Annotated in this window: 57 protein-coding genes and 2 tRNA genes (1 of these 59 cut by a window edge); 10 read left to right on the forward strand and 49 right to left on the reverse strand. The window is 42.5% G+C overall.

All coding sequences use genetic code 11. From position 1 onward, the window contains the following. The first annotated feature begins 258 nt into the window (after positions 1-258). Positions 259-540 carry a hypothetical protein gene (locus tag DXA60_RS06375; RefSeq protein WP_117920512.1) on the forward strand — a complete coding sequence of 94 codons (282 nt, stop codon included), beginning with the start codon at positions 259-261 and terminating at the stop codon, positions 538-540. 121 nt (positions 541-661) lie between these two features. On the opposite strand, the gene DXA60_RS06380 is transcribed toward DXA60_RS06375, so the two are convergent. From DXA60_RS06380 to DXA60_RS06390, 4 genes are all read right to left on the reverse strand, one after another. Continuing rightward, positions 662-1147 (reverse strand): deoxycytidylate deaminase, encoded by a 486-nt coding sequence (locus tag DXA60_RS06380; RefSeq protein WP_117920610.1) that lies wholly within the window; start codon positions 1145-1147, stop codon positions 662-664. A gap of 132 nt (positions 1148-1279) precedes the next feature. Further along, positions 1280-1909: a uracil phosphoribosyltransferase gene (gene upp, locus DXA60_RS06385; RefSeq protein ID WP_015561153.1), complete on the reverse strand. Its 630-nt coding sequence runs from the start codon at positions 1907-1909 to the stop codon at positions 1280-1282. A gap of 1 nt (position 1910) precedes the next feature. Then, positions 1911-2390: an arsenate reductase/protein-tyrosine-phosphatase family protein gene (locus tag DXA60_RS19135; protein ID WP_118209787.1), complete on the reverse strand. Its 480-nt coding sequence runs from the start codon at positions 2388-2390 to the stop codon at positions 1911-1913. A 21-nt stretch (positions 2391-2411) separates the two neighbouring features. Next, entirely contained in the window at positions 2412-3464 is a 1053-nt protein-coding gene (locus tag DXA60_RS06390; RefSeq protein ID WP_243006783.1) for an L-threonylcarbamoyladenylate synthase, read from the reverse strand. 231 nt (positions 3465-3695) lie between these two features. On the opposite strand from DXA60_RS06390, the gene DXA60_RS06395 reads away from it, so the two are divergent. Together DXA60_RS06395 and DXA60_RS06400 are read left to right on the forward strand one after the other, a co-directional pair. Continuing rightward, positions 3696-4733 carry an aldose epimerase family protein gene (locus DXA60_RS06395; RefSeq protein WP_117920514.1) on the forward strand — a complete coding sequence of 346 codons (1038 nt, stop codon included), beginning with the start codon at positions 3696-3698 and terminating at the stop codon, positions 4731-4733. Between the two features lie 156 nt (positions 4734-4889). Beyond that, positions 4890-5060, forward strand: a complete 171-nt coding sequence (locus DXA60_RS06400; RefSeq protein ID WP_022112022.1) for a DUF362 domain-containing protein — start codon at positions 4890-4892, stop codon at positions 5058-5060. Between the two features lie 118 nt (positions 5061-5178). On the opposite strand, the gene DXA60_RS06405 is transcribed toward DXA60_RS06400, so the two are convergent. Beyond that, entirely contained in the window at positions 5179-6228 is a 1050-nt protein-coding gene (locus tag DXA60_RS06405; protein WP_243006784.1) for an ATP-binding protein, read from the reverse strand. A 297-nt stretch (positions 6229-6525) separates the two neighbouring features. Here DXA60_RS06405 and DXA60_RS06410 point away from each other — a divergent pair, with 297 nt between their 5' ends. Together DXA60_RS06410 and DXA60_RS06415 are read left to right on the forward strand one after the other, a co-directional pair. Beyond that, the gene (locus tag DXA60_RS06410; RefSeq protein WP_006855252.1) at positions 6526-6822 is read left to right on the forward strand and encodes a nucleotidyltransferase family protein; all 297 of its coding nucleotides are present in this window, start codon (positions 6526-6528) and stop codon (positions 6820-6822) included. A gap of 18 nt (positions 6823-6840) precedes the next feature. Further along, positions 6841-7029: a nucleotidyltransferase substrate binding protein gene (locus tag DXA60_RS06415; protein WP_117920516.1), complete on the forward strand. Its 189-nt coding sequence runs from the start codon at positions 6841-6843 to the stop codon at positions 7027-7029. 50 nt (positions 7030-7079) lie between these two features. On the opposite strand, the gene DXA60_RS06420 is transcribed toward DXA60_RS06415, so the two are convergent. From DXA60_RS06420 to DXA60_RS19145, 15 genes are all read right to left on the reverse strand, one after another. After that, positions 7080-7802, reverse strand: a complete 723-nt coding sequence (locus tag DXA60_RS06420) for a MerR family transcriptional regulator (RefSeq protein ID WP_117920518.1) — start codon at positions 7800-7802, stop codon at positions 7080-7082. 452 nt (positions 7803-8254) lie between these two features. Next, positions 8255-9589, reverse strand: coding sequence for a replicative DNA helicase (gene dnaB, locus DXA60_RS06425; protein WP_117920520.1), 1335 nt, complete (start codon positions 9587-9589; stop codon positions 8255-8257). A gap of 2 nt (positions 9590-9591) precedes the next feature. Further along, positions 9592-10038, reverse strand: a complete 447-nt coding sequence (gene rplI / locus DXA60_RS06430; RefSeq protein WP_117920522.1) for a 50S ribosomal protein L9 — start codon at positions 10036-10038, stop codon at positions 9592-9594. 62 nt (positions 10039-10100) lie between these two features. Beyond that, positions 10101-12155 carry a DHH family phosphoesterase gene (locus DXA60_RS06435; RefSeq protein ID WP_117920524.1) on the reverse strand — a complete coding sequence of 685 codons (2055 nt, stop codon included), beginning with the start codon at positions 12153-12155 and terminating at the stop codon, positions 10101-10103. Between the two features lie 204 nt (positions 12156-12359). After that, on the reverse strand, positions 12360-13052 hold the full coding sequence (locus tag DXA60_RS06440) for a hypothetical protein (RefSeq protein ID WP_117920526.1): 693 nt from the start codon (positions 13050-13052) through the stop codon (positions 12360-12362). Positions 13053-13143: 91 nt separating this feature from the next. Next, entirely contained in the window at positions 13144-14112 is a 969-nt protein-coding gene (locus DXA60_RS06445) for a carbohydrate kinase family protein (protein ID WP_117920528.1), read from the reverse strand. 86 nt (positions 14113-14198) lie between these two features. Further along, positions 14199-14495 carry an alpha-galactosidase gene (locus DXA60_RS19730; RefSeq protein ID WP_243006785.1) on the reverse strand — a complete coding sequence of 99 codons (297 nt, stop codon included), beginning with the start codon at positions 14493-14495 and terminating at the stop codon, positions 14199-14201. Next, on the reverse strand, positions 14419-15246 hold the full coding sequence (locus DXA60_RS06450; RefSeq protein ID WP_243006786.1) for a glycoside hydrolase family 36 N-terminal domain-containing protein: 828 nt from the start codon (positions 15244-15246) through the stop codon (positions 14419-14421). Before DXA60_RS06450 ends, DXA60_RS19730 begins: the two co-directional genes overlap by 77 nt. A 173-nt stretch (positions 15247-15419) precedes the next feature. Further along, entirely contained in the window at positions 15420-17102 is a 1683-nt protein-coding gene (locus tag DXA60_RS06455; protein WP_199536198.1) for a glycoside hydrolase family 13 protein, read from the reverse strand. Positions 17103-17183: 81 nt separating this feature from the next. Further along, positions 17184-18161 carry a LacI family DNA-binding transcriptional regulator gene (locus DXA60_RS06460; RefSeq protein WP_117920532.1) on the reverse strand — a complete coding sequence of 326 codons (978 nt, stop codon included), beginning with the start codon at positions 18159-18161 and terminating at the stop codon, positions 17184-17186. A 74-nt stretch (positions 18162-18235) separates the two neighbouring features. Then, positions 18236-19843, reverse strand: a complete 1608-nt coding sequence (locus DXA60_RS06465) for a glycoside hydrolase family 32 protein (protein WP_117920534.1) — start codon at positions 19841-19843, stop codon at positions 18236-18238. Positions 19844-19913: 70 nt separating this feature from the next. Beyond that, positions 19914-20381: a hypothetical protein gene (locus tag DXA60_RS06470; RefSeq protein WP_243006787.1), complete on the reverse strand. Its 468-nt coding sequence runs from the start codon at positions 20379-20381 to the stop codon at positions 19914-19916. A gap of 225 nt (positions 20382-20606) precedes the next feature. Continuing rightward, complete coding sequence (locus DXA60_RS06475; protein WP_243006788.1) at positions 20607-24725, reverse strand: endo-1,4-beta-xylanase; 4119 nt, start codon at positions 24723-24725, stop codon at positions 20607-20609. Between the two features lie 304 nt (positions 24726-25029). Then, on the reverse strand, positions 25030-26223 hold the full coding sequence (locus DXA60_RS06480; protein ID WP_243006789.1) for a glycosyl hydrolase 53 family protein: 1194 nt from the start codon (positions 26221-26223) through the stop codon (positions 25030-25032). After that, the gene (locus DXA60_RS19145) at positions 26129-26425 is read right to left on the reverse strand and encodes a hypothetical protein (RefSeq protein WP_243006790.1); all 297 of its coding nucleotides are present in this window, start codon (positions 26423-26425) and stop codon (positions 26129-26131) included. Before DXA60_RS19145 ends, DXA60_RS06480 begins: the two co-directional genes overlap by 95 nt. A gap of 256 nt (positions 26426-26681) precedes the next feature. Here DXA60_RS19145 and DXA60_RS06485 point away from each other — a divergent pair, with 256 nt between their 5' ends. Further along, positions 26682-28700, forward strand: a complete 2019-nt coding sequence (locus DXA60_RS06485) for a methyl-accepting chemotaxis protein (RefSeq protein ID WP_117920536.1) — start codon at positions 26682-26684, stop codon at positions 28698-28700. Positions 28701-28826: 126 nt separating this feature from the next. Here DXA60_RS06485 and rpsR read toward each other — a convergent pair whose 3' ends face one another. The 11 genes from rpsR to DXA60_RS06540 form a co-directional block, all read right to left on the reverse strand. After that, entirely contained in the window at positions 28827-29090 is a 264-nt protein-coding gene (rpsR, locus tag DXA60_RS06490; protein ID WP_006856617.1) for a 30S ribosomal protein S18, read from the reverse strand. Between the two features lie 30 nt (positions 29091-29120). Continuing rightward, positions 29121-29567: a single-stranded DNA-binding protein gene (locus DXA60_RS06495; RefSeq protein ID WP_006856616.1), complete on the reverse strand. Its 447-nt coding sequence runs from the start codon at positions 29565-29567 to the stop codon at positions 29121-29123. 49 nt (positions 29568-29616) lie between these two features. Continuing rightward, positions 29617-29907, reverse strand: a complete 291-nt coding sequence (gene rpsF, locus DXA60_RS06500) for a 30S ribosomal protein S6 (protein WP_006856615.1) — start codon at positions 29905-29907, stop codon at positions 29617-29619. 118 nt (positions 29908-30025) lie between these two features. Beyond that, positions 30026-30226 (reverse strand): DUF951 domain-containing protein, encoded by a 201-nt coding sequence (locus DXA60_RS06505; RefSeq protein WP_117920538.1) that lies wholly within the window; start codon positions 30224-30226, stop codon positions 30026-30028. Between the two features lie 22 nt (positions 30227-30248). Continuing rightward, complete coding sequence (locus tag DXA60_RS06510) at positions 30249-30722, reverse strand: LURP-one-related/scramblase family protein (protein ID WP_055194607.1); 474 nt, start codon at positions 30720-30722, stop codon at positions 30249-30251. Between the two features lie 41 nt (positions 30723-30763). Continuing rightward, positions 30764-31486: an NAD-dependent protein deacylase gene (locus DXA60_RS06515; RefSeq protein ID WP_015521784.1), complete on the reverse strand. Its 723-nt coding sequence runs from the start codon at positions 31484-31486 to the stop codon at positions 30764-30766. A 2-nt stretch (positions 31487-31488) separates the two neighbouring features. After that, positions 31489-33195, reverse strand: coding sequence for a methyl-accepting chemotaxis protein (locus tag DXA60_RS06520; RefSeq protein WP_117920540.1), 1707 nt, complete (start codon positions 33193-33195; stop codon positions 31489-31491). 163 nt (positions 33196-33358) lie between these two features. Continuing rightward, positions 33359-33432: transfer RNA gene (locus DXA60_RS06525), tRNA-Met, on the reverse strand. A 66-nt stretch (positions 33433-33498) separates the two neighbouring features. Continuing rightward, complete coding sequence (locus DXA60_RS06530; protein ID WP_006856611.1) at positions 33499-34023, reverse strand: spore maturation protein; 525 nt, start codon at positions 34021-34023, stop codon at positions 33499-33501. A 52-nt stretch (positions 34024-34075) separates the two neighbouring features. Then, a complete protein-coding gene (locus DXA60_RS06535) occupies positions 34076-35740 on the reverse strand; it encodes a two-component system response regulator (protein WP_006856610.1) in 1665 nt (554 codons plus the stop codon). Positions 35741-35831: 91 nt separating this feature from the next. Continuing rightward, positions 35832-36452, reverse strand: a complete 621-nt coding sequence (locus DXA60_RS06540; protein WP_117920542.1) for a nucleoside recognition protein — start codon at positions 36450-36452, stop codon at positions 35832-35834. A gap of 347 nt (positions 36453-36799) precedes the next feature. On the opposite strand from DXA60_RS06540, the gene DXA60_RS06545 reads away from it, so the two are divergent. Next, positions 36800-38536 carry a DUF885 domain-containing protein gene (locus DXA60_RS06545; RefSeq protein ID WP_243006791.1) on the forward strand — a complete coding sequence of 579 codons (1737 nt, stop codon included), beginning with the start codon at positions 36800-36802 and terminating at the stop codon, positions 38534-38536. 12 nt (positions 38537-38548) lie between these two features. Here DXA60_RS06545 and rsmI read toward each other — a convergent pair whose 3' ends face one another. From rsmI to DXA60_RS06600, 12 genes are all read right to left on the reverse strand, one after another. Further along, positions 38549-39394 (reverse strand): 16S rRNA (cytidine(1402)-2'-O)-methyltransferase, encoded by an 846-nt coding sequence (gene rsmI / locus DXA60_RS06550; RefSeq protein ID WP_117920544.1) that lies wholly within the window; start codon positions 39392-39394, stop codon positions 38549-38551. Between the two features lie 90 nt (positions 39395-39484). Then, positions 39485-40240, reverse strand: coding sequence for an allophanate hydrolase-related protein (locus DXA60_RS19150; RefSeq protein ID WP_243006792.1), 756 nt, complete (start codon positions 40238-40240; stop codon positions 39485-39487). A 111-nt stretch (positions 40241-40351) separates the two neighbouring features. After that, positions 40352-41077 (reverse strand): helix-turn-helix transcriptional regulator, encoded by a 726-nt coding sequence (locus DXA60_RS06560; protein ID WP_117920545.1) that lies wholly within the window; start codon positions 41075-41077, stop codon positions 40352-40354. Continuing rightward, positions 41074-41241, reverse strand: a complete 168-nt coding sequence (locus DXA60_RS18855) for a hypothetical protein (protein ID WP_022111878.1) — start codon at positions 41239-41241, stop codon at positions 41074-41076. The genes DXA60_RS06560 and DXA60_RS18855 overlap by 4 nt, the downstream gene beginning before the upstream one ends. Positions 41242-41541: 300 nt before the next feature. Next, the gene (locus DXA60_RS06565; protein ID WP_117920547.1) at positions 41542-42561 is read right to left on the reverse strand and encodes an Ig-like domain-containing protein; all 1020 of its coding nucleotides are present in this window, start codon (positions 42559-42561) and stop codon (positions 41542-41544) included. Between the two features lie 154 nt (positions 42562-42715). Continuing rightward, a complete protein-coding gene (gene lgt, locus DXA60_RS06570) occupies positions 42716-43468 on the reverse strand; it encodes a prolipoprotein diacylglyceryl transferase (protein ID WP_117920549.1) in 753 nt (250 codons plus the stop codon). 122 nt (positions 43469-43590) lie between these two features. Beyond that, a complete protein-coding gene (locus DXA60_RS06575) occupies positions 43591-44331 on the reverse strand; it encodes a tRNA1(Val) (adenine(37)-N6)-methyltransferase (RefSeq protein ID WP_117920551.1) in 741 nt (246 codons plus the stop codon). Continuing rightward, complete coding sequence (locus DXA60_RS06580) at positions 44321-45232, reverse strand: PSP1 domain-containing protein (RefSeq protein WP_117920553.1); 912 nt, start codon at positions 45230-45232, stop codon at positions 44321-44323. The genes DXA60_RS06575 and DXA60_RS06580 overlap by 11 nt, the downstream gene beginning before the upstream one ends. Before the next feature lies 1 nt (position 45233). Then, positions 45234-46283: a DNA polymerase III subunit gene (locus DXA60_RS06585; protein WP_117920555.1), complete on the reverse strand. Its 1050-nt coding sequence runs from the start codon at positions 46281-46283 to the stop codon at positions 45234-45236. 120 nt (positions 46284-46403) lie between these two features. After that, the gene (locus DXA60_RS06590; protein WP_117920556.1) at positions 46404-46847 is read right to left on the reverse strand and encodes a YaaR family protein; all 444 of its coding nucleotides are present in this window, start codon (positions 46845-46847) and stop codon (positions 46404-46406) included. Between the two features lie 82 nt (positions 46848-46929). Then, a complete protein-coding gene (locus DXA60_RS06595; RefSeq protein ID WP_117920557.1) occupies positions 46930-47532 on the reverse strand; it encodes a guanylate kinase in 603 nt (200 codons plus the stop codon). A 30-nt stretch (positions 47533-47562) separates the two neighbouring features. Further along, positions 47563-49053 (reverse strand): aminotransferase class I/II-fold pyridoxal phosphate-dependent enzyme, encoded by a 1491-nt coding sequence (locus DXA60_RS06600; protein WP_117920558.1) that lies wholly within the window; start codon positions 49051-49053, stop codon positions 47563-47565. Between the two features lie 107 nt (positions 49054-49160). Between DXA60_RS06600 and mobA the strand changes: the two genes are divergently transcribed. Beyond that, positions 49161-49766 (forward strand): molybdenum cofactor guanylyltransferase, encoded by a 606-nt coding sequence (gene mobA / locus DXA60_RS06605; protein ID WP_117920559.1) that lies wholly within the window; start codon positions 49161-49163, stop codon positions 49764-49766. Between the two features lie 24 nt (positions 49767-49790). Here the strand turns inward: mobA and DXA60_RS06610 are convergent, their stop codons facing one another. From DXA60_RS06610 to DXA60_RS06620, 3 genes are all read right to left on the reverse strand, one after another. Further along, on the reverse strand, positions 49791-50666 hold the full coding sequence (locus tag DXA60_RS06610) for a hypothetical protein (RefSeq protein ID WP_117920560.1): 876 nt from the start codon (positions 50664-50666) through the stop codon (positions 49791-49793). Next, positions 50667-51296, reverse strand: a complete 630-nt coding sequence (locus DXA60_RS06615; RefSeq protein WP_117920561.1) for a type IV toxin-antitoxin system AbiEi family antitoxin domain-containing protein — start codon at positions 51294-51296, stop codon at positions 50667-50669. 268 nt (positions 51297-51564) lie between these two features. Continuing rightward, the gene (locus DXA60_RS06620) at positions 51565-52884 is read right to left on the reverse strand and encodes a D-alanyl-D-alanine carboxypeptidase family protein (RefSeq protein WP_243006793.1); all 1320 of its coding nucleotides are present in this window, start codon (positions 52882-52884) and stop codon (positions 51565-51567) included. Between the two features lie 367 nt (positions 52885-53251). Here DXA60_RS06620 and trmB point away from each other — a divergent pair, with 367 nt between their 5' ends. Beyond that, positions 53252-53890: a tRNA (guanosine(46)-N7)-methyltransferase TrmB gene (trmB, locus tag DXA60_RS06625; protein ID WP_117920563.1), complete on the forward strand. Its 639-nt coding sequence runs from the start codon at positions 53252-53254 to the stop codon at positions 53888-53890. A 239-nt stretch (positions 53891-54129) separates the two neighbouring features. Here trmB and DXA60_RS06630 read toward each other — a convergent pair. Beyond that, positions 54130-54202: transfer RNA gene (locus tag DXA60_RS06630), tRNA-Lys, on the reverse strand. A gap of 184 nt (positions 54203-54386) precedes the next feature. On the opposite strand from DXA60_RS06630, the gene pepT reads away from it, so the two are divergent. After that, the gene (gene pepT / locus DXA60_RS06635) at positions 54387-55610 is read left to right on the forward strand and encodes a peptidase T (RefSeq protein WP_117920564.1); all 1224 of its coding nucleotides are present in this window, start codon (positions 54387-54389) and stop codon (positions 55608-55610) included. 172 nt (positions 55611-55782) lie between these two features. Here the strand turns inward: pepT and DXA60_RS06640 are convergent, their stop codons facing one another. Together DXA60_RS06640 and DXA60_RS19435 are read right to left on the reverse strand one after the other, a co-directional pair. Beyond that, on the reverse strand, positions 55783-57357 hold the full coding sequence (locus DXA60_RS06640; RefSeq protein ID WP_243006794.1) for a hypothetical protein: 1575 nt from the start codon (positions 57355-57357) through the stop codon (positions 55783-55785). Between the two features lie 125 nt (positions 57358-57482). After that, positions 57483-57671 carry the 3' end of a response regulator gene (locus DXA60_RS19435; RefSeq protein ID WP_278336430.1) on the reverse strand. Its footprint extends 261 nt past the window's final position, so 189 of the gene's 450 nt are visible here — the last part of the coding sequence; its start codon lies beyond the right edge, outside the window; it ends in the stop codon at positions 57483-57485.

The raw sequence follows: 57671 nt of genomic DNA on the forward strand, positions 1-57671 counted from the left end.
TGCTGCCATGGACGGCAGCACAAGTCCTAATGTGCCCGGACGGCACATTTAGGACGCACACGTCACTCCGCCCCAACCTGAATCAGGCATGCTTAGAGTTTCTTATTTTCGGACAACGGAAACAAAACAATCCCGGCTTGATGCAATTTGCCACTTACAAAACTGCGACGCCACCCTTAGCCGGGGAACTCATAGCCCAACAAACCACAATTTATCGGGCAATGCATTTTATGATCTGAGCCATCGGAGGTCGTTGGAATGTTGTTAGAAGAATTTGATATGGATGAATATATTAAGATGGAACGCCGGGACAGCTATGAAGATGGATTATCTGAAGGCTTATCCAAAGGTCACATTAACGGCGAGTACTCACACCGTATACACACTGTCTATAACATGTTTCACAAAAACATTCCTGTAGAAACCTGTGCCAATTTACTCAACGAAGATATTTCCTTTGTTAATAAAATCTATCTCTTATGTCAGACGCACGCAGAATGGTCAAAAGATACTCTTAAAAAATCTTTAAACGAAAAATAATGCTGTTGAAAAAATAAGTCCCAAAAAAAGCATGCCGGAAAATCTATCCAAATGATATTTTCCAGCATGCTTTTCGCCATTGAAGTTACAATTATGGACAATGTAATAATTGCAGCTATACTCACAGTTCCAATTCAATCCTGCGATTCGTGTGTTCATAACGCTGCAGCACAACCCCCGCTGCTTTCAGCATCTTCTTTGATGCCACAACCGACGGTGTTGTCTCATATTTGTCGCTGTCATACACGATCCTGCGGATTCCTGACTGGATGATTGCTTTCGCACATTCATTGCATGGAAACAGTGTAACGTAGATCGTCGCGCCCTCTAAACTTCCGCCCCGGTAATTTAAAATTGCATTCAGCTCACTGTGTGTAGTGTAGAAATATTTATTCTCTAAAGGCTCGCCCTCTCGCTCCCACGGGAAATCATCATCCGAGCAGCCGGTCGGAAACCCATTATACCCCATTGAGAGTATCTTGTGATCTTCGCTGACAATGCAGGCTCCCACCTGTGTATTCGGATCTTTTGAACGCATTCCCGAAAGCAGTGCAACTCCCATAAAATATTCATCCCAGCTGATATAATCTTTCCTTTTGCCGCTCATGTTGATCTCCATTCTGCAGACGTTTTCCTGCATCAGAGAAACCGCAGATTAATTTGATTCTGCGATAAAACTGCTTTGTGACGTCTGCGGCACAAACAGCCATATAAAAATATGCTGTCAATTATTTTCATACTATTTGGTTCCAAAAATACGGTCTCCGGCATCTCCAAGTCCCGGAACAATATAACCATGCTCGTTTAAATGATCATCTAAAGCTCCAATGTATACATCTACATCCGGATGATCTTCCTGCATTTTCTTCACGCCTTCCGGTGCTGCGATAATACACATCAGGCGAATATTTTTAACACCTTTATCCTTTAGCATCTGGATTGCTGCCGATGATGAACCACCGGTTGCCAGCATCGGATCTACCACAAATACCTCTCTGTTTGCGCAGTCTGCCGGAAGTTTGCAGTAATATTCTACCGGCTCTAATGTCTCCGGATCACGATAAAGTCCGATATGTCCGACTTTTGCTGCAGGAATCATTGCCAGCATACCGTCCACCATGCCAAGACCGGCACGTAAAATCGGTACAACAGCAAGCTTTTTGCCCTTTAACTCTTTCACAGTCGTTTTGCAGATCGGTGTATCGATCTCCACATCTGCAAGTTTCAAGTCTCTGGTTGCCTCATAGCACATCAGCATTGCAATCTCGCTGACTAAGGTACGGAAATCTTTTGATCCGGTTTCCTCTCTGCGGATGATACCGATTTTGTGCTGGATCAACGGATGATCCATTACTACGATTTTTCCCATTTTAATTTTCCTCGCTTCCTTCGTTACTTTCTTCATTTAAAAGAGTGACCAGCTTTTTGATGGTCTTTCTCATTGTTTCATAGCATAGCCCATATGCCTGCAGACTGCCGCCATACGGATCTAAAATCTCCAGTTCATCTCCGACAAGTTCCGTGAGAACATATACATTCTCCGGGTTGGCTCTCTCGTATTTTTCCAGAACCTTTTCTAACTGGGCGTGTTCCATAACAAGAACTAATGTGTCCTCTGTAAAATCTTCTTCCGTCAGCTGTGCCGACATATAGCCATCCAGATTGATCCCATTGCTGATCATGACTGCTTCCGCTTTCTGATTGAGCGGCTCCGGAAATAAAACGACCATTCCTCTCGCACCGATTTCAACCGGATGTTTTAATACATACTCCCCAAGTATGCCCGCTGCCATCGGAGCACGGCAAGTTCCATTCTCCGCGACAAACAGGATTCGATTATATTGTTTCATGCGTTATCCTTCCTTCTCCCATCAAACCTGAATCACCTGATGTCCTGCTGCTTTCATTAACCGGTTCATGATTGCCTGACCGATTCTCGGTGTTGAAAAACTTTCTGAATAAATCGCATCTACATTCCAATCATCAAATTCACGCAATATTTTATATAAATGTCTGGCAATGGCATCCTCATCGCTCCTCGCTCCGATCGTCACCACATAATCTGCCTGATACAAAGATTCTGTCTCATCCGTTGCAACAACACCGACCTTTAGTCCTGCTGCCTGTTTTTCCCTGACTAATGCATTGATCTTTGCAACAACGGCCTCCTGTTCTCCCTCAACCAGCACCAGATCTGCCTTTGGCGCATAATGTTTATACTTCATTCCAGGCGCTTTCGGCTTCTTTGTGGAATCCGCAGCAATGATTCCCGGATCAATGCGCACTTCTTCCCCGAGTACTTCCTCTAACATCTCTTTTGTAATATAACCCGGACGCAGAATCATAGGTATCTTTTCCGTCAGATCAATGATTGTAGACTCAATACCGATTCCAACCGGCCCCCCATCCAGTATCATCGGTATCTTACCATCAAGATCTAATGCCACATGTGCCGCTTCTGTCGGGCTCGGCTTTCCGGAAGTATTGGCACTCGGTGCCGCGATCATACAACCGCTCTCATCAATCAATGCAAGCGCAACCGGATGATTTGGCATGCGGATTGCCACCGTATCCATTCCACCGGTGGTCTCATACGGAACCTTTTCATTCTTCCACACAATCATGGTAAGCGGTCCCGGCCAGAACGCGTCTGCCAGTTTCTTTGCCTGCGGCGGAACCTCTTTTGCAATGGATAAAAGTTCTTCAAATCTGCATATATGAACAATCAACGGATTGTCCGAAGGACGTCCCTTTGCCGCATAGATCCGTTTTGACGCCTCCGGATCAAGTGCATTTGCCCCGAGTCCGTAAACCGTTTCGGTCGGAAATGCTACCAGCCCGCCGGATCTTATGATCTCTGCCGCCTCCCGCATATCCTCCTTATTCGGATCGTCTGCGTCTATTTTTATTAATTTTGTCTGCATATATCACTACTTCTTTTCTAATATAATTCTTATTTTTATTTTTCCCAAACATTTGTATTATCGCACATTTTATCCAAATAGGCAACAGAGTGTGCATAATTCGCGGATTTGTACCTTGATTTTCCAGCAAAATTACCATAGAACCCGAACTGTAACTTGCTATGTTTCCGTAAATGTGGCATAATTATTACTGTTCATCTGCAAACAGTTATGTTTGGAAAGGGGGTTTTCATGAAAATTACAAAATCTGATTTTGGTACAACAAACGCAGGAGAAAATATTAATATATACCATCTTGAAAATGAGGCAGGTGCCTATGTAGAGGTTCTGAATTTCGGTTGCCGTCTTGTAAAGATCGTCGTTCCGGACCGTAACGGAAAACCAACAGATGTCTGCCTAGGTATGGACACAATGTCTGCCTATGAAAATGATGACGCAAGTCTTGGTGCCGTAGTCGGACGTGTTGCAAACCGCATCAAAGACGGTCATTTTACTTTAAATGGGAAAGAATACCAGCTTGCCGTAAACTGTGGAACCAATCATCTTCATGGAGGTCTGATTGGTTATGCCTCCAAACCATGGGATGCAAAAGTAAAGGATGACAAACTGATCCTGACTATGAATTCTGCCGACGGTGAGGAAGGTTATCCGGGCAATCTGACCCTGACAGTTACCTATGGCTGGTCTGAAGACAATGAACTTTCGATCGTATACGAAGCATCTGCTGATAAGGATACTTTGTTTAATGTCACAAACCACGGTTATTTCAATTTAAACGGTGAGGGAAGCGGTGATATCCTTTCTCACGAACTTTATATTGATGCAGATTCCATCACAGAGCTTGATGATTCACAGGCACCTACCGGAAAACTGATCCCGGTAGACAATACGCCATTTGATTTCAGAGTGATGCACACGATTGGGAAAGCCTATTACTCCGAATATGAACAGCTTCATAAGTTTGGCACTTACGATCATAACTTTGTGATCAACGGAACCGGTCTTCGTGAAGCAGCCGTATTACAGTCCAAAGACAGCGGCATCCGTATGACCTGTTTTACAGATCAGCCTGGCATGCAGCTTTATGTCGCTAATCAGCCGCTCAAGCAGCCTGGTAAAAATGGAAAAGTTTACGACAGCCGCACCAGCGTATGCTTAGAGACGCAGCATTTCCCAGATGCGATCAATCATGAGAATTTCCCGAGTATCGTACTTCATCCGGACGAGCCGTTCCATTCTAAGACACTGTATCATTTTTCTACGTTTTAGTGTGGCAGATCCGCAGAGTCCAATTATTTTGTGCTGATTTTTGTACATGGTTTTTTCGGGTTTTGACTTGTAATACCATCTTTTTTGTATTAGAATAATCTAAAGCTACTGAAGCGGTAGCGAGTCTATGATTTTATTTTTAAGGAGGGAATACAAATGGCATTCGTAATTTCTGATTCTTGCGTAAGCTGTGGTACATGCGAACCAGAGTGCCCAGTAGGAGCTATCTCTCAGGGAGACAGCCAGTTCGTAATCGACGCAGGCGCTTGTGTAAGCTGTGGTACATGTGCAGGGGTTTGCCCAACAGGAGCTATCAGCGAGGAATAATACTTAAAGAGTTTTTTGCGAGTAAAACTCTTGCGGCTTAGATGCGATGCATCCGGCCGCCAAAAAAGGAGCTGTGAATTTTCACAGCTCCTTTTTTGGCAGCGAATGCAGAATTTTCCTAAATAAGTCCGCTTAAATCAATTTCATAAATCATTTTTTCCGGTTCCCTTTCCTGTTGATAAAACAGGATCATATACCATGGTAAATACAGGATTTCCCCTTCTTCCACCACATTTGATTTTGAAAATACAATATTTTTTTCAAACTTCCATTGTTCTACTTTCATTGCATGATCCATTGCCAGATGCTTTTTGAAGTCATTTCCTGACTTGATCTCTACAAGTTCTGTGTGAAGTCCTTTTTGTAATACAAAATCTAATTCTCCAATTTTCTTAGAATCATAATAGTGAAGTTCAAAACCGTTCGATTTCAGGTTTTGCGCAAATGCATTTTCCAGAATACTTCCCATATTGACGTCAACATTCCCCATCAGAAGATCAAACTGGATATTTTCCATACAGGAAGCACAAAGCAGTCCAACATCATTCATATAAAGTTTGAACAGGTTTCGTTTTTCACTTAACTGCAGCGGTGCCTGTGGTTCTGTCACGTTATAACATGGCAATGCAACGCCCGCATCCGCTAACCAGTTAAAGCTGTCCTCATACCTGATATGCCTTGCGGAAGCATTAATACTGTTTAATTTAAATCTCCGGTTCTTCTCATTTAACTGCGCAGGAATGCTGTCAAATATTGCCTTGATCTTTATTTTTTCATTTTCCGTAGCATATTTTGCAATATCCAGGCGGTAAAGATCTAAAATACTTCTCTGATTCAGCACCACTTTTGCAATATCATGCGTATCAACATAAATCTGTACGGTTTCGGGCATTCCCCCAACTACAAGATAACTGTAAAAAAGTTTGCAAAGTGTCTCATGTACTGTCTCAGATACTTTTTCCTTTTTGTCATAACACGATTTCAAATACTGCAGTGTATGATTCTGTATGCCATTCGCCCACAAATATTCCTCAAAATCCAGCGGATACATTGGTAAAATCTGTTCAAAGCCAACCGGATAAGATGTGACATCCTTGTACCGCACACCAAGCAGCGAGCCAGATTCTATATAATCAAATCTTCCGTCCTCCAATATTCGGATTTCCAACTCTCTGCTCTTATATTAACATTTTTTCTTTGTTTTTCAATGTATATTGTAACATTTTTCAGTACATTTTTCTTTAATTTTTATATGATATCTGTAACATTTTTTAGTACATTTTTCTTTTATTTTCAGATAGTATCTGTAACATTTTCCAGAAAATGATCCACATCTTTGCTGCTGTCAAGAAAATCAAACGGTTACATAAACTATGCTGCACAAATTATATGATGCGCAAACGGTGCAAATCAGTTATAATAGTCATGAATAATAAAAATTTAAAAATGGAGTGTTATTGATTCGATGTGTCAATTAGACCCGGCAATAAAAAAAGATATTATAGCCTGCTGTAAAAAATATAATGCAAATAAAGTCATTCTATTTGGCTCCCGTGCCAGAGGAGATAACGGACCTTACAGTGATATCGACCTTGCAATTAAAGGAGCTGATAACTTTGACCGTTTATTTGCCGAATTAAAATACAATGAATTTACGCTGCTTGACATGGATATTATTGATCTGGACGGCAGGGTAAGTGAACCTTTGATGAAAGATATTTTAAATGACGGACATATTTTATATGAGAGGACAGGAAAATGAACCGAAAAATTGATTCTTATGGCTGCCCTTACGCGTGGATTGATCGAAGATGAAAATGCATGGCTTCGCATGTTACGGCTCCGGAATGACGAATCACATCATTATAATCAGGACTGTGCCATTGAACTGTGCCGCATGATTCCAGAGCTTCTTCCTTACTTTGATGATCTGAAAGAGAAAATAATTATTTTCGGATATGGCGAATGATAAAAAACGCTATTGCACCAGTTATCATACTGTAATGCAATAGCGTTTTTTTATGCTTTTTCTTTTTTATTTCTGCCCCATCTTTTTTTGGGTTCTTTCTTTTTCAGATTCCCGCGGATCGCCGCATCCAGTTTCCGGAAACGTTCCTCATCCGCCTCATCCTGTTCTCTCATAAGATAATTCATTTCCTTGATGACCTGTTCCCCCACATCTTCGCTGATGCAACGGCTCAATTCCTGATTATTTGCAGCAATCGCTGTTCCGACGATCTGCGTCATCAATTCTGTAAACTGTGCCATTTTATCGGTGTTATCAAGTACACTCTGATTCTCATGCTGCGCAGATACTGGCATATTTCTGCCTGAATCTGTGTATGGATTCAAATCTGCATGCTGATCCTGTTTTGCAGCATATCCATCCTGAATGCGCGTAACCTGACCAGACTGATGCTCCGCCTTGACAGCTTTTTCATCCTGCGTATATGCAACCTGGTGCAGATCCTGTTTTATTCCCGGATGTGCAGTGCCAACCTCTGCCTGCGCATCGGGGGACATATTATGTACGATCATACGGATCGCTTTCAACTGATATCCTTGTTCTTTTAATTCCTTGATCCTCTGGAACTCCTGAATGTTTTCCTTTGTGTAATACCGGTGCCCAAGTTCATTTCGCGGAACATTAAGCTCCAGTTCATCCTCCCAGTAACGTAATACATGTGACTCTACATTTACAATATTTGCAGCGTCGGAAATCATGTAACGTACCTTTTCCATTCCGGTTCCTCTCCTTCCTTTTATCTGCTAACCTATATTATAAGCATTCGAAAGGATGTCTACAACGAAAATCGCTCGTCTTATTCCGACAGGATGTGCGAAACATTTGCTGTTGGCAGTAAAAGGTGTGTCAAAATGTAGCGACTGGTAAATTGCACAAAGCGTAAAATTCTTTTGTGACTTTGGTAGAAAATTAGAAAAACTTAGTATGCCTGTTCTAAGCTCAGTGTTTTGCTGCCACGGATGGCAGCAAAAGTCTTAACGCGCCACGGATGGTGCGTTTAAGACGTACACGTCACTCTGTGAACACACCTCGCAGGCATACTTAGCTTTTCTTATTTTCGGACATTGGAACAAAACGGATATACGCCTTGTGCAATTTTCCACTCAAAAAATTTAGCTACACCTTTTACTGACAACCGCAAAATGCTCAGGTTAACCTGAGCATTTCATTATTTCTCCATATTGGCAAACTTCGTATACTGCGGCAGCCATACCAGATTGACGGTACCGATCGGACCGTTTCTCTGTTTGGCAATAATGATCTCTGAGATTCCTTTCATCTCAGAGTCATGGTTATAGTAATCGTCACGATAGATAAACATAACGACGTCGGCATCCTGCTCGATCGCACCGGACTCACGCAGGTCGGAAAGCATCGGACGGTGATCCGGACGCTGTTCTACGGCTCGTGATAGCTGGGACAATGCAATCACCGGCACAGAAAGCTCCCTTGCAAGTGCCTTTAAGGAACGGGAGATATCTGAGATCTCCTGCTGACGGGAATCAGATCCCCTGCCGGAACCGGACATCAACTGTAAATAGTCAATGATGATCAATTTTAAGTCGTGCTCTAATTTGTATTTCCGGCATTTGCTTCGCATTTCTGCAATGGAAATACCCGGCGTATCATCAATGATAAGCTCTGAGTTGCCAATTGTTCCGGCTCCCTCAATGAGCTTCTCCCAGTCAGAGTCTGAAAGATTACCAGTTCTGAGTGCCTGTGCATCTACCCTTGACTCCAACGAAAACAAACGGTTTACAAGCTGTTCCTTTGACATCTCAAGCGAGAAGATCGCCGTACACATATGTTCGTGAAACGCTACATACTGCGCAATGTTAAGAACAAACGCCGTTTTACCCATGGACGGACGCGCTGCGATCAGGATCAGATCGGACGGCTGTAAACCTGCGGTCCGGTAGTCAAGGTCAATAAAACCTGTCGGGATTCCCGTAACGGTGCCGGATGTTTTTGCTGCGTTCTCAATCTTTTCAAGTGCGTTCATAACAACCTGGCGGATCGGTACATAGTCCCCGCCACCACCGCGGGTGGAAAGCAGATCAAATACCTTTTTCTCGGTAATATCCATGACCGTCTCTACACTCTCTTTTCCCATGTAGCACTCATTTTCGATCTCTTCATTTAATTTGATGAGTTTACGCCGCATGGAGTTATCTTTTACGATCTGGGCATAATATTTTACATTTGCCGATGTTGGAACTGCATTTAAAAGATCCCTCACAAACTCTAAACTTGCAATCTCTGCCGGTACATCTTTTTCTTTTAATTTATTCTGCAAAGTGACCAGATCGACCGGAAGTCCTTTGCTGTATAATTCGACCATGGTATCAAACAGGATTCCATACTGTTTGTAATAAAAATCCTCACTGATGAGCATTTCCATTGCAGTGAGGATCGCATCTTTATCCATGATCATAGAGCCGATGACCGACTGTTCCGCCTCACGGCTGTTCGGCATCGTACGGTTGATCAGTGTTTCTTCCATTTTTATTCCTCTACTACATGTACGTTAAATTTTCCTACTACCTTCGGGTGAAGCTTGATTGCAACTTCTGTCACGCCGAATGTACGGATCGGTTCTGCAAGCTGCATTTTCTTTTTGTCAAGTTCCATGCCAAGCTGTGCTTTGGCTGCAACGGCGATCTCTTTGGTGGAAACGGAACCGAATGTACGTCCGCCCTCGCCGGCTTTCATTTTTACGGTAACTTTTTTATCTTTTAATTCTTCCGCAAGTGCCAGTGCAGCTTCATACTGCTCCTGTGCCACTTTGTCTGCATGCTGGTTCTGCAGTTTTAAATCATTAAGGTTTTTTGGTGTTGCCTCCACACCTAACTTTTTCGGGAAAATCGCATTGCGTGCATAACCATCGCTTACATTTACGATCTCACCTTTTTTCCCTAATGCTTTTACATCTTCTAATAAGATAACTTTCATATATCTGATTTCCTTTCTCTTTTCTGTTTCTTTTGCTGCTTTTGTCCGGTCTCTATCTGATGTTACTCTGATATATCGCCCTCTTTTAACATCTCATCGATCGTATCCTGAATGATATGTTTTGCCTGCTGCAGTGAGCAGTTGGTGAGCTGGGCTCCGGCAACGTTTAGGTGTCCGCCGCCTCCAAGGCGCTCCATGATAAGCTGTACATTGATCTCATCAATCGAACGGGAACTTACGTATATTTTTCCCTGATATTCTGTGAGCACAAAAGAAGCCTTGATTCCTACGATATTTAAAAGCTCATTTGCAGCCTGTGCGCAGACAATTGTCGGGCTTTCCACCTGATCCGCCGGACAGATGGAAATCGCAAACGAACCACGATAAACCTCCGCATGGCGGACTGCCTCCGCCCGCGCCTTGTAAGCTGCCATATCGTTACGCAGCATCTTACGCACTCTCGTCACTTCCGCACCCGCACGTCTTAAATAAGCTGCCGCCTCAAAAGTACGGACACCGGTTTTTGTCATAAAGTTGTTGGTATCGATCAGGATACCGGCATAAATACAGTCTGCTTCACATGGGGCAAGACGGATATTTTCGGAAAAATACTGCAGTACCTCGGCGATCATCTCGCAGGCACTCGAAGCATACGGCTCCACATAGGAAAGTACCGGATTCTCGATCACCTCGTTCGTCTGTCTGTGATGGTCAAATACACAGACAGTCTGTGTGCGCTTTAACAGCTCCGGACATTCGGTGTAACTTGGACGGTTTACATCCACAACAACCACCAGTGTATTTTCATTGGTAAGCATAAGTGCTTCTTCATTTTTGATAAAAAGATCTGCCGGGTATCCTTTTTCCACGGTAAAACACTCTACCAGCGGCCGCAGGGATGATGTAATCTCGTTTAACACGATCTGTGCCTTCTTGCCAAGTACTTTTGCGGCACAGTAAATACCGATCGCTGCACCAAGGGAATCGACATCACTGATGCTGTGTCCCATAATGATCACATGCTCCCTGCTCTCGATGATCTCACGGAGTGCATGTGCTTTTACCCTTGCCTTGACCCTGGTGTTGCGCTCTACCTGCTGTGTTTTGCCACCATAATATGTGACTTCCTCGCCATCACGCACAACGACCTGGTCACCGCCACGTCCTAATGCAAGATCAATGGACATACGGGCATACTCATAATTCTGTGTATAGCTGGCACCGTTGGCACCAATACCGATGCTTAGTGTCACAGCCATTTCATTACCGACTTTGACTGTCTTTACATCCTCGATCAGACTAAAACGGTCTTCGCGGAGTTTTGCAAGATACTGATACTTAAATACGACAAAATATTTATCTTTTTCAATTTTACGGACTAATGCATCAAGCTCTGTAAAATATTTATTGACTTTCCGGTCGATCAGGGCAACGAGAAGAGATCTTTTGACATCTTCAATACTGTCAAGTGCCTCGTCATAGTTATCGATATATACAAGACCAGCAACCATTTTCTGTTCCTGGTTCTCTCTCATGTACTGATTCTTTTCTGTCTCATCAAAGAGATATACCGCCGTCAGATATTCGTTACTCTCATCAAGTGTAACAAGACTGTCCACGCTGTTTAACTCTTCAAAGTAGATTCTTTTTAAGGCAACACGAAAATCCTGTTCTTTCAGCGTGAGATTTATGGATTTCTCTCCATCACTCTTCTGCAGAAGTTCCTTTGTCAGTGCCGGAAAAATCGTCGTGATCGATTTGTGATATTTTTTATCCTTACCGGTCAGTTCTGTAAACTGCTCATTGACCCATAATATCTTTGCATTATAATCGACGAGTGCATACGGTATTTCAAACTCATTTAAGAGCTGCTTTTGTACTGTTCCGTACTGCGTTGCGAAGTTGATCAGTTCATTAACTAACACCGGCTTATTCCTGACATACACGATCATGGAAACAACAAAATAGATTGCCGTAAATATCGAAAACATAATACCTGACAATATATCTTCCGTATAGATGACAACATTCATACATACCAGAAGAATCGTCATGAACATCGGCCAGTAGAGAGATTTACGAAGTCTCCCTCTGAGCTTTACTTTATTACTTTTCATAGTCTTCTCCTAAATAAAAAGAAACCTACGGCAGGAAATGTGCTCATCACTGCTTACTTTTCCATCCGTCTTGGAATAGTCTTTGCTAACAATTATAGCATTTTGCCCCCTTAAGATAAAGTACTTTTTAAAAAAGGAACCGACGCAGTCACCTCATCTGCCCGATTCCCTTTTCTTTCCATTTGCAGTCTGATCCTGCTGTATTCAGTTCTGGCTCTCCGTATCACGTGGCGCGATCGTCAGATAATTGTCAGTATCCATATCATTGATCAGATTATCCGATAAAATCCTGTCACCGGAAACTTTTGGTTCTTCCCGCACAAAACTTTTCTCGTCGAGCTGATACCCTGTTCCTTCCGTATAAACTGCACTGATAAATCCGGATTCCTGACCACCGCCATAAATTGGAAAAATAATCGTATGCCAGCCATTTTCCAGCTCATCACTGATCATTACCGGCGTATGGATCTGTAGAAATGTTCCAAGCACCTCAAACTGACCGTTTTCTTCCGGTCTTAAAACAAGTGCCGCATCCCCACGTGTATCTGATGTCGTATCACCGATCGTAACCGCAACGATCTCATCCGTTCCATCTTCATCAAGATCCGTATAATTATAGTAATACCGTGTCTCTTTGCACTCTTCCTCCGGGATCTGATAATATTCCTCTAAAAAAGCTGCAAGCTCCGGATATTCCTCATCTTCAGAAAATTCTTCCAGCACATTATAATTCTGTTCATCCTGTTCTGCCGAGAAAAAATGTTCTTCTAACGTCTGTTCTGTCTGCTCCGTCTGATTATTTTCCTGTGCAGTTATATCTGCAGTATTTTTCTCTCCACAGCCCGCTGTGCCTGCTAACACTACCAGGAAAAATACCATTCCTAATGTCCGTTTCATGCTCCCTCCACCTGTCTGTACTGCTCACCGCTTCGGTTTACCATATATATTATATGATTCTGTGCATAATTCCAAGACATTCTTAGCAAGTTTAAGAAATACTTTCGAAATAGTTTTGAATCTCTTCTAGGGACGGCATCACGCGCAGTGCACCTTTTCTTGTTGTGATGATCGATGCCGCTGCGTTTGCAAATGTAAGCATATCTTTTAACTGTTGTTCAGTAAGTTCCATTAATCCATACTGTAATATGTAATGCAGGCAGCATGCACCGAAAGTGTCTCCTGCACCGGTTGTTTCGATCGTGTTTTTCTGTAAAAATGCAGGTACTTCCACGAGCATATTTTTATAATAGGCTCTGCTTCCGTCCCGTCCCATAGATAACAGAATCAGCGGGATCTGATATGTCTGCTGCAGCATACGGATACCTTCTGTATAATCCTCTTTTCCGGAAAACCACTGGATCTCATTGTCTGATATTTTTAAAATATCACAAACGGACAGTCCATAAGCAGTCTGCTCTTTTGCTTCCTCCATGTCCTTCCAGAGCGGTTCCCTGATATTCGGATCAAAGGAAATGAGTGCACCATTTTCTTTTGCAACAGCAATCGCATGTTTTGTCGCACTTCTGACCGGCTCATTCGTCATGGACAATGTACCAAAATGAAAGATTTTTCCGGCTGCAATAATATCATCCCGGACTTCCTCTTCCCGAAGCATCATATCTGCGCCCGGATTCCGGTAAAAAGAAAAGTCTCTGTCCCCGTCCGGTTTTGTCTCAACAAATGCAAGGGTGGTGCGCACATCTTCATCCGTCAGAAGTCCTTCCACATTAATCCCGGCTGATTCCACGGTGGAACGGAGCTGTCTGCCGAAGATGTCATTTCCGACTTTTCCTAAAAATGCGGTCTGATGCCCTAATCTGTTCAACATGGAAAGCACGTTGCAGGGTGCTCCGCCCGGATTTGCTTCATAAACCGGGTTGCCCTGACCACTGGTGTCGTTTTCTGTAAAATCAATTAATAATTCGCCGAGGGCGACTACATCATATTGTTTATTCATTGTGTGTGCTCCTTTCTTCTGCGTATGCTGGGGGTGAAGTTCTGGTAGAGGTTGTTGGGACGTTACTCAATTTTCCTGCATTTCTTTTATATACATCTGCCATGCACGGTACTCGTTGTCCATGCGTGGGATTGGCACGCCTGCATGTACAAGCTGTGCTCCTGTGAAGTAATCCGGTTCAACTGCGTTCGGTGTTTCATTGATGTGCTGTCCGTTTGTACCATCTGTCTTTGTTCCGACAACCTCAACCCGGTAAAATCGAAATAGGTTGCCTCCCAGTTATTGATAAGTACCGGTCTTTTCGTATCACGGTATGCACTGCGGCAGATATGGCTTCGGATCAGACGGTGCAGATTCCAGGAAAGCGCAGGAAAACATTTCATCGGATAAGCCCATCACAAGCCTTGTCTGCTCATACTGGTCTTTTTCTGCCTCTGCTTTGAAATTGCCGCTGTATAAAAGCATACAGCCATAACATTCGCCGGCATCCTCCCCTGTCTGTTTTCCAGCCAGCATCACAAATGGATTCTGCTGGTGGCTCGAAGCGCCACGCCTGCTGCCAAATACCTGATTGCCATGCTCCACGGACGTGCGTTCAAAAATCCGCTCCATCCCGTGTCTGCCATGAAAATGAATGACATCAAATTCTCCATTCATAAAATCAAGCACAGCACTTGCAGATTTTTCAATATGGACGGTCTTATCGCCATGATTGGTAATCTGAACCGCCCTGGTAATAATATCAAGTTCTGCAAATACACCGTAAAGCAGTGTTACCTGCACGCCGCTTACGGCATCCTCTAAATATACCTTTAACGTTTCACTCTCTGTCCCGGTCTCATCATAAACTGCCGGAAGTCCCGGAATCTGGTATTTTCCTTTACATACCTCACAGGATACGAACCGCAGATCGGCACAATAGCTTCCATCTGCATTTTTCAGCACAAATGCCGGGCTGCGGAAATCCCCGGTTTCAAAACACGGATATTCCTGCGGCAGTGCATCCATGGAATATGTCTTATCGCACTCTGCCTCATACGGATTGCCGGAAAACCCCCTGTCATAATAGGTCAGAAGATACCGCATATCACCGTCTAACCGCGGTCCGTAATAAAAGATGGAGCAGTTGTCCATAAGCGCCGACAGCCATCTGATACGTCGTATTTTTTGTGTGCAAAGTAATTGTATGCGGTGTGAGCAGTTTCTGCTCCTGATCTATGATGATCGCCATAATTTTCCCCTTTCCGAACAAAATATATCATTAAGAAGTGCCACTTTTTATAATTGGTAAAATTCAATGGTAAAGCTTATTTCCGGTAAAACACCTTTGCCTCATATGGTCTTAAATGAATCCCATGCTCTGTTTTTACAACATCCTTATAATTGCTGATCAAAACATCCTCTTCACCGGTAAAACCGTCCTCTAAGGCAAAGTCCATCTCCTGCTCCCTGAAGTTGCAGACTACAAACAGCTTTTCTTCTCCAAGTGTCCTGGTGTATGCAAACACATCCGGATGTTCGATCACCTTACTCTCGTATACACCATACACAATGATCTCCATCTGATGACGCAGTTCGATCAGCCTTTTGTAATAGGAAAATACTGATTCCGGATCATTGATCTGTGCTGCCGCATTGATCTTTTTATAATTTTCGTTGACCGAAATCCACGGTGTACCTGTCGTAAATCCTGCATTATCGCTGTCATCCCAATGCATTGGGAATCTCGCATTGTCACGACCGATAGCATTGACAAATTTTAACATCGTTTCTTCATCTAAAATACCGCCGCCGACAAAATCGCGGTATGCATTTTTAATCTCAATATCACGGAACTCTGAAAAATCTTTACATTTGCGGTTTGTCATACTGAGTTCCTCACCCTGATAAATATAAGGTGTTCCTTTCATAAAATGCAGGCAGGTTGCAAGCATTTTTGCGGAAATCTCGCGGTATTCTTCACTGTCATTTCCAAATCTTGAGACGGCTCTCGGCTGATCGTGGTTATCCCAGTAAAGGCTGTTCCATGCCACACCTTCAAGTCCATCTTCCCATTTTTCAAATACTTTCTTTAACTCAACAAGATCAAAGCTGCCATCACTCCATTTGCCATACTGTGTCTGTCCGAGGTTGACATGCTCAAATGTAAAAATCATATCCAGCTCGCCCTGATCTGCCCCGGCATAGCGTTTCGCATCCTCCACGCCTGCACCGGCACCCTCGCCGACCGTCATCCAGTCAAACTTGGAGATTACTTTTTCATTCATCTCTTTTAAATATTCGTGCACGCGCGGTCCATTATTGACATACGGGGAAGAATCTCCAAACCTTTCATTGCCATGCACGATGCCGTCCGGAAAACGCTGATCTTTTGAAATCATCGTAATGACATCCATGCGGAATCCGTCGATACCGCGTTCGCCCCACCAGGTCATCATGTCAAAAACTTCCTGTCTGAGTTTCAGATTCTCCCAGTTAAGATCCGGCTGTTTTTTGGAAAACATATGAAGATAATACATATCCGTCGTCTGATCGTATTCCCATGCCGAACCGCCAAAACAGGAACCCCAGTTATTCGGCTCTTTTCCATCCTTTGCTTCACGCCAGATATAATAGTCACGGTACGGATTGTCTTTGCTTTTTCTGCTCTCCACAAACCACTGATGCTCATCGGAGCTGTGATTGACTACAAGATCCATGACGATCTTAATGCCAAGTTTATGCGCTTCTGCAAGCATCTCATCAAAATCTTCTAACGTACCAAATTCTGTCATGATATCCCTGTAATCACTGATATCATAGCCATTGTCATCATTTGGGGACTGATAGACCGGAGATAACCAGATCACATCAATTCCCAATAATTTTAAATAAGACAGCCGGCTCTTAATGCCGCGAAGATCGCCGACACCATCACCATTGCTGTCCATAAAGCTGCGCGGATAGATCTGGTAGACTACCGCTTCTTTCCACCATTTTTTTTGCTCCATAGGAATCCTCCATTCTTGCGCCGGTTTTGCGCATACACTATTTACCTTCCTGCTATATATATGGCTCATATACATATTGAATCAAGTCGTCTCCCTTACTACAAGTGATACCGGCAGAGTAGTGCGGTTCGGCACAAGTTCCCCGTTACCGGAACGGACGAGCAGTTCCACCGCCATTTTCGCCATCTCTTTGATCGGCTGATGGATCGTCGTGATCGGCGGCGTTGTTAATGATGCAATATTGACATCATCGAAACCCACGATCTTCATCTGCGACGGCACATCAATGTTCAACTTATGGCACACCTGCAGAAGCTGCGCTGCGATCAGATCACTGCTGGCAAAAATGCCATCTGTATCCGTATTTTCCTTTAACAGATTTTCAAGTATCTGATGATATTCCAGATGGTTATACTCAAAAGCTGTGGTATCTGCGATCTGATAAGAAACATTCTGTTTTTCACAGACTGCCCGGAAACCAACTGCACGCTCATCTGCCGGCATGGCTGTCTCGTGGACACCGCTGATATGGATCAGATGCTTACAGCCACAGTCAATCAGATGCTGCGCTGCAAGACGTCCACCCTGCTCATTATCGCACTCTACCTCTGCCGTTCCATTTTCAAGATAACGTTCTATCGTGATCAATGGCACATTTAATCCGGTAAACTTTTCCACACCGACCGTTCCACTGCAAAGGATCACTCCCGCTACACGGTTGCTGGTGCACATCTCCATGTATTCCCATTCCTTTTCGTTTTTTTCCTGAGAATTAAATAGAAGAATTTTGTGCCCATAATGATAAGCCTGACTCTCTAAATTACTGATCAGTTCCGCAAAATACGGATGTCTGATATGTGGTACGATCACACCGATCGTATTCGTCGTCTGCTTTGAGAGCGAGCGGGCTACCTCGTTCGGACGGTAATTGAGTTTTTTCATTGCCTCATATACTTTTTTTCTTGTCTCTTCGCTGATATATCCGCGATTATTCAGCACACGGGAAACAGTGCTCACCGTAAGTCCCGTTTCCTTCGCCACATCCTTTAAGGTTGCCATACTACTCCTCTTTCTTGCGTGTAAAAATGTATTTTCACACGACTTCTCATTTCTTCGTCAAATCTATCTTTTTATTATGAAACAAATATCTGTATCTTCTCTGCACTGCCCTTTTTCATGCAAAATTCTTCCACAATCCGGGGCAGTTCAAATATACCTATCATTGTATCACAATCCGCAGTCACTTCAAAGATTACGTCATCAAAAAGCAGTGAAAAATCACGGATTCCGGCTTCTGTCTTAAATGTCTCATCACCGGCTTTTAATTCCCCGGTTCCGGCATTGTATACAAATTCAAAATCCCGGTTCACCTGCACATGCAATATATCTTCTGACTCTGCGCGCGTGATCTGAATCTCTGTTGCAGTATCCGGTGTAAACTCCCATTGAAACATATCTTCCTGCTGCATATTTTTATCTGCACTGTCATACACCAGCTTTTTCCTGTCCTCATACTCCCTGACCGGCTGCTGTTTTAATACTTTTTCACCGTTTTTATAAGTAACCGAAAACTCTCTCGGCAGTCCCATCGCCCCGGTATAATTTCTTCCATGATTCGGAAGTCTGAGCCACGGAACAGAAATCACTCTGTCTTTTGTATTGCTGTAAGTCTGCGCCGCGTAAGCCATCTTATTGATATAAGCCATATGGCGCACACCATCCGTCTGAAACTTGAAACCGTCGAACTCACCCCAGAAGTAAAAGCCGTCTGCGCTCCAGAACATCCAGCTTTCATCTTCGTTTTCATCCTTTAAGCACAGCAGATCCGGGCACTCCCAGGCATCTTTTAAAGTCAGCCTGTCTGTCTGCTCCCAGTTTAACAGATCCGTAGAACGGAAAATGCCAAAATCACTTTCCTCTAACCACAGCGTCATGATATAGGCACCGCTTTTTTCATGCCAGAACACCTTCGGATCACGATTTTCCTTACATACCGCCTCAAGCACTCCTTTATCCAGTTTGTGAAGCGTTTCTCCACCATCCGTGCTGTATGCCACACGCTGTGTAAACTGTTTTCCTATGCTCCATTTATTGTTATTTCCGGCTGCCGTATAGAAAAAAATAAGTGCATCTTTGGGCAGTCCGAGCATTTCATGATCATTTACAATGCCGCTTCCGGAAAACATCGTTCCTGTCTCATCCGGAAAAAGCACTTCATCTTTCTGCTCCCAATGCAGCAGATCTTTGCTTACGGCATGTCCCCAGCTCATATTTTCCCACTGCACATCAAACGGATTATGCTGAAAATACAAATGATACACGCCATCGGCATACACAAGGCCATTCGGATCATTCATCCATCCGGTCTGCGGTGCAAAATGAATCGAAGGGCGGCGGAAAGCCTCACCCTGCATAGCACGGAAAGATTTTTCTTCCGTTTCAGGTGCGTCCTCATTTCTGATTCCGTCAAAGAAAGCTTTCCCAAGATCCCCTCTTAGAATTAGTGTTTTATCGGTAAATTGCTTTACCGGAAAACGGGCATAATAACTGACAGGGTATGTTTCATCCTCTGCCTCTCCCGCCGGGATCTGAAACTCAAACAGCTTTGTTTCGCTGTTATCCTCCCGGCAGAACATCTCAAGCATACGGTTGTTTTTTTTGCCACCAAACGGCAGCTCGCCATACGTGGCACAGACCGGAATAAACAGCCACCCTTTTTTGATGTATATTTCCTTTTCCATGTCTTACAACCTCCTACTTATATTTTTCCTTTTTAACCAGCACTTGTAAGCACATAACATCTTTCACTGGTCAGCATGGGAAACTGTATACTTTTCCATCCACCTGTGTGGTCTGGTTTACACATTCTTTCACCCACTCCTCATCGGAAAGATCGACTGCATACTGGGAAGCAAGTGCAACAACATCTGTGGTGTCTAAGATCGCCATGGTCGGTGCTGTTCCTGAGTTATATGCGCTTGTCACTCTCGTATATGGAGATTCACCGGTTCCGCATGCCTGAACCTCAAGTTCGATTCCTGTCTCCTCTTTAAATGCCTCTGCCATATCTTCAATTGCTGTCTGAATCTCACCTTTACTGTTTAACATCGTGATCTGTGTTCCTACTAAATCTGCGGTGTCGATATTCCCTGTGCTCTCAGTTCCGGCTGCTGTACTCTCACTGGCATCGCTGCTGTCCGCTGCGTTGCTTCCTGCATTACTGCCTGTATTTGCGCTGCCGGAATTGCTGTTGCTGCCACAGCCTGCTAACATCCCCATTGTCATTGCTGTCCTTACTGTGCCCTTACTTTAACACTGCTTTCTCAGTATATCAATCGGTTGACATTTTAAATTTTATCAATTCCGATTCCTGTTTATGGTACTGGAAAAACACACACCTATCATGCAAAGCAAAAAGAGGGCTTCACAACTTAGTTGCAAAATCCTCTTTCCGGTGTGCCACACATTTTACTGTATGACGGGTATATTAAATTTATTTGGGAACTACTTACTGATCTTTATCTTCTTTGCACTGCTGAAACTTCCATAAACTTTTGCTCCTGTGGAATCTTTCTTATAAGCACGCACTTTTACATAATATGTCTTGCCTTTTGCCAATTTTCCAAGTGTTTTTGATGTGCCTGATATTGTTACTTTCTTTACATTCTTTTTGAATTGCTTATCCGTAGAATAAACAATCTGATATCCGGCTGCACCTTCCACTTTCTGGACTGTAACTTTTGCTTTTCTTCCCCAAACAGCTTTCATTTTCTTAATTGCAGATTTCTTTACGGTCACTTTCTGCCATTTCGCATATAAAGTAAGATTCTTTTTGCTGCTCTTTGAGATTGTTTTAATTCTCTTTGTATACTTGCTGTCTGTATACCAGCCCTTAAAGACATATCCCTTTTTGGAAGCAGATTTTAAATTTACCTTTTCATTGTAATAATATTCCGGGTTTTTGCTGCTGTTTTTACCTTTTCCTAACTTATAGGTAATTTTATACCCTACCGTGATCTTACAGGACGCGCTTACTCTGCTTCCATCTTTTGCCGTTGCCGTGATCGTGGTCACACCATTTTTCAATGCTTTTACTTTTCCATGCTTATCAACAGTCGCAGCTTTTTTGTTGGAAGATGTCCACTTAACGTCTTTAATATCTGCATCAGATGGTGAAACAACAGCCTTTAATGTAAGCGTTGCACCTTTTTTCATTCCGGCTTTTGTTTTATTTAACGTGATTTTTTTAACTTTTACTTCTTTCTTCTCTGTTTCCGGTTTCTTTTCTGTATCTTTATCCGGAGCATTTTTAATTTCTCCGAGTTTTACAGTACCAAATACTTCCGGTTTAGACCATCCCATTCCTGTTTCATCGTTCCAGCTTAATGTACCAATTCTTTTGCCACTTGCATCAGCATCATTGATCTGAAATTCAAGTCCGATCTCATCTCCGGCTTTTGGTGTGATATCCGTCCATTTAAATGACGCTTCAACAACATATCCGTCAGAAGTTATTTTTGCCACAGACTTCATATTCTCTTCAAGGCACTTTTTGCCATTAAATGAGTGATCATTTACATAACTGATCCTGTACTGCTTGTCATCGTCTTCATAAGAGTTGGATTTTCCATTATTTTCGTCGATAAATACTTCTAAGGAATCCTGTTCCCATGCATCACCGTTGGTATTATTAAGGACAGGATCTTTGATCTCGGCATATACATAAAGATTGTCTTTATCCCAGAGTAACTTCGCATTTGCAGAAACATTGGAGCCGAGATTGATCGTAATCGGAATGGTTCCGGCATTATCCCATGCCGCATCTTTATCCCCGTCTACGGTAACTGTACCATAGGCAGCTTCCTCTACCCCCGGTTTCATTGTTACTTTCGCATAATATTTACTGCTTGTGCCCTGTTTTCCTGTCAAATCATTAAATGCGGCTGTTTTATCCCCATTTGTGACCACAACATCCATTCCGATCACTTTTGCAACGGAAAGTCCTGCTAACGGTACCTTTACGGTTGCCTGATAACCATTTTCTACTTCTGCTGCCTCGCTTCTTTTTACTGTTACGTTCACTGGTGTGATGTCATCTTTTCCGAAATTTGCAGTATCCACATAAACAGTAACTGCATCATTATCATCTTTTACGGCATCTTCTACCATAACCTGCACGGTAAGACCATCTTTATCCCACATCGGAATAAAGGAAGCCGTGATATCATTCTGCATAATGTTATATGTCTTTCCTGTCACTGCATCACCTTTTTTCTCTGCAGCAACTACATCCTGAATTGACGGCTGGAGTCTGGATGCATCTACATACGCCCAGTACGCAGGTTTTGCTTTATAATTTCCATCAAAAAGCAATGGGCACTGCGCAGAGCCGTCTGCACCACCACCGACACCGGACTGTTCATGTAACCATGAATTTGGCTCGATGACACCCCATACGGTCAATCCGGAAACATTCGAACCATCTGCTTTTAAGCCTTTGATCGCATCGAATAACTGTTTATGGCAATATGCAATTTTGGTATATTCGCTCTCTTTTGTTGCCATACCTGATGTATAAGATGCACTTGATTTAAAATCAAGCTCTGTGAGCTGCACTTTTCCTGCAGCTTTTGCATATTTTTCAGCCACTGTTTTAAACTGCATGGCAGAAAAACTATCCACACTGTAATGTGCCTGCATGCCAAATGCATCCAGTCTGGTTCCATCGGCAGCCTTTACATCATTGATGAGTTTTACGATACCCTCACATTTTGTATTATCCGTCTCACCAAAATCGTTGTAATAAAGCTCTACATTTTTCGGTGCATACTGGTTTGCATATCTGAATGCATTGATGATAAATTCGTTGCTCTTATATACATGCCACCAGCTTGAATTATTTCCATGACGGATCTCATCGAGACTTTCCGCTGCACTCACGGTATCTGTACGGTAAGAGTTTCCAATGACAGCCTCATTTACAACATCCCAGCCATAAAATAATCCGTCATATTTTCCATTTGCAGCTTCCCCGAAGTAATGGTCAAAGACACTTGAAATAAACCATTCAAGACGGCGGTTCATGGTCTCTTTGTCCACATAAGGTTTGGTTTTATCATAATTTTCATGGAAAAACCATTCCTGTGTCTGGGAATGCCATACAAGGACATGACCACGGATACGGATTTTGTTATCCGGATTTTCATTATTCCACTCACAGATTTTATTTATTAATTTATCTGCACGTGAAAAGTCCAAGCTGTCACCGGCTTCATTTACGACCGGGACTTCAAGATCCTGTCCTTTAAATTGGATTGTCTTTGTATTGACTTTATCCTCTAACTGATAGTTGAACAATGCATCCGGTTTTAATTCGTTTCCAGGTGTAACCGCATTAAAGTGTTTTTCCACCAGTTCCATCAGCGTATCATCATTGATCTCATCACCGGTCACTGCTGTGCCGGCAACTACATCATTGCCTAAAGCAGCTTTCACACTTTCTTTCCAGTCCGGGATGTCCTTCTCAATAGATGGCTTTTCTCTTTCAATCTTATTCATGGACACACCGGTCACATAGTAAGTCCCTTTTACGCAATCGCCCTGTCCATAGTTGGTTCCCTGTTCTATAATACGGATGACCACCTGATCTGCAGCTTTCGGTATTTTGAAAGTTCCCTCATATTTTGTCCATTCTCCAGCTTTTAATGTCTTTGTACAGTCTCCTGACAAAATACCTGCTGAATAACTTCCAAGATATGTTGCCTCACCACCGGAAACATAGAATGGTGCAAACTCCACATTTCTCTGCTCTTCCGGAGCATCTTTGTAATCATCGGACAATTTTGCCCAGAATGAGAATTTGTATGTTTCCCCTTTTTCAACCGCATCCGTGATATCCTGCGAAAAACAATCCCCAGGGGTGGCAGTTTCCTGATTACGTGTAAGTACACCGTATGTTTTTAGACCGGAATCTGCGATCTCTTCTTCCTCTGCTGCAACTGAAACAACCGATTCTCCGGCTGCACTGTTCCATGACTCCACCGCATCAGACGTTGCAAAATCACCGTTTTTTATAATATTATTCCCCAGTTTTGCATCGCCTGCTCCCACTTTCAGTTCAAATGTCACACTGACAAGACTTACCGTTGCATTTTCCGGTTTATCTTCCGTTATCATGATTCCGACTGCATCAATAGCGCCATCCCCCGATGGATTTATCGTGTACTCCGTCTGTCCGTTTAATCCGTACTGTGTATTAGCTGCTGTTGCATCATCTCCACCGTTGTATACTTTCAGACTGATCGGTACTTTCTGATCCGCCACCTGAAATGTAACAGCATTCACCTGTGACATTTCGATACTCTCCGGCAACGTCCATTTCACCTGATTATACTGTTTTGCAAAGGACAATTTCCACTGTCCATCTGCGAGTTCATAATCCGCGTCTCCCCATGCCACTTTCAGCTGATCTGCAGTAAAAACTTTTTTTACCCCTGAATTTTCGTTTTCATCTGCATAGACAACTGCATTTTCAAGATATGGTGTCAGCACAGGTCCTATCCCGGTAAAAACCATAGCACTGCATAAAGCTACGCATACCCCTGCTTTCCAATTTCGTTTCAAACCCCGTTCTCCTCCTTTTATATATTTTTGACAGTTACAAATTTATGTTAGCATGAGCAAATATTAAAAATAGGGGATTTTTTATAGAAAAAAACCGGACAAATAATAGAATACACTCTCTGCAGACATCCATTATCATGAGTTAAAAAAGTGGAGAATCCTGCAAAAGACAAAATTCTCCACTTTCTATCATGTTTTTACCACATGACATATATTATAAATTTACTTTTTGGGCTACTTACTGATCTTTATCTTCTTTGCACTGCTGAAACTTCCATAAATTTTTGCTCCTGTGGAATCTTTCTTATAAGCACGCACTTTGACATAATATGTCTTGCCTTTTGAAAGTTTGCTTACCATTGTCACCGATATTGTTGATCGCTGAAATAACACTTCTTACTTCATTTGCCTGTCCCTGTATGGAAAATGTATAATCCATACCATCTACTTTTGTATCATTATTACCTTTACGAACAGTATTTTCATGTCCATCGCCATCCTCTAAACTTGTTGCCCAGGATGTCTCTGCTACCATTACTTTTTTGTCATAAGTATCAGCAATATTCTTTAAAGTACTGGTAAGATTGTCAAGTGTTCCATGCCAGTATGGATAATAAGAAGATGCAAATACATCATAGCTTACATCATATGTATTCAGATTTTTTGCATAAGTTGCATAGTTTGCGCTTTTTTCCGGATTTGCAAAATGAACAGCAACTAAGATATTCTTTCCTTTTGCCTCTCCTGCTGCGTGAACCGCATCTGCACCGGCATCAAAGATCCTGCACATGTTTTCCCATGTACTCTCACCACAGACACCGTTGTTTGTCTCATTTCCAACCTGAACCATTCCAACATCAACACCTGCATCTAACAGTTCTGTAATGCTCGCTGTTGTATAATCAGATACAGCTGTCACTTTCTGATCGATCGTATAACCTGCCCAGGCTTTCGGTGCCTTCTGTTTTCCCGGATCTGCCCAGAAATCAGAATAATGGAAATCAATTAACGCCTTCATGCCTGCGTCGGTTGCCCATTTTCCGATTTTCTTTGCTTTTGCAAGATCGTTATTTCCACCACCGTATCCTTTTCCATTGCTGTCATATGGATCATTCCACACACGTATACGCACATAGTTAACACCTGCTTCTTTTAACTGGCTGAAGAACTCCTGATCACCTATCACGTTACCGTTCCAGTCTTTGAATGTCACTCCGCTGTCTCTTAAGCTGACATAAGATGACACATCCACACCTTTGATAAAATCATCGCTCAGTCCATCTACTTTCTGTACAAAAATACCATCAGCTCCGGTATCAACGATGCCTGCATCAACCAGTGCATCTTTTGTAGCCTGCAGGACTGTTTTAGCTTCTGTTAATTCCTCTACGGTTTTGTTGTCTTTATCCCCATAAACTGCTTTTGCTGATGTAAGCGCTGTCTGTAATGCACTCCAGGTATTCGCCACCACCCAACAAAAATGTCCATCCAGATGCATCTGTCTCAAAATCTCCATTTGTTATCAAATTACTGCTGCTTGCAGTTTTTACATTCTCCGTACTTTCCTCTGTCTCTTCCACACTCACAGAAACTGTCTCTTCGCTTCCTGCTGCCCAGACATCCGTTGTCCCGGCACTTGTCACAATCAATGTCGCTGCCAGTGCCGCTGCCAGCATGCGCTTTACCATCCCACTTTTCATTATTTTTCCTCCCCCAACATCTTGTTTGCGCAACGCTGTTGTTCCTATGCTCTGAAAGAAATTTCATTTTCCCAGTTTTAACAACATTTCTCGTTTTTTTCTTTGCGCAACAGCGTTCGGCTTTTTACTATACTTTTCCATTTTATCAGTAAAAATTTCTGTTTAATTACTTTATTTATAATTATTTTCAATAAATTCGTTGTTTTTCGTTTGCATGGGTATATAATGGAAGAAAAACGCAAAGGAGCATACGGTTATGAAAAACAAAAGAAAACAGATTTCCAATGAAATCTCAATCCGCATTCTGTCGGTCGTTATCACAATATTCGTCATTTTCTCTATTGTAGTTGCGATCATGATCGGGAACATCAGCTTGTCCTCACAAAAAGACGAACTGGAACTACAGTCAAAAGCTGCCTCATATCAGCTTGAAACCTTTTTTAAAAAGTACACAACTACCGCGGAACAGATGGCTCTCAATCCCGATATACGGGAAATCCTGACTGAAACTAAATCCGGCGATTCCATTAAAGAAGCCACCCTTTATCAGGATGTATTTAAAGAGCTGCAGAGTCATCAGGCAACAGACAGTGAAAACATTCTTGCTGCCTGGATCGGTGATATTGATGCTAATGTTCTGACCCAGTCAGACGGCTATACCAGTGACAGTTCTTTTGATATCACGCAAAGAGACTGGTATCAGGTAACACAAACCGGTAAAAGTATGCTCACCAACGCTTACACAGATGTCAGCACAGGCAAATTAATTTTAAGCGCCGCCGCACCCGTATACGATCCTTCCGGAAAAAATGTTGTCGGTGTTGCCGGATTGGATATTGCCTTAGACCATATCAACGAATTATTTTTCTCCTACACAGTAGGTGATAATGGTTTTGTAATTCTTTTAACATCTGACGGAACCATCATTTACCATCCAAATACAGATTATCAGTTAAAAACTCTTACTGAGATTGGTGTAAGTGATAATGTAGTCAATGCTCTTGGAGGTGGAAATACCGCAGTAAAATATACCATTGGAAATAAATCAAGATATGGATATATTGTAGACATTACAGATACCGATTATTTTGTTTTAAGCTGTCTGCCATCCAGTGAATATTTTTCCAGCCTCACCATATGCATGGTTATTATGCTTGTACTGATCGTCATCGGTATTGCAGCCACTGTCATTGCCATCCGCAAAGTCGCTTCTGCTATTACAAAACCGATCAGTACATTAAATGATGTTGCACAGGAACTTGCCAAAGGAAACCTTGATGTATCCCTTAAGATTCACTCTGACAATGAAATCGGCGAACTTTCTGACTCCATCCAGTTAACGGTAGACCGCCTGAAGGAATACATTAATTACATTAATGAGATTACCTATGCCTTAAACCGTTTAGCAGATGGAAAGTTAAAATTTACACTGAAATATGATTATGCCGGAGATTTTTCAAAAGTAAAAGAAGGTCCTATCAATATTTCTGAATCCATGCAAAACATCATGACTGATATTATCAACACTTCCAGTCAGGTGTCTGCCGGTTCTGAGGATCTTGCCAAAGCAGCACAAAGTATTGCGGAAGGCGCCACCACACAATCGGCTTCCGTAGAAGAACTTGTTGCCACCACAACTGCTGTTACCGATCAGGTAAAAGAAAATACTGCTGCTGCACAGGTTGCGGCTGATGAAACATTAAAAGTAACTGATATGATGCGAAACAGCAAAGATCAGATGTCACTAATGACAGAAGCAATGAATAAGATCACACAGACCTCCAATGAGGTTGTCGGCATCATTAAGACAATTGAAGATATCGCAGACCAGACAAATCTGTTAGCATTAAATGCTTCCATTGAAGCTGCACGGGCAGGTGAAGCCGGAAAAGGATTTGCTGTTGTTGCCTCCGAGATAGGTTCTTTAGCCGAGGAAAGCTCCAAAGCAGCCAATACGACCAAAGATCTCATCGGTATTTCCATTAACGAAATTGAACATGGAAACCAGATTGTAAATGACGTCGTCACTTCCATTCAGGAAGTCATGGAAGCTGTTCAGAAAGTAAATGAAATGATTTCAAAGAGTTCCGAAACTTATGTCCAGCAGGAGCAGAGCATGGAACAGCTTGAGATTGGTATTGAAGAAATTTCTAAAGGAGTGGAAGACAACTCTGCCGCTGCCGAAGAAACTTCTGCCACATCGGAAGAACTTGCCGCTCAGGCTACTACGCTAGAGCAGCTTGTACAGAGATTTGACCTGACCAACGAGGAATAACACGCTGATCTAACGCCGGAACAGTTAAAAAATCCCCTGTAACCAGCAATACAAATATAGCAGGTTACAGGGGATTTCTTCTATTCAATGTAATTTCTATTCACTGCGAATTTATTCGTTGCGAATTTATTCGCATACGTATGGCATTAATGCAACGTGACGGGCTCTCTTAATAGCTACTGTAAGAGCTCTCTGGTGTTTTGCACAGTTGCCAGTGATACGACGAGGAAGAATTTTTCCTCTCTCAGAGATGTATCTCTTTAATTTGTTTGTATCTTTGTAATCGATTACGTTATCTTTTCCACAGAAAACGCAAACTTTTTTTCTTCTATGCATCGGGCGTCTCTTCATTGGTGCGCCATCTTTGTCTGCTGCTTTATTGAAAGCCATGATAATTACCTCCTGTTGTTATGATCTCCATTAGTTAAATGGTAACTCTTCATCAATTCCATCCGGAATATTCATGAAGCCATCACCTGCTGCACTGCTCGGTGACGGTCTGTCGGAAGGGTTAAAACCGGAGTTATCTCCGCCGCCGCTGGCATTTTTGCTCTCTGCAAATTCTACATTTTCAGCAACAACGTCCGTCGTGTAAACACGCTGTCCGTCTTTGTTGGTGTAGCTGCCAGTCTGAATACGACCTTCCAGAACGAATTTTGTTCCCTTACGTCCGAATCTCTCCAAAAACTCTGCTGTTCTGCCAAATGCAACACAGTTGATAAAATCTGTATTCTGATCATCTCCGTCACGGCGGAAACGGCGATCTACTGCAAGTGAAAATCTTGCGATCGCAGTAGCACTCTCGCCCTGAGAATAACGGATCTCTGCGTCTCTGGTTAATCTTCCCATAAGAATAACTTTGTTCATATACGATTCCTCTCTTCTATCAAACAAACCGTTGTCAGTTCAAAGAATCTTATTTCTCGTCTTTTCTTACTACTAAGAAACGAAGAACATTGTCCATGATGCGGACATCGCGCTCAACTTCTGCCGGAACAGTAGATGCAGCGTCGAACTGGATGAAATAATAGAAAGCTTCTGACATCTTCTGGATCTCATATGCTAATTTCTTCTTACCAGCCTCTTCTACTTCTGTTACGTTACCACCGGCACGAGTGATGTACTCTTTTGCCTTCTCTACGGTAGCTGTTCTCGCATCGTCTTCGATCTTTGCACTAACAACAAGCGCTAATTCATACTTATTCATGCGAATTTTCCTCCTTTTGGTCTCTGGCCCGCTCTTATATGAGTGAGCAAGGAATTTAATAATATATCACGAAAACATATTCTATCATAAAAATCAATAGTTTGCAAGAACTTTTTACTCAGCTTCCTTGCTTAGCTTCCTTTTTGCGGATTTCTCTGGTATTTTTCTCCACAAGTTTTCTTGCGATCATGATCTGGTGCCCGCAGCCTAAGCATTTCAACCTGAAATCTGCACCCACGCGCAGGATCTCCCATTCACTGCTGCCGCACGGATGCTGCTTTTTCAACCGCACCACATCACCAACTTCATATTTATCCATAAATCCTCTCTATTCTCCTATACTATTTATTCTGCGAGCAATTTGCTGCATCAATTGCGATCACAAGCATCATTCCAAGCAGTTCATCGCCCGGATTGGTAAAATCGATCACATACGTATCACCCCAGTGGAGTAATTGTTTTGAAATATGAATAATGGAACTGCAGCCGGAATATACATCATAATCCCAGCCAAGGAAATCTCCCTCCACACGCCATCCATTAAAATCAATATCATATTTCGGCCGGAACAGGGTAAACTGTTTTTCGATCTGTCCTCTTTTGATCCCACCTGTTTCAATTTCAAAGACCGGAAGAAGATTAAACAGCTTCTGACGGATCATTCCAACCTCAACATGTGCCGCATCATAGACATGGATCTGATGTCCAAGTGCAAACACCTCTGCCCTGACAAAATACCGTACATTGCCCTCCTCATCATAGACATCATAAGTATCTGACCATGAAAACACTCTCTGTTTTATCAGTAAACGCATACCTTCTCCTTTTTAGATGTTTAAAATAGTACTTACTCTGTTTACCGGATCTGTGAAAACACCTCACCAAGCCCTGCCTGGATTAAAAGATCTGCTCTGCCATCCATCGGTGTTGTAGATTTATTGATAAGCACCAGCTTGTTTCCCCGGTAATAGTCGATCAATCCTGCAGCCGGATATACTGCCAGCGAAGTTCCACCAATGATAAGCACATCTGCATGGCTGATATAAAATACAGCATCCTCTAAGGTCTGCTGGTTCAAGCCCTCTTCATAAAGCACCACATCCGGTTTGATCTTACCTCCACACGCATCACACAGCGGAATCTCTGTACCGGATTTTAAAATATATTCCGCATCAAATCCTTTTCCACACTTCTGACAGTAATTGCGATGCACGCTGCCATGCAGCTCTAAAACACGCCTGCTTCCTGCCATCTGATGCAGTCCGTCAATGTTCTGTGTGATGACGGCTTTTACCTTGCCCGCAGCCTCTAACTCTGCAAGTTTCTGGTGTGTCACATTTGGTTTTGCATCAAGACATAGCATCTTATCACGGTAAAAACGGTAAAATTCTTCTGTATGTCTCATATAAAAGGTATGACTTAATATCGTCTCCGGTGGATAATCATATTTCTGATTATAGAGTCCATCCACACTCCTGAAGTCAGGGATGCCACTTTCGGTAGAAACGCCTGCTCCCCCGAAAAATACAATATTATCTGACTCCTGTACCATTTCTAAGAACTTTTCTATATTTGACATGATCAATCCTTTCTCAGGACAAACTGTCCCACCAGTTCATTTAAAGACACTGCTTGTGCAGACAGCTCCTCACTGGTTGCAGATGATTCCTGTGCTGCTGCAGAATTTGACTGAACCACCTCTGAGATCTGGTTTACCCCTGATTCTGCCTGTTCCATCGCTCTTGCCTGCTCTGCCGACTGTTCGCTTAACATCTTTGATTCCTCAGCGATCTCTTTGATTCCTTCAACTACTTCCTCTAATGCCGCAGAAGCGCTTTCTGCCGCCTTATTCCCCTCTGCGATCTCCTGCAGGGAACCTTCGATCAGCTGGCGGGTATCAACTGCTGACTGCGCACTCTGCTCTGCCAGTTTCCTGATCTGGTCCGCAACAACCGCAAATCCTTTTCCCGCTTCCCCTGCACGGGCAGCTTCGATCGCTGCATTTAAGGATAACAGATTCGTCTGGCTTGCAATATCTTCGATATCAGAAATAATATTTTCGATTTTGGTTGATGTCTCATTGATCCGTCCCATAGCATCCGTCAAAGCCGTCATCTGTTCGCGGCTGTTATCTGCCTGCTTTGCATACTGGCTTGCTTTCTGGTGTGATGCCTCAAGCTTTTCTGCCGTGGCATTGACATTGTCCGTAATGTTCGTGATCGTTGCCGTCAGTTCTTCCACGGAACCTGCCTGGTCTGTTGCCCCTTCTGCCAGTGCCTGTGCAGATTCTGCCAGATTTTCAGAACCAGCAGAAACCTGTTTTGAAGCATCTTCAACCTGCTGTAACGTACTGTTCATCTGACGGTTCATCTTTCTTATGGCATCTTTTAAGGCTGCAAATTTTCCGACATATTTATTTTCGATCCTGGTTCCGACAGCATAATTACCAGCCGCCATTTCTCCTAACAGCTCCCCTGCATCCGTAATAATCAGGTTCAGATTATGCGCCATCTGTTCTGCTTCTAAGATCATCTCTTTGATCTCGTCATCTGCCTCACTCTCCGGGAACGGACTGTCAAGATCACCTTCTGCAAATGATTTCAGACGTTCTGCCAAAGCTGTCAGAGGCTTTTCTATATCTACAGCTATCGTGTTTCCGATACGGATGGAAATCACAATACAGACCACGATCACCGCTATGATCACGATCATAAATATGAGCTCCATATTATGTAATGATGCCTTTGATGCATCACCCTTTTGTACATTCAGATCCATCAGTGTTGCCAGATCCTGATAAATTTTGTCATACTGTGGTGAGAGTTCACCGGTGTCGATTTCCTGTGCTTTTAAATAACCATCATCCGAAGATGATGTTGCAAGCTCTAAAACTTCTGCATCAATATCCCAATAGCCGTCCAGATCCGTAACTAACGTATTATATGCCTCTTTTGCCTGTGGGAAAACCATGGTACTTTCTATGTCTTTCAGATATGTTTCAAAGGCTTCCTTTTTCTGATCATGCAGCGATACCTGTGCCTCGATCATGTCCTCCTCATCATATCCAACAACAGCACGCAGGGCGCTTCTCGTCTCTGAAAATGTAACCATTGCCTTACCGATATCTCCCTGCGAAAATCCATAATTAGTCATCGCATATTCATATCGGCCAGACGCGACCAGCATTGCAATAATTCCAAGCACTGCTGCGATCGTCGCAATGCCTGTTACCATTTTAAATCCGGTATTTAACCGCTTTTTTATCTTCATGTCTTTCAGCTTTTGCATAACCGTTCACCTTCCCTTTTGTAATATACCTTTAACATGTATAATTTTAGTATATTTTCGATACATTTTCAAGGTTTGCCACCCACGATACTGCTAAATTTTATCATCAAAAAACAGTAGTCTAGCAATCTGCTTTCTGCAGCTCTAAACTACTGTTTTTTAGTTGCGGGAACAGGATTTGAACCTGTGACCTTCGGGTTATGAGCCCGACGAGCTTCCAGACTGCTCCATCCCGCGCTATTGCAACAGAACAAATGCCCTGTTCGTTTACATAACATTATTATAGACCTTTTTTTCTTTTTGTCAAATCATTCCTGCCAGCACTACGCTCGCAGCCATTCCGGCTGCCGTAGCAGCCAGCGCTCCTGCAAGCGTATAGCGGCTCTTTTTGATTTTTACACTCATAAAGTAAACAGACATGGTATAAAAAATTGTCTCCGTGCTTCCGAGCATGATCGACGCCATCCGCCCCAGCAGCGAATCCGTCCCATACTCCTTATAAATATCTAAAAGCAGACCTGTTGCCGCCGAAGATGAAAACATTTTCACAACAGCAAGCGGAAGCAGTTCGGACGGGAATCCGATCTTTTCTGTGAAAATAGCACATACATTTGAAAAACATTCCAGAAATCCGGACGCACGCAGGATTCCAACAGCAACCATCAGTCCGATCAGTGTTGGCATGATCCCTATGACTGTTTCAAATCCGTCTTTCGCTCCCTCGATAAACTCTTCGTAGATATTGTGCCTGCACAACAGCCCATATCCGATAATCAAAAAAATCAGAAGTGGTATCATGATATCGGATAAAAACATCATTATCTGCATAGGACACTTCCCGAAGCTGCTGTTAGTTTATTATATGTATCAGCGATTCACATTATTCATGCGATTTTCGCGCCAGACGTTCATAATCCTCCTGCGGCATTGGTTTTGCGAAATAATATCCCTGAATATAATTACAGCCAAGTCTCTTGAGCATCTGTACCTGTTTCTTTTCTTCAACGCCTTCTGCAATGACCGGCATATCCAGCGCTTTTGCCATCTGGATAACTGCCGCTAAGATCTTTTCTCCGCGCCCATCATCTTTGCCTTTGGAAAGAAACTTCATATCAATTTTCAGCACATCCAGATCAATGTCCTTTAACACGTTCAAAGATGAATATCCGCTTCCAAAATCATCCATCAGAATTGTAAATCCTGCCTTGTGCAGATAATTCACCGCATTTAAGATTACATTTTCCGTATCGGAAAAAACACTCTCCGTCAGTTCTAAGTGCAGGTACTCCGGTGGTATCCGGTATTTTTCCACAAGATTGACCAGTGACTCTAAAAAATTGGGATTATAAAGGTTGACACGGGAAACATTCACAGAGATCGGATCCGGCTTACGTCCTGCTCTTAACGCCGTGGCAATAAGCTGGCAGACCTGATCCCACACATAATAATCAAGTTTTATAATAAAACCGTTCTTCTCGAAAACAGGTATAAACTCTCCCGGTGAAACCATCGTCCCATCCGGTTTTTTCCAGCGTACAAGTGCTTCCGCGCCACGCGGCGTATAACCATCTAACTCATACTTCGGCTGAAAATAAACGACAAACTGTTTTTCCTCAAGTGCCGTATCCATTTCGTTTATGATCTGCTGCTCCCGCTGCATCTCTTTTCCCATCTGTTCCGTGTAGAGTGCCTCATGATGCATATACTGCCCCTTGCATTCCTGTGCTGCAATTACAGCATGCTCATAGATTGCCGATACCTCCATCTCCTTGTCCCGGATAATATAACATCCCGCCGACGTCTCAAGATAACAGCGCAGCTCCCCGTTTTTCTTCACCTGTTCCCGGATCTTCTGGGCGATCAGCAGTGCATCCTGTTCTTTTTCTACCGCAACACAGATTCCAAAAACATCGGAATTTAATCTGCCATAAGTATACGTCTTATATGCACTGAGTACACCGCAGATATTGTGCGCCATACATCTTAACAGACGGTCTCCTTCTGCCGCACCATAGAAAGAATTGATCATTTTAAACCGGTCAATATCCAGCCGGATAAATGCAAATGTCTCATCCTTACTGTCATCCAGCATCTCCCTCGTCTTCTGGTAAAACATCTGACGGTTATAAATTCCTGTCAGGGAATCATACTCTAAAAAGTGCTGTTTGCTCCTTTTGATAGCGTTCATGACACGAAACCAGATGATCTCCCGGTGGAATGACTTCGGTATAAAATCCCATACCCCATACTCCAGACAGCGTTTTTCATTTTCCACATTGTCTTCCGTTGTCGCAATGACGATCGGAATATACTTATATTCACTGTGTTTTTTGAATTCCTCCAGGAAAGCAAATCCATCCATTACAGGCATAATAAGATCCAGTATAATTGCCGCTACCGAAAGTCCTTTATCCTTTTTCAGATACTCCAGTGCCTTTTTCCCGTCTTCTGACTCTACGATCTGATAAGCTTTACGGAAAATATCAGCCAGGGACTGCCTGTTGAGCTTATTATCATCTACAATCAAGATCTTATTTTTTTTCATTGGTATCCCTCACTTTCTCTGAGGATTTGTCTTACACATAAATCTATTCTCATTATAATGTCTTTTATCAAATAGTACAACGAATTATTTGTCAGATTTTGTAAATATTTTGTCTAATTTTACAAAAAATAATCGCAGTCAGTGTACTGCATGTCGTTGCGATCAGTGCCGGGCCGACGATCTGCGCCGGATTCACACTTCCATACTGGCTGCGGTAGGCAATAATGTTTACCGGTATGATCTGAAGGGATGAAATATTGATGATCAAAAAATCACACATCTCGTTGCTGGCGGTCCGCTCCCCTTTTTTTACTGTGTCATCTGAAAATGCTTTCTTTCCACGCTCTTTTTCTAATTCCGCCAGCGCCTCCATCGCTTTTAATCCGGCTGGTGTTGCCGCCCATCCCAGTCCGAATACGTTTGCAATCATATTGGTGGCAATATATTTATTTGCCGGATGATTTTTCGGAATATCCGGGAACAGAAAATGCAGCACCGGCGCAAGGCGCCTTGATAAGCCTGCAATGATGCCTGTTTTTTCCGCGATTCTCATCAGCCCCACCCAGAAAGACATGACTCCCATCATCGTAATGCAGAGTGTTACCGCTTCTTTCGCCGAATCAAGTGCAGCCTGTGTAACTGCCGGAAGTGTGCCATGAAATGCGGCAAACACAACACCGGTTAAGATCATAAATGCCCAGAGATAATTCATACGTATCTCTCCGGTTTTTCTTTTATTTTATGGTCAGAATGCATCATATATGTATTGCAAAATTGCAACGCAAAATTGCAATGTCATCTTTCCATACACTTCTTCATCCAACAATTTTTCGGTTATTTTTTCTTTAGATCAACATATATATCACTAACACTCTGTATCTTAAACTGAGGTATTTTATCTTGACATGTTTTTCTGATATTTTTCACCGGTTTCCGCGCTTATACCGGATATCCACACTTTTTCTCATTCTGCTCATACTTATCCCGACCATTTTATCAGGTGGCTGCGCAGTCTCAAAATATAACTCGGCTCCAGACTCCTCCATTTCTTCTGGGCATATGCCAGATTCAGACTCCTTCAATTCTTCTGAATACAAATCCGATCCGGCAGACAATGCATCTTCTGGATCTTCCCTTAATTCTGCACAAAATGCTGCATTTGACGAATTTTTACTGCAGCTTTTCCGTTCAGAGATCACCCAGAATACCATAAATCTGCATTTTTCGCTTTCCTCTCCGGCGTCTTACGGCATCACAGACATTCCAATCTCACTTGGCGGTATATCCGGTCAGGCGGCAGAGCAAAACCGCGCCGCCTTAGAAAACACGGTTGCCGCCCTAAAGCACTTTGACACGGAAAAACTTTCCAAAACACAGAAGCTGACCTATGATATTTTGTCAGATTACCTTTCAATGGAACAAAAAGGAACAGATTTTTCACTGTATAATGAATACCTAAACCCATCTTCCGGTATCCAGGCGCAGCTTCCGGTGCTCTATGAAGAATATCGTTTTTACAACGAGGATGATATCAAAACCTATCTGAAACTGCTGCCCCTGACCGGTTCTTATTTTGAACAGATCATTGATTTTGAAAAAGAGAAATCCTCTGCCGGACTTTTTATGTCCGATGCAGTCTGTAAAGAAGTGATCGAACAGTGTTCCCGTTTTGCAGACGATGGAGACGATCATTATCTGATCTTAACTTTTAATAAAAAGGTGGATGACTTCAAAGATCTGTCAGATGAACAAAAGACTGCCTACAAAAAGCAAAATGAAAAGATCGTAAAAGAAATGATTTTTCCTGCTTACACCTCACTGGCATCTTCCCTGAGCAGCCTGCTTGGCAGCGGAAAAAATGAAAAAGGACTCTGCTATCTGAAAAGAGGCAGGGATTATTATAAATATCTTGTCTATGAAAATACAGGCTGTGCCGATTCCATTGCAGATATTGAGACTATGATCGGACAAAAAAGATTATCCGATCTAAGCGAAGCCGCCGCCCTGACCGCATCAAATCCGGATCTCTGGACGGACGCGCAAAAACTTTCGCTTTCCAGTGCAGATCCCACATCCGTTTTGGAGCTGCTGAAAGAACGAATGCAGTCCGATTTTCCAAAAGCCCCAGATGTCTCTTACTCTGTGAGTTATATTGAAGAATGTATGGAAGACTATCTCGCGCCGGCTTACTATATCACTGCACCAATTGATGACTATAATGCAAACTCTATCTATATCAACGCAAAAACAGATGCCACGACCATGCGCTATTTTACCACACTCGCCCATGAAGGCTTCCCCGGTCACCTGTATCAGACGATCATGTCATACCAGTCCGGTCTGCCGGCGATCCGCAGCATTTTAAACTATCCCGGATATGTGGAAGGCTGGGCAACCTATGTGGAAATGATGTCTTATCATTATGCCGGTCTGCCGGATGATGCTGCCACGCTTCTCGCTTTAAATCAGTCTGCACTTTTAAGCCTTTATGCCTCGACTGATATCGGTATCCATCATGATGGCTGGTCGCTTTCTGATACAATAAAATTCTGGAATGACTACGGTATCAATGATCCGGATACTATTGCAGAAATTTACCGCTATATCATATCAGAACCGGCAAATTATCTCCGGTATTACGTCGGTTATCTGCAGTTTCTGGAATTAAAAGAATATGCAAAAGAAACTCTCGGCAATGATTACAATGAATCCGCATTTCATCAGACGCTTCTCTCTATCGGTCCGGCACCGTTTGAAATCATAAAAAAATATCTGAAAGAATTTTACCAGAAATAACGGATTTATTCGCTATTCTTCTTTCAGGAGTGCCTGATATACATCGCGTTTGCTCATGCCACGGTCTTTTGCCACCAGCTTCATAGCTTCTTTTCGAGGAGTTCCTTTACTTTCGTATACCTGCATATGTTCCTCTAACGACATATCCTCCCAGGATTTTCTTGCCTCTTCGGCAAGTTCCTCGAAAGTTTTTCCGTGGAGCACGAGTACATACTCCCCGCGGGGTTCGTTCTCCTCATAGTAGGCAAGACTGTCTGACAGAGTCGTGCGCATTTTTTCTTCATAGCGCTTCGTGAGTTCCCGGCAGATGGATATCTGCCGGTCTCCGAGCGTATCATACAGTTCTTCTAATGTTTTTACAAGATGATGCGGCGCCTCATAAATAATGATCGTGCGTGTTTCATCCTTTAACTCCTGCAGAATAGCAGCCCGCTCTTTTTTCTCCCGCGGCAGAAATGCCTCGAACGCAAAACGCCTTGTCGGAAGCCCGGACATCGTAAGTGCCGTAATACACGCCGCTGCCCCCGGCAGGGATGTCACTTCAATTCCTTCCTCATAACAGATGCGCACTAAATCTTCGCCCGGATCGGAAATACCCGGTGTCCCTGCATCCGTGATCAGAGCAATGTTTTTTCCTTCCCGTAGTTTATCCACAAGCTGATATGCTTTTTCTATTTTATTGTATTCATGATAACTTGTCATCGGCGTCTTGATCTCAAAATGATTCAACAGCTTGATCGAATTTCTGGTATCTTCCGCTGCGATCAGATCCACTTCCTTTAATGTACGAAGCACCCGGTACGTGATATCTTCAAGATTGCCGATCGGCGTTGCACATAAATATAATTTTCCTGCCATCGTTCTCTCCATTTTCGGAATATTATGCTGATTCTTATTAGCACATTATAAAACCACTCCGTAAAATTGACAAGAAAATCCTGCGTTATACTAAGATAAGCTTTCATGTTCAATTAGCTGATTCACCTTCTTACGGAGTTTGATGAACTCATCAGTATCTTTCAATGGCAGGTCACGATCATATGGCAGCAATACCGGAACCTCTGCCTTTACGGTTCCGGGTCTTTGCGTCAGCACATAAATCTTGCTGGATAAAAAAACTGCCTCCTCGATATCGTGCGTGACAAAAATGACCGTTGGCTTTTCTTCCTGCCAGATCTGGCGCATCAGAAGCTGCATATCCGCTTTTGTCTGAGGATCTAAGGCAGAAAACGGCTCATCCATCTCCTTTGCGTTTGCCAGCCCGTATTCCTCACACAGAAATCCTTTTACAATCCTGCCATCTGACAATTCCACATCCCCGATACAGAGTGGCTTTTTTACCTGCTGTAAAAATGCTCCGATGCTCACAACCAGCAGTTCATAAATCTCTACCGCTATCGCAGCGCCCTTTTTATCGTCATATACCATGCCCGGTTTCTCCGGTACGGTATCCAGACGATACAGTCTGTAATGCGGTGCAGTATTTATGCTCTCTTTGTAGGATGCTTTAAGCTCTGTGAGCTGGCTCTCCAATGGAAATCCTTTTTTATGCAGTCCGCATACCGCAAACGGAATGCTCTGTGTCTGTAAAAACCGTTCCGCTGTACCAAGGATCTCGCCCTCCTGATCGGATAATGAGAAAATAGTGATTCCAAATGGAAGCTCTGTATCCGCTGTATTTTCCGGTACTGCTATGGCACACATATCAAGTAGGTTGTTGTCATGAATTATAACGGCAGGTATATATTTTCACAATCAGCAGAATGATTGATTTGTATACTACTTTCGATGTACCAATACTTCTTTTCCTCTACCTTAAAATAACTGTGTCCGCCTGCTGATGCCCAGTTTTTCAAAAATATTACTCAGATGTTTTTTTACCGTTGCCTCACTGATCAGAAGCTGTCTGGCGATTTCCTGATTGGAATATCCTTTTCTTACAAGCTGCACGATTTCCTGTTCCCTCCCCGAAAGAAGATCTGCCTCCCTGTTTTTTATGGTATTTTCCGCACCCGAAACATAATGGTTTGCATAGGCAAAAACATTTTTTTCAAAATGAGGCAGAAATGTCTGCAAAATTTCCATCTCATGCCCTGTAACGTCCGGTTCTCCACACTTCCGCAGCAGATTCAAAAATACCCGTGTCTTTCCCTCTTTCATAATGATAAGCCCGCATCCCATATCTAATTTCTGGGGTTTAAAATACTCACGGTAAATCACCGATGCTCTTCGTTTCTCATCCGTTAAAAGATCGGTATCGCGGTATGCCATTGATTTTGTAAAATTGCACATCTGCATCAGATAGTCTTTTGCAAAATAAGTATCTAAGTATTTCCGTTTCATGACAGGATCCACATTTTCAAATACCGAATGCGCCACGTCTAACCTGCCGTCTTCATCTATCACTAAAAAATAACCCTGCGTATATGGAATCAATATACGGATCAGTTTTAAACATCTTTCTCCAAACGTCTCCAGGCTTCCGGCATAATAGATTTCCAGAAGAATGTCATTGAACATGCGCCATTCTTTTTCTGTCATAACGTAATATCCTCCACGGACACTCCAAGAGATGCCAGCTTTGCAATCGTCACTTTGATCTGATACTCCAGCTCCTGATTTTCCACCCCATTGTTTGCACGTTTGATGCGCTGTAAATCTGTATATTTATCAATTAAAACCGTGATCAGTTCTTTTTCTGTCATATCCTCCATCCTCACTACCGCCTTTCTCCGATATAAAAAATAATAGCCTGCGCTTTGCGAACATTCTATTGTTGTGAATTGTATCTGCATTCTGTAATTTTCTATATTTTAGCGGATTTTATTTTTGGTGTAAACATGCAACTTCCATTTATCTTTTGTACTTCCCACCATCTGTTTCCTGCTGTTGTTCACACCTATTGTGTAAACAGCAGCAATTTTCTTTCACAATCTGATGCCATGCCTGACTTTGTGCTTTTGTTCCTATTCCAGTTTTTGTCTATACAACAATCCCTGCACCTTTTATTCCTTCTCTTTCACATACACCGTCATGCGTTCCTTTGTTCCATCCTCACTGGCGTAGACATAAGACCTGCCAGCTGCTTTCGCAGTGATAACCCCGTTTGCATCTACCGACACCACATTGGAGTTAGAGCAGGAATACGCCGGCTGATTGCCGGAAGATACCGTCGCATTTACTCTTGCACGTTCCCCCGGATGAAGTGTAATCGTCGTCTGCTCAAATGTAATCTTTGGAGATCTGACCGTCACTTCACAATTTTTGCTGACTCCATCTACGGTTACAGTAATGACTGCCGTTCCATGTTTGACCGCGGTTACTTTTCCTGTTTCATCCACAGTCGCCACACTTTTTTTGTTGGTTTTCCACACTGGTGTTGTTTTTGATGTGGAAGATACCTTAAGTTTATACTTTTCCCGTCTGTATAACGAGATTTTAGACGGCATCAGGCGGACTGTCGGACTTTTTACCGTCACTTTACAATTCACAGATGTACCGTCAACCTTTGCAGTAACCGTAGTTGTTCCCGGCTTCTTTGCTGTTACTTTTCCATTTTCACTTACCGATGCAATGCTTGTCTTTACCGACTTCCACGTCACCTTATGCCCGGTGGATGAGACTGCCGTAAGCACTGCACTTTCCCCATTTTCCAGTGTCAGGCTGGTCTTATTTAAGGTAACTTTTGTCTTTGTGACAGTAACCTTACAGCTTGCCTCCGCATTTTTTGTTTTTGCCGTAATCGTCGCACTTCCCGCCTTTTTTGCGGTGATTTTTCCGTAGGTATTAACCGACGCGACCTTTGAATCACTGGATGTAAATGTCGGTTTTTTACTGCCGGATGAAACCACAGACAGACAATAAGTGTCCCCTGTTTTTAATGTTTTTTCATATGCACTTAAGAAAATGAACCCATATCCTGAGGCTGCATATACTTCTACTTTCTGATACTCTGAAATAAAAAGCATGGAAACCATGCAGAGGATGGCTAATGCCACCCGGATGACTTTTTTTCCTGATTTCATAGATATTTCCCCCAATCCTTCTCTGAATGACAGATGGCGGAAATGTACAAAAGAAAAGGTCATCCGGCACATTTTCCACACCGGATGACCTTATTATTAAATTAACATGAACGGTTACAGTTGTAAATCGAACAGATCATAAAGTTTTTATAATTTACGCTTCCTGTTTTCTCTTCCCCATCACCAGATAGAACACAACTCCCGCTGCCACAACCCCGATGGAAATGATCTGTGACGTGGAAAGTACGCCGATGCTTCCCCGGTAATCGTTCCGGAAAAACTCAATGATAAATCTTCCGATTCCGTAAAGCACCATATATCCTGCTGCCACCTGTCCTTCTTTCGGCTTTCTTCCTGCGTAAAGAAGCAAAAGACCACAGATCAGAAAGTCCCCTGCAGATGACATGAGCTGTGTCGGCAGAAGTTTCACCCCGTTTGGTGCAAAATCGGAATGGGTAAATGTAATGCTAAACCACGAATCTGTCTCCCTGCCATAACAGCAGCCTGCAAAAAAGCAGCCGAGGCGCCCGAATCCCTGCGCAAATGATACCGAAGGCATTACAAGATCAAAATACGACAGAAAACGTTCTTTCTTGACGCAGCAATAAATGAAACTCGTCAGTGCTCCTCCTATGATTCCACCATAAACGACATATCCGTTTTTAAAATTCCAGAGTATGGATGGATCCTTTAAAATCTCCGGGATCTCCACAATATAGTAAAGCAGCCGGCAACCGATCATTCCACCGAAGATTGCGCAGAAGAAGATTCCATAGATAATATCCTCGTTCAAGCCACGTTTTTTTCCACGCTTTAAACACATCATAAGTGCCGCTGCAAAACCGATCGCAATCATAAGACCATACATATGAAATGTAACCGGTCCTATCTTTATATCATTAAACATATATTTTAATTTATCCTTTCTGAATCACTCAAATACATACTGATTATGTTTCATACCTGTCATTTTCCACACAAAATAATTTTTCTGCTGCTTTATACACAATATGGTTTTAAATAATCCACTTAATACCCATAAATATCATAAATCTCATCTGTATACACGCCCTGCTCTTTATAAACGATCAGCGGTTTTTCCACGGTAAGCCTTGATTTTCCACCACGCAGTCCTTCGATCAGCACCATATTCGGTTCTTTATCCACGAACGGATAGACAAGCTGCATGCGCTTCGGCTCGATCTTATACTCGACCATTTTACTCATGATCTCTGCAAGCCGGAACGGCCGGTGTACCATATAAAACCTGCCTCCCGGCACAAGCATTTTCGCGGTTTCCCGCAAAATATCATCCAGTGTACATAGCACTTCATGTCTGGCGATCGCCTTTGCCGCAGACGGCGAATTTTGTCCATGTGTTCCGATCATATACGGCGGATTTGTGGTTATCACATCAAATGATGATCCTCCAAATATGGCAGATGCCTCCTTAATATCGCCGGTCACGATCTCAATCTTATCTTCAAGATGGTTATATCGCACGCTGCGGCGTGCCATATCTGCACTTTCTTCCTGAATCTCAAGTGCCTTAAAATCCTCAGCTTCCGTCTTTGCCTCCATCAGGATCGGGATGATTCCCGTTCCCGTACCAAGGTCTAATACACGCTCCCCTTTTTTTGCCTTTGCAAACCCGGAAAGTAAAACCGCATCCATTCCAAAACAAAAACGTTTTGGATCCTGAATGATAAAGTAGCCGTTGCGATGCAGTTCATCAAGTCTCTCATGCTCATAAACCAGATTATTTGGCATCGTCAATTTTGGATTTTCCTCCCTTGTCCTCTAATGCGGAAAGCTCTTTTAATTCCTGTGCAGTCAGTTTGACATGATCTTTTCTGCGTTTCGGCTTAAATTTCAACTGATCAACAGAATAATCTCGGATTTCCTTTTCGTCATCCACTTCTACGAGTACTTTTACCATCTGGCGCAATACACTGACAGAAGATACCTCACCTTTTAATCCATCATCCGTTGTCACATAATCTCCAACGTTTGGCAGGCGGCTGTTCAGATATTCGTAAGTTTCCTCTTCATTTTTCAGACAGCACATCAGTCGTCCGCATACACCGGAAATTTTGGTCGGATTTAAGGACAGATTCTGCTCTTTTGCCATTTTGATGGATACCGGTGCAAATTCGGAAAGATAGGAATGACAGCAAAGCTCTCTTCCGCAGATTCCGATACCGCCCATGATCTTTGTCTCATCGCGGACACCGATCTGGCGAAGTTCAATCCTCGTGCGGAAAACCGCCGCAAGATCTTTTACCAGTTCACGGAAATCGATACGTCCGTCCGCCGTAAAATAAAAGAGCAGTTTATTATTGTCAAACGTATACTCTGCTTCTACAAGTTTCATATCAAGTTTATGTTTTGCTATTTTTTCCAGACAGATCTTAAACGCTTCTTTCTCTTTTTCACGGTTTTTTAATGCTGTCTTTTCATCTGCTTCCGTTGCGATACGGATAACCGGTTTTAACGGCTGGATCACACTGTCATCGTTTACTTCTCTTGCAGGGATCATAACCGTCCCCATCTCAATGCCGCGTGCAGTCTCCACAATTACGTGCATTCCTGCGGTCAGATCCAGATTTCCCGGTCCGAAATAATAAATTTTACCGGCATTCCGGAAACGGACTCCTACTATTTTTATCATGTTAATTCTCCTTTATGGTCAGCAGAAGCAGTTCGATCACCAGATCAAAATTTACATTTGCATTCAAACGCACCTGTGCTTTTGATAATGCCTGTAATATTTCCTCGATCCCATTATAGGAACTCTGCTCTGCCTGTCTTTTTATGTCATAAACCTCATCCTTGAAAATAAGGCCATTTACATCCTTCGTTGCTTTATAATACAATACATCACGATACCAGATCATCATAAGATCAAAGTAATCGTTGATCTTAAGTTTGTATTCACTGATCTGCTTTACCGCCTCTGTCATCTCATAGAGATCGATATCGTGCAGACGCTTGATGAGCTGGAGCGCCGATGCTTTTAACTCATTAAAATCATCTGATGCCGCAAGCTGGATCGCTTTTCCGACATTTCCCTGTGCAAATGCCACACAGACATCTGCCTGATAGTCCGGGATCTGATAATGTGCCATCAGATATTTCTTGATCTTTTCATCCGGCACTGCCTTTAAATTTAATGTCACACAACGCGATAAGATTGTCGGAAGAAAGCTCTCCGCATTGGTGGTCAAAAGCAGGATCACCGCATATGCAGGCGGTTCTTCAATCGTTTTTAACAGCGCATTCTGTGCCTGCTGGTTCATTTTTTCCGCTTCATCCACAATGTAGATCTTATGTTTACTGCTGTATGGTTTGATCACAATGTCGTTGTTTAGCTGCGTTCGGATATCGTCTACCGAGATCGTATTCGGCTTTTCATGGCTGACATAAATAATATCCGGCTGATTTTTGCCTGCTGCCTGTTTACAGGAATGACATTCCATACATGGCTCCGCCGTAAATCTGCTCTCTATTCTTTCAGATTCTGTTTCCCCTGCAAGTTCCTCTAATTTTTTATTTACTGCTTCACACTGCAGCGTCTGTGCAAATGCCTCCGCGATCATCATTTTTCCGGATTTGTCCGGACCGTTTAATATATAAGCATGTGAAACTTTATCCATGGTAATGGCATTCTGCAGGTGCTCTATGATCTGTTCATGTCCAACGATGTCCTTAAATGCTGGCATATCATTCCTCGTTTCTGCACATATTTTTACGGTTTATTTTACCGGATCATCTGCGCTATGTGCCGCGCTTTTATCCACCCGATCGGGGCAGAATATCTTTCTTATCCACATTTCAAAAGATCAGGTGAGGATATCTAATATCAATCCCCTTATCTCTCCGATCTTACTTAAAATAGCGATATGGTCTTTCTCATCCTTTACCAGTTCCTGTGCCAGTTCGTCCAGATTTGAATCGATCAGCTTGATCAGACCGTACACTCTGTGACGGCCTCTCCGGTCAAGGAAGTTCTCTCTGGAAAATTTGTGGGAACGGAATACCACTTCGTTCATAAATTCACGGATCAGACCGCGGTATTTCTTCATATCACGGATATCCATATGCTGTGCAATACGATTACCCTGTGCTGTAATATCAGAAAGAAGCATGTCCACTTTTGCCTGAAGATCTGCATCTGTGATCGCACTCGCAAGTGTAAACTTAAAGGAACCATCCCCCTGTACATTCTGGCTGGTATCCGGTACCTGTGTAACCTCTGTTACATGATTTAATTTGTTAATATCCAAAGTTTACACCTTCTTCCTCTAAAAAATCCCTACACTTTATCTGATATTTCTGTGGCATGCACCTGATGCCATACACTTTCCGCTATGCATCCTGATGCTGCTCCTGTGCTCTGATATACGCTGCGATCCGCTCTTTTGTCTCGTCTAATAACTCATTGCAAAATCTTTTGGTGATTCCCGCTTCTTTTAATTTTTCCTCGGAAAAATCTTTTTCATCTGCAAGAAAACGACGGCATAATTCCTCATATTTCGGAGTCTCCTGCCTGCGCTCCCTGTCAAGTGCACGCTGTAAGCGCATACCATCCTCTACTTCTATATATATCGGAATAACTTTCTTAATTCCAAAGTATTCCCGAATCTTAAGATAAGACTCTAATGTTCCAATCATAAGATAACTCTGATGATCCAGATTGACCTGATGATCTGCTACGGTGAAATACTTCCAGATGCCATGAACCGTATGATATGCACGCAGTTCAATGATCTTTCCTTCTGCTGCGAGCTTTTCTACCGTATCTTCGTCACAGAAATAATATGATACACCATTTTCTTCACCGGCACGCATCGGTCTCGTCGTATATGGAACCACAGTCTTTAGCTTAAGTGTCCCATCTTTCATCAGCATCCCATACAAAGTATCTTTACCGGATGAGCTTTTTCCCATCATGTAATATATTTTTCCCATTTGTCCTGCCTTATCAGTATAATATAGTCTTTAAAAATATACAATCTTTATCCGTTCTGCATAAAGATCTGTACTTCCCTGTAAATTTAATTTCAAATGGATACAGGTGCGGAGTCTTTCTATAAATTCTGCCGTGATAATTTCTCCCGGAACAATCAGCGGGATTCCCGGCGGATATAAAAAAATGAAATCTGCAGCCACCTTATCTATCGCCTCATCAAAGGGAACCTCTGCTATCTTTCCCTCCTCTGCTTCATAGATCTGCATCTGGCATGGATTCGGACGATAAACCTCTTTTACAAAAGAACTGTTTCCTTTTTGTGCCTGACTTGCTTCTTCCATACCACAGCCCGGCAATTCTTTTTGCATGCAGCATTTCTGTTCTTTTTCTCCTGATCCACACAGCGACTGCTCGATCTCATGCAATGCAGAAGAAAGTCTCTGATATCCTTCATCCGTATCCATGATACTCGTCATCGCAAGCGCATAATCTCCCGACGCCATTTCAAGCTGAAGATGATATTTCAAAAGAAGTTCTTTATAAAGCCACTCACCGCTTTTACTGCTGTCCCGGACAAATATAACGATCTTAGAATCATCCCAGGCAAATGCCTCTTCTTTCGATAAATCCTGCTCCGTCATAACATGTATTTTTTTTAAATCTTCACAGCTTTTATAAAATTCATTTAATTTTCGCCTGTAATTGTCAAATAGTTCCGCTCCACATTCTTTTACGGTGCGGATACATGCATCCATTCCAGCCATAAGGATATAGGAAGGCGAACTTGTTTCATAGATCCCAAGATATTTTTCTATGCGTGATCTGGAAATACGGTCTGAATTAAGATGAAGCAGTGCTGTCTGTGTAAAAGATGGCAGTGTCTTATGCAGGCTCTCGATTGCAGCATCCGCCCCAAGTCTTACCGCATTTTCCGGAAATTCCCCGCCAAATCCAAGATGTGCTCCATGTGCTGAATCTACAATCAGCGGAATCCCATATGCATGCACGATTCCGGCAATTCCTTCAATATCAGAGATAATTCCCTCATATGTCGGCGAAGTGATCACAACGGCTGCGATCTCCTGATCACTTTTTAACGCATCTTCTACCTGCTGGGGTGTGATCTGTCCCTGGATTCCACATTCTGTCACTGCCGGATAAAGGTATTCGGCAACAAACTCTGACAAAAACAGGGCATGATATACCGCTTTATGACTGTTTCTTGCCACAAGAATCTTTCCCCGTTTTCCCACTGCTGCACAGATCGACGCAAGAATCCCACAGGTGCTTCCATTGACAAGATAATAACAATGCTTAGAACCATACAGATCAGCCGCACGCTGTTGTGCCTCTTTTAAAATGCCCTCTGCATGATGCAGATTATCAAATCCATCGATCTCGGTAATATCTATCCCATATACTTCCGGAAAAGGCAGCGGATTTCTTTTATGTCCCGGCATATGAAATGGATAAACATCGCTTTTTCCATATGTCTCCAATGCCTGATCTAAATACCTCATCTGCAACCGCCTTTCTGCTTACACAATTTATTTTAACACTTTACATACCAGCCTGACTACTTTAAAATAAGAACATCTTTGGAAAAGAATGGAGCAATAAACCTATTATGAATTACGCACTTGTGATCCTTTGCGGCGGAAACAGTGTCCGTATGGGAACGGATAAAGCACTCTTACCTTTCGGTGACTGCTGCCTGTTAGAATACCTTGTACGCAAATTTAAACCACATTTTTCAAACATATATCTGTCCGTAAAATATATCGGAGATTACGCGCATCTGAATCTTCCGGTCACTGAGATTGCGGACGTTTACGGCAATGCCGGACCGATGTCCGGTGTTTTTTCAGGTCTGTCCATGATCAATGAAGATGCCGCTTTCTTTATGTCTGTGGATACACCTTTCATGGAACCCGAAACCGGTATTGCACTTTTAGATGCGATCGGTGATGCTGATATCTGCATGGTGCGCGGCAGGGCAGGCTATTTAGATCCCGCTACGGCTGCCTATTCCAAAAACTGTATTCCAACGATCGGAAAAAGTCTTATCCTTCGTCAGTTTACCTTCGATGCGCTTCGTGAAAAATGCAAAACTGTCTGCGTAACAGAGAAGGCAATCGCCAACTACACAGCGACCCCCATAGACCGGCAGTTTTTTAACTTAGATACCAGACAGGATTATTATCAGGCATTAAAATTGTATCTGCAGTTATAACGCCACAATATGACCACGCTCGTCCTACCCAAGAAAACGCTCCAGTTCCGGCATCCAGTCTCCAAAAAATACTTCATCTTTGCAGACTGCTTCCCACATATCTCTAAGAAAATGCCCGAAACGCTCCATCTCTTCTTCCCATTTCAGATTTTCTGTTCCGGTGATCACGCTGTGCCTGCAAAACTTTTCCCAGCGTTTTTTCATATAAGGATACTCCCGATAAGATAAAATCTGCTCCATGCGCTCCATATCCGGTTTCAGTCCCTGTGCTTTACACATATTTCCAAGCAGCTCACATACATGTCTGCCGCTTAAATTTTCGTTTCTTAATATAAGAAATACCTCCCGGTATATTTCCATGTCCGGAATCAGTTCCATATCCCGCAGTATCACAAATATCTGTTTTGCCAGCACCAGTTCTGCCGGAAACTGTTTCCATGCGATCCGCTTCGTCTCATCCAGCAAAAATGGAATTTCTTTTTCGACCAGTCCCCATATTTTTCCCAGATGCATAAAATGGATACCAACAGTTACCGGAACTTTCATTTCTTCAAACTGCCCCTGCAGTTCTAAGCATGCCCCCATCTGTTGTAAGGATTCTGTACCCTGCCACCTTACCGGGCTCCCCTCTCTTTTTTCCAGATACAACTGCAACAGTTTTTGTGGTATATTCTCATCCGGCTCACAGAAAAAATCCAGCTTCAGAATGTTTTTCTTTCGGTATTGTTCTAACCCAAACATATATCCATTGCGCAGTAAAAGCCTATCATTAAATTCAGAAGCGGAAAATCTAAGCATAAATTCTTCTAAAACAAATCCTGCGAGCAGATTTGAAAATGGTATCTTCCACTCTTCACTTTTTTCCTGTAAATCTGCTATTTTATACTTTTTATCCTCCATTTAAAGCCATACCCCTATCATCGATTGTACTTTTTTTACCACACGACGCTCTCTGGCATATTTCATCAGCTTCGCAACATCCTTTTTTTCATCTTTGATATAAGAAAGAACTCCTTCTTTAAAAACCGTCCGCTCCATCTTGTCTTCATATTTCAGACATTCACAGATCAGTCTGTCTTTATCAAAAATCTGCATCTTTGCATTTCCAAAGTCAATACTGTCTACCCCAAAATGCAGCGTCTCCGGTTCTGCATAAAACGGCGTGACCTTTGGAAACTCCAGTTTGAATCTGGATTTTGATGTATTCTTGTCCACAGCAACCTGATATCCGTACGGCTTTCTCTTAATATAGCCGTACACATACAATGCACACTCCATGGTAAGCACTGCATCCGGAAATAATTTTGCAATTAATTCATCCTCCGAATAGTCTCCGATCCGGATCGTATAATATCCACTTTTAATCCGGATCAGATCCCCTTTTTCCACAAAATCAAGAATCCTCCGGTAATCAATGTGCAATTCTTCCAGTTGATTTTTCTTTACGATCCCGCCATTGGCAACAATAAAATCCTTTACTTTCTGTAAGATTAACTCCCTTTTTTCATTAACTGCATATGATTCTGACATAACAACCCCATTTCTGCGTTTTCCTGCGCATTGTGCAAACCCAATTCCCAATGATTATCTATGTTGTGTCTATATTTTCCGCTCAAAACTTATGCTTGTGGTACTAATTTTAATATAATCAAAACCTTATCTTCTGTCAATTGTGTGCATATTTATTTTGTCGTATATCAATAAATACCGCAGCTTTTTCATAAAAATACCGGCATCTGATCATCAGATCTCAATCTGACTTTCAGAGCCGGCATCTGTTTACGTTTTATTTTGCATATCATCTGCGTCTTCTGCGCCTTTTATTGCGTTTCTTTTCACGCTTAAATACTCTTTTGTGTTCTTTTCGCACCTCGTAATTATGTTTGATAATATAAAAGTTATCTGCAACCTTCTTTATAATGATTCCAAGAATAATTAATACAAGAATAACAACCAGTACTGTTATGATCGTGCTCATCTTAATCTGTATCTTTGAAACATGCTCTGTTTCTTCGGTCTGTGCCTCTTCGTTTACATCTGTCTGGTTGCTGAATTTATACTCCGGGATCTGCACATTTGTCTTTACAATATCTGCCTTTCCAACTTCATGTCCCGCATATGTGTATTCGATCGTCCCGACCGTATCATTCGTCACATCATCATAGATGATTTTAGATGTTGCGTCCGAAAACTCTGCTGTCTTTGGAAGTACGATACCTGCATCCTTATCAATATCCACAAACGGTTCATTTGTATTGAGTGTCCCTACACTTTTTTGTTCTGCAGACGTATAATTTGTCTCATTTTCTGCAATATTAAAAAGCTGGAAATTATCAAAACAGTAATCAAACAGATTTCTGCTGTCAAGCCACTGATTTGGCGACTGTGTATTCATAACCACACAGATCAGTGTCATTCCTTCCCGCTCCGCATAAGTCACCAGCGTACTGTTTGCTGCATTCGTATAACCTGTCTTTCCACCTGTACAGCCATCATACACATACTTGTTCGTCTGGAACGGATAAAGCATCTCGTTATGATTCTGCAGATCTGTCTGCTCGGAGTGTTTATTTGTCGGCGGGATCGTATAACGTGCCGTTCCCACGATAATACGGAATGTTTCATTCTGATATGCCGCCCTTGCGATCAATGCCATATCATAGCAGCAGGTATAATGGTTTTCATCATGCAGACCGTGCGGATTTGCGAAATGCGTATTCTGGCAGCCAAGTTCTTTTGCCTTTTCATTCATCATCGCAACAAAATTTTCAATGGTTCCTCCGACATGCTCTGCAACCGCATACGCACATTCATTGGCAGATGCAAGCATTACCGCATAGAGACACTGCTCCATCGTCATCTGCTCACCATAATCCCTTGCGATACCGGAACCCTCTGTATTATCAATTGCCGCATCCGAAAAAGTTACGATATCATTTAAGTCAGAATTTTCCAGCGCTATCAGCGTTGTCATGATCTTTGTGATACTCGCCGGATAGTGCTGCTCTAAACTTTCCCTCTCATAGAGTATCGTTCCGGTAGAAGCCTCCATCACGATAACATTTGGTGATACGACCTCCGGGCCTTCAGGCCAGTATTCAGCAGCGAAAACCGGCATACACATGCTTCCGGTCAATAATATAAGGCTAAGCAGTAAACATAAGAAACGCGTTATTTTATTTTTACGATCTATTTTATATCTCATTTTTTAATAAGTAATCTCCTGATTTATAAGTGTAGCTTTTTCAGTACACTAGTATCAGTATAAACTTTGAAAAAAATACATGCAACCTTTATCCACAAATTTTCTTTTAAGGTTTTCTTAAAATAATGCTACTTTTTTTCATTATTTTATTGTAAAATACCTCTGTGTGCTATCTGCACTTAAATCCATTATCTGCAATAATGCAAGATTACACCTATCAGAAATCAGTGTGAAAAATATATTTTATATACTTTAAAAGAAAGGCAGGACCATAATTTATATGCGATTAAGAAATATCCCTGGCGCTGATGAAGCCATTTTAAACAGTGAATACTGCATCAAGGAACCGGAAAACAACAAAGGCAACTGGCAGTCTGTTTTTCCTTCCACCCAGCCTCTCCATATTGAGATTGGAATGGGAAAAGGCCGCTTTATCATGGATATGGCTGCAGCACATCCCGACATCAATTATCTTGGCATCGAACGCTATTCCAGCGTACTTTTACGTGCGCTTCAGAAAATGGAAGAAACACCTATGCCAAACTTAAGATTTATATGCATGGATGCCGCCGATATCACAGAAGTTTTTGCTAAAGATGAGGTTTCCCGCATTTACCTGAACTTTTCAGATCCGTGGCCAAAGGATCGCCACGCAAAACGCCGTCTTACTTCCCGCCAGTTTTTTGCACGTTATGATGCCATTTTAAAACCGGACGGCAGACTGGAGTTTAAGACTGATAATCAGGATCTCTTTACCTTTTCTTTAGAAGAAATCCCGGAGGCAGGATGGCATTTAGACGCTTTTACCCGCGATCTCCATCAGGATGCGGTTTTAAATGAAGGAAATATCATGACAGAATATGAAGAGAAATTTTCCTCAAAGGGAAATCCGATCTGTAAACTTATCGCTTCCCGCTAATCGGAATCAGTAACCTCTCTGCAAGGTGCGTATCCTTAAACGGAGCTGATATTACTTTATAACACATATTTTCCTATAAAAATAAAATGCATGCTCAACGAAAATTTATAATTTCAAAATCGTCGTTGAGCATGCATTCTATTTTGTGGATAAATTTATTCAGGAGATCATATCATATAAACCGGACAAAAAAAAGCACCATCCCCATAGCCATCTGCTATAAAAACGGTACTTCGTAGTGCGCCACCAGGGGTTCGAACCCTGGACACCCTGATTAAGAGTCAGGTGCTCTGCCAGCTGAGCTAGTGGCGCATATATTTCTCTCTCGTGAACACAAATGATATTATATATTAATTTATTTCAAATTGCAAGCATTTTTTTAGAAAATCTTAATTTTTTTCGTTGGCGAATTTTCTATTCTGTGGTATTTTATTCATAGACTAAAAAATGCATTTTTTTGCAGTTTATAAAATTCAAAGGAGGTCACTCATTTATCATGCGTGTTGATGAAAGACTATTAAAATATGTTTCCTGCTTTACTACTTCCTGTGAAGACTCCGATACGATTCCTTCCACAGACAGGCAGTTTACCCTGGCAAAAGAATTGGAAAAAGAACTTCTGGATCTCGGTTTACAGAAAGTAACACTGACAGACCACTGTTACATCTACGGTCTGATTCCTGCTACTCCGGGATACGAAACCAAAAAAGCTGTCGGATTTATTTCCCATATGGATACGGCACCGGATTTTTCCGGCGAGAACGTTAAACCTCAGATTATTCCGGATTATGACGGCAAGGATGTTGTTTTAAAAGGTACCGGTGATATCTTAAAAACTTCTGATTTTCCCGAATTAAAGACTTTAAAAGGAAAAACCCTGATCACAACAGACGGTACAACTCTGCTTGGTGCAGACGATAAAGCCGGAGTTGCGGAAATCATGACCGCTGTCGAACAGCTCATCTCCTCTGATATTCCACACGGCGATATCTGGATCGGCTTTACACCGGACGAGGAAGTCGGACGCGGTGCAGATCTGTTCGATCTTGATTATTTTAAAGCAGATTTTGCTTATACGGTAGATGGAGATTATGAAGGTGAAGTCGCCTATGAAAACTTTAATGCTGCAAGCGCTGTCTTTTCTGTGAAAGGTGTGAATGTTCACCCTGGAGAAGCAAAAGATATCATGGTCAATGCTGCTCTCGTTGCATGCGAGATCCAGTCCCTGCTGCCTCCGATGGAAACACCAGCCCACACAGAAGGCAGAGAAGGTTTTTACCATCTGACAGATATGTCCGGTGATGTTGCCACAGCTACCCTTTCCTACATTATCCGTGACCATGACAAAAATATGTTTGAAACACGTCAGAAAAAAATGCAGGAAATCGCTGATGCCATGAATACCAAATATGGTGCCGGAACTGTTACACTGACTATCCACAATTCCTATGCAAATATGTTGGAAATCATCGAAAAAAATACCTATGTTGTGGATATCGCAAGGAAAGCCATTTCTTCCGTCGGACTTGAGCCGGTTTCACGTCCGGTACGTGGCGGTACTGACGGCGCACGCTTAAGTTTTATGGGACTTCCATGTCCAAATCTCGGTACCGGCGGTTACGGTTTCCACGGCCCATTCGAGCACATCAGTGTCGAGGGAATGGAAACTGCTGTAGCTGTGATCAAAGAGATCGTACGCATCACCGCAGAACTCGATTAACCAGTGTACCTACCGTGCCAGGCATATTGTTACAGACTGCCATTCATAGGACAATGTTCTATGAATGAGAAAAGAGCTGAGGCACCGGCTGATTAAAATCAGCAGTGCCTCAGCTCTTTTTATGTGCATCATCAGATACACTTTGCTTACTATAAATTTTTTTACTACAGCTTTATAAATTTGCGATCAATGCAGCGATTTCATCCGGCGTCATGATCTTATTCGGATTTCCCATATCCGGCATGGAAGCTGCTGCCTCCTGCTTTGGAACCTCTTCAATCACTGACTCATCTGCAGAAATCGGTATTTCTTCTGTGATCGTTTCCTCTTCCGGAATCTTTACCTCTTCGATCACTGATTCGTCCGGGGAAACCGGTATTTCTTCTGTCAAAGTTACCGTATCTGCATCCGTTGCGTCCTCTGTAAAGACCGGCTCATCCGGATCTATTGTAGTCTCATCCGTAATTACCGGTTCGTCCGGGTCTATTGCAGGCACATCCGTAATTACCGGTTCGTCCGGATTTATTGTGGTCTCATCCGCAACTACCGGTTCGTCATTCAAATCACCACTATCAGATAATTCATCCCCTAATGTCGGCAGTTCCATATCTGACAAATCATCATCTACTGCTGATATTCCTAAATCCGGCAATTCTTCACCAATCGCTGACATTCCCAGATCCGGCAGCTCATCATCCACTGCTGACATTCCTAAATCTGGCAATTCCTCATCTACTGCTGACATTCCCAGATCTGGCAGCTCATCATCCACTGCTGACATTCCTAAATCCGGCAATTCCTCATCTGCTGCTGACATTCCCAGATCCGGCAGCTCCTCATCTGCTGCTGACATTCCCAGATCCGGCAGCTTCTCATCTGCTGCTGACATTCCTAAATCCGGCAGCTCCCCATCTGCTGCTGACATTCCTAAATCCGGCAACTCATCATCCACTGCTGACATTCCTAAATCCGGTAATTTCTCCGTGGTTTCTGCGGAAGCCGTCATCACAGGATTCTCTGCAGCGAGGTCTGCTTTGATCGAATCTGCAGCCTGGCTTGCAGCTTCCTTTACATAGGTATGTATCTGTTCTATGGCAGCTGAAAGTTCTTTTTCCAATGTATCATGGATCATTTCTGAAAGGACATTCTGCATATCACTTTCTAATGTCTCTTTTATAGTATTCAGGTTATCCAGAACTAATTTCTGTTTTTCCATCAGCTCCTGTATTTTTTCATCCATCATGCTCTTCTGCATATCTATGATCTGCTGATTGTTTTCTGAAAGTTTTTCTTCTACTTCCAGTGTTTTTTCAATCACCTGCTCATTGGAATGCATGAGAGCATCTGTATTTTCTTTATTACGCGCAAGTGTCAGTTTCGCGATCGCTTTCTGGGCAGTAATGATCTCGTCCGCCGGAACAGCAACTTTTTCCCTAATATTTTCTATTTTTTCTATAAGTTTTTTCTGCATCAGATAGTTTGCTTTTCCTGTACGCAATACTTCTTCTATCTGTTCATCAAAATGGGATTTTTCTGTATTTTTCATATCGTAGATATACTTAACAAGCAAAGCAACCCACACTAAAATAAGTACCGAAATAATAACTGCTACTACCAGTTCCGATGATTTTTTTACAAATAAAAATAAAACAATCCATAAAAATGATATCAGCATTGCCGATATGAAAATCATCATACGATTAAAATCTTTTTTCTTTGGTTTCTTTAATGAGTCGTCTTTAGCCATAACAGAACCTCCCGCTTTTTGCACTATCATGCATAGATTTACAGTTCAATTTTACCACAATAAACCAACCCTGAAAACAGCCTTTGTAAAATATTTATGCGGCGTCTCCATTATTTTAATAATTTCTATACGCTAGGAATTTCTATTTTTCTGCTGACTATACACTCTTTGATCGCACTCACAATTTTTTCTTCATCCAAAGGCTTTGACAGATGAAGGTTCATACCGGAAATCCTGCTGTTTATAATATCATCTGCGAATGCATTTGCAGACATCGCTATTACAGGTATTTTCTGGGCATCAGATCTTTTCAA

Origin of the sequence: Roseburia sp. OF03-24 (genome assembly GCF_003463035.1) — a bacterium.
GTDB classification, from domain to species: Bacteria; Bacillota; Clostridia; order Lachnospirales; family Lachnospiraceae; genus Roseburia; species Roseburia rectibacter.

Excerpts from the sequence above, each read along its gene's own strand:
- DXA60_RS06450 (WP_243006786.1), bottom strand. The coding sequence starts at position 15,246 with ATGGACAACTGCTCCATCTTTTATTACGGACCGCGGTTAGACGGTGAT.
- DXA60_RS06615 (WP_117920561.1), bottom strand. The coding sequence starts at position 51,296 with ATGTCAGAATCATATGCAGTTAATGAAAAAAGGGAGTTAATCTTACAG.
- DXA60_RS06445 (WP_117920528.1), bottom strand. The coding sequence starts at position 14,112 with ATGAATAAACAATATGATGTAGTCGCCCTCGGCGAATTATTAATTGAT.
- DXA60_RS06580 (WP_117920553.1), bottom strand. The coding sequence starts at position 45,232 with ATGATAAAAATAGTAGGAGTCCGTTTCCGGAATGCCGGTAAAATTTAT.
- DXA60_RS06395 (WP_117920514.1), top strand. The coding sequence starts at position 3,696 with ATGAAAATTACAAAATCTGATTTTGGTACAACAAACGCAGGAGAAAAT.
- DXA60_RS06640 (WP_243006794.1), bottom strand. The coding sequence starts at position 57,357 with ATGGCTAAAGACGACTCATTAAAGAAACCAAAGAAAAAAGATTTTAAT.
- upp (WP_015561153.1), bottom strand. The coding sequence starts at position 1,909 with ATGGGAAAAATCGTAGTAATGGATCATCCGTTGATCCAGCACAAAATC.
- DXA60_RS06415 (WP_117920516.1), top strand. The coding sequence starts at position 6,841 with ATGGCTGCCCTTACGCGTGGATTGATCGAAGATGAAAATGCATGGCTT.
- DXA60_RS06540 (WP_117920542.1), bottom strand. The coding sequence starts at position 36,452 with ATGAATTATCTCTGGGCATTTATGATCTTAACCGGTGTTGTGTTTGCC.
- rpsF (WP_006856615.1), bottom strand. The coding sequence starts at position 29,907 with ATGAATAAGTATGAATTAGCGCTTGTTGTTAGTGCAAAGATCGAAGAC.
- DXA60_RS06435 (WP_117920524.1), bottom strand. The coding sequence starts at position 12,155 with ATGAAAAGTAATAAAGTAAAGCTCAGAGGGAGACTTCGTAAATCTCTC.
- DXA60_RS06465 (WP_117920534.1), bottom strand. The coding sequence starts at position 19,843 with ATGGAAAAGGAAATATACATCAAAAAAGGGTGGCTGTTTATTCCGGTC.
- DXA60_RS06420 (WP_117920518.1), bottom strand. The coding sequence starts at position 7,802 with ATGGAAAAGGTACGTTACATGATTTCCGACGCTGCAAATATTGTAAAT.
- rpsR (WP_006856617.1), bottom strand. The coding sequence starts at position 29,090 with ATGGCTTTCAATAAAGCAGCAGACAAAGATGGCGCACCAATGAAGAGA.
- mobA (WP_117920559.1), top strand. The coding sequence starts at position 49,161 with ATGAATTACGCACTTGTGATCCTTTGCGGCGGAAACAGTGTCCGTATG.
- DXA60_RS19135 (WP_118209787.1), bottom strand. The coding sequence starts at position 2,390 with ATGAAACAATATAATCGAATCCTGTTTGTCGCGGAGAATGGAACTTGC.
- DXA60_RS06375 (WP_117920512.1), top strand. The coding sequence starts at position 259 with ATGTTGTTAGAAGAATTTGATATGGATGAATATATTAAGATGGAACGC.
- DXA60_RS06600 (WP_117920558.1), bottom strand. The coding sequence starts at position 49,053 with ATGAGGTATTTAGATCAGGCATTGGAGACATATGGAAAAAGCGATGTT.
- DXA60_RS06400 (WP_022112022.1), top strand. The coding sequence starts at position 4,890 with ATGGCATTCGTAATTTCTGATTCTTGCGTAAGCTGTGGTACATGCGAA.
- DXA60_RS06610 (WP_117920560.1), bottom strand. The coding sequence starts at position 50,666 with ATGGAGGATAAAAAGTATAAAATAGCAGATTTACAGGAAAAAAGTGAA.
- lgt (WP_117920549.1), bottom strand. The coding sequence starts at position 43,468 with ATGTTTAATGATATAAAGATAGGACCGGTTACATTTCATATGTATGGT.
- trmB (WP_117920563.1), top strand. The coding sequence starts at position 53,252 with ATGCGATTAAGAAATATCCCTGGCGCTGATGAAGCCATTTTAAACAGT.
- DXA60_RS06495 (WP_006856616.1), bottom strand. The coding sequence starts at position 29,567 with ATGAACAAAGTTATTCTTATGGGAAGATTAACCAGAGACGCAGAGATC.
- DXA60_RS19150 (WP_243006792.1), bottom strand. The coding sequence starts at position 40,240 with ATGTGTGCCATAGCAGTACCGGAAAATACAGCGGATACAGAGCTTCCA.
- DXA60_RS06595 (WP_117920557.1), bottom strand. The coding sequence starts at position 47,532 with ATGGGAAAAATATATTACATGATGGGAAAAAGCTCATCCGGTAAAGAT.
- DXA60_RS06480 (WP_243006789.1), bottom strand. The coding sequence starts at position 26,223 with ATGCATCTGGATGGACATTTTTGTTGGGTGGTGGCGAATACCTGGAGT.
- DXA60_RS06560 (WP_117920545.1), bottom strand. The coding sequence starts at position 41,077 with ATGACAGAAAAAGAATGGCGCATGTTCAATGACATTCTTCTGGAAATC.
- DXA60_RS06530 (WP_006856611.1), bottom strand. The coding sequence starts at position 34,023 with ATGCAGATAATGATGTTTTTATCCGATATCATGATACCACTTCTGATT.
- DXA60_RS06470 (WP_243006787.1), bottom strand. The coding sequence starts at position 20,381 with ATGGGGATGTTAGCAGGCTGTGGCAGCAACAGCAATTCCGGCAGCGCA.
- DXA60_RS06485 (WP_117920536.1), top strand. The coding sequence starts at position 26,682 with ATGAAAAACAAAAGAAAACAGATTTCCAATGAAATCTCAATCCGCATT.
- DXA60_RS06410 (WP_006855252.1), top strand. The coding sequence starts at position 6,526 with ATGTGTCAATTAGACCCGGCAATAAAAAAAGATATTATAGCCTGCTGT.
- DXA60_RS19145 (WP_243006790.1), bottom strand. The coding sequence starts at position 26,425 with ATGAAAAGTGGGATGGTAAAGCGCATGCTGGCAGCGGCACTGGCAGCG.
- DXA60_RS06380 (WP_117920610.1), bottom strand. The coding sequence starts at position 1,147 with ATGAGCGGCAAAAGGAAAGATTATATCAGCTGGGATGAATATTTTATG.
- rplI (WP_117920522.1), bottom strand. The coding sequence starts at position 10,038 with ATGAAAGTTATCTTATTAGAAGATGTAAAAGCATTAGGGAAAAAAGGT.
- DXA60_RS06440 (WP_117920526.1), bottom strand. The coding sequence starts at position 13,052 with ATGAAACGGACATTAGGAATGGTATTTTTCCTGGTAGTGTTAGCAGGC.
- DXA60_RS06505 (WP_117920538.1), bottom strand. The coding sequence starts at position 30,226 with ATGGATAAATATGAAGTTGGTGATGTGGTGCGGTTGAAAAAGCAGCAT.
- DXA60_RS06515 (WP_015521784.1), bottom strand. The coding sequence starts at position 31,486 with ATGTCAAATATAGAAAAGTTCTTAGAAATGGTACAGGAGTCAGATAAT.
- DXA60_RS19730 (WP_243006785.1), bottom strand. The coding sequence starts at position 14,495 with ATGAAATGTTTTCCTGCGCTTTCCTGGAATCTGCACCGTCTGATCCGA.
- DXA60_RS06520 (WP_117920540.1), bottom strand. The coding sequence starts at position 33,195 with ATGCAAAAGCTGAAAGACATGAAGATAAAAAAGCGGTTAAATACCGGA.
- DXA60_RS06460 (WP_117920532.1), bottom strand. The coding sequence starts at position 18,161 with ATGGCAACCTTAAAGGATGTGGCGAAGGAAACGGGACTTACGGTGAGC.
- DXA60_RS06545 (WP_243006791.1), top strand. The coding sequence starts at position 36,800 with ATGCCAGATTCAGACTCCTTCAATTCTTCTGAATACAAATCCGATCCG.
- DXA60_RS18855 (WP_022111878.1), bottom strand. The coding sequence starts at position 41,241 with ATGACAGAAAAAGAACTGATCACGGTTTTAATTGATAAATATACAGAT.
- DXA60_RS06510 (WP_055194607.1), bottom strand. The coding sequence starts at position 30,722 with ATGCGTTTACTGATAAAACAGAGAGTGTTTTCATGGTCAGATACTTAT.
- pepT (WP_117920564.1), top strand. The coding sequence starts at position 54,387 with ATGCGTGTTGATGAAAGACTATTAAAATATGTTTCCTGCTTTACTACT.
- DXA60_RS06585 (WP_117920555.1), bottom strand. The coding sequence starts at position 46,283 with ATGCCAGCATTTAAGGACATCGTTGGACATGAACAGATCATAGAGCAC.
- DXA60_RS06565 (WP_117920547.1), bottom strand. The coding sequence starts at position 42,561 with ATGAAATCAGGAAAAAAAGTCATCCGGGTGGCATTAGCCATCCTCTGC.
- DXA60_RS06455 (WP_199536198.1), bottom strand. The coding sequence starts at position 17,102 with ATGGAGCAAAAAAAATGGTGGAAAGAAGCGGTAGTCTACCAGATCTAT.
- DXA60_RS06535 (WP_006856610.1), bottom strand. The coding sequence starts at position 35,740 with ATGAAAAAAAATAAGATCTTGATTGTAGATGATAATAAGCTCAACAGG.
- dnaB (WP_117920520.1), bottom strand. The coding sequence starts at position 9,589 with ATGGAAGAAACACTGATCAACCGTACGATGCCGAACAGCCGTGAGGCG.
- DXA60_RS06620 (WP_243006793.1), bottom strand. The coding sequence starts at position 52,884 with ATGCCGGTTTTCGCTGCTGAATACTGGCCTGAAGGCCCGGAGGTCGTA.
- rsmI (WP_117920544.1), bottom strand. The coding sequence starts at position 39,394 with ATGGCAGGAAAATTATATTTATGTGCAACGCCGATCGGCAATCTTGAA.
- DXA60_RS06575 (WP_117920551.1), bottom strand. The coding sequence starts at position 44,331 with ATGCCAAATAATCTGGTTTATGAGCATGAGAGACTTGATGAACTGCAT.
- DXA60_RS06390 (WP_243006783.1), bottom strand. The coding sequence starts at position 3,464 with ATGCAGACAAAATTAATAAAAATAGACGCAGACGATCCGAATAAGGAG.